59 protein-coding genes and 1 tRNA gene (2 of these 60 running past the window's edge) are annotated in these 54,720 nt (G+C 69.2%); 23 read left to right on the forward strand and 37 right to left on the reverse strand.

Annotation, left to right across the window (positions count from 1 at the left end):
- Together BQ2383_RS12205 and BQ2383_RS12210 are read left to right on the forward strand one after the other, a co-directional pair.
- Positions 1 to 636 carry the 3' portion of a hypothetical protein gene (locus BQ2383_RS12205; RefSeq protein WP_140403349.1) on the forward strand. Its footprint begins 21 nt before the window's first position, so only the last 636 of its 657 coding nucleotides appear in the window; its start codon lies off the left edge, out of view; the stop codon is at positions 634 to 636.
- A 65-nt stretch (positions 637 to 701) separates the two neighbouring features.
- Entirely contained in the window at positions 702 to 1,046 is a 345-nt protein-coding gene (locus BQ2383_RS12210; RefSeq protein WP_029262938.1) for a LysR family transcriptional regulator, read from the forward strand.
- 4 nt (positions 1,047 to 1,050) lie between these two features.
- Here the strand turns inward: BQ2383_RS12210 and BQ2383_RS12215 are convergent, their stop codons facing one another.
- The 3 genes from BQ2383_RS12215 to BQ2383_RS12225 form a co-directional block, all read right to left on the reverse strand.
- A complete protein-coding gene (locus BQ2383_RS12215; protein ID WP_091034213.1) occupies positions 1,051 to 1,626 on the reverse strand; it encodes an alpha/beta fold hydrolase in 576 nt (191 codons plus the stop codon).
- Between the two features lie 157 nt (positions 1,627 to 1,783).
- Entirely contained in the window at positions 1,784 to 2,338 is a 555-nt protein-coding gene (locus BQ2383_RS12220) for a GNAT family N-acetyltransferase (protein WP_091034216.1), read from the reverse strand.
- Positions 2,335 to 3,996: an ABC-F family ATP-binding cassette domain-containing protein gene (locus tag BQ2383_RS12225; RefSeq protein ID WP_091034218.1), complete on the reverse strand. Its 1,662-nt coding sequence runs from the start codon at positions 3,994 to 3,996 to the stop codon at positions 2,335 to 2,337. The genes BQ2383_RS12220 and BQ2383_RS12225 overlap by 4 nt, the downstream gene beginning before the upstream one ends.
- 81 nt (positions 3,997 to 4,077) lie before the next feature.
- Here BQ2383_RS12225 and BQ2383_RS12230 point away from each other — a divergent pair, with 81 nt between their 5' ends.
- From BQ2383_RS12230 to BQ2383_RS12240, 3 genes are all read left to right on the forward strand, one after another.
- Complete coding sequence (locus BQ2383_RS12230; protein ID WP_091034221.1) at positions 4,078 to 4,434, forward strand: PadR family transcriptional regulator; 357 nt, start codon at positions 4,078 to 4,080, stop codon at positions 4,432 to 4,434.
- A 26-nt stretch (positions 4,435 to 4,460) separates the two neighbouring features.
- On the forward strand, positions 4,461 to 5,237 hold the full coding sequence (locus BQ2383_RS12235; RefSeq protein ID WP_140403350.1) for a hypothetical protein: 777 nt from the start codon (positions 4,461 to 4,463) through the stop codon (positions 5,235 to 5,237).
- Positions 5,238 to 5,343: 106 nt separating this feature from the next.
- Complete coding sequence (locus tag BQ2383_RS12240; RefSeq protein WP_091034228.1) at positions 5,344 to 5,736, forward strand: hypothetical protein; 393 nt, start codon at positions 5,344 to 5,346, stop codon at positions 5,734 to 5,736.
- 37 nt (positions 5,737 to 5,773) lie between these two features.
- Here the strand turns inward: BQ2383_RS12240 and ychF are convergent, their stop codons facing one another.
- From ychF to BQ2383_RS12255, 3 genes are all read right to left on the reverse strand, one after another.
- Positions 5,774 to 6,847, reverse strand: a complete 1,074-nt coding sequence (gene ychF, locus BQ2383_RS12245; RefSeq protein ID WP_091034231.1) for a redox-regulated ATPase YchF — start codon at positions 6,845 to 6,847, stop codon at positions 5,774 to 5,776.
- A gap of 100 nt (positions 6,848 to 6,947) precedes the next feature.
- Positions 6,948 to 7,418 carry a hypothetical protein gene (locus BQ2383_RS12250; protein ID WP_140403351.1) on the reverse strand — a complete coding sequence of 157 codons (471 nt, stop codon included), beginning with the start codon at positions 7,416 to 7,418 and terminating at the stop codon, positions 6,948 to 6,950.
- Positions 7,419 to 7,489: 71 nt separating this feature from the next.
- Positions 7,490 to 8,230, reverse strand: a complete 741-nt coding sequence (locus tag BQ2383_RS12255; protein ID WP_091034237.1) for a class I SAM-dependent methyltransferase — start codon at positions 8,228 to 8,230, stop codon at positions 7,490 to 7,492.
- Between the two features lie 59 nt (positions 8,231 to 8,289).
- Between BQ2383_RS12255 and BQ2383_RS12260 the strand changes: the two genes are divergently transcribed.
- Together BQ2383_RS12260 and BQ2383_RS12265 are read left to right on the forward strand one after the other, a co-directional pair.
- A complete protein-coding gene (locus tag BQ2383_RS12260; protein WP_029262950.1) occupies positions 8,290 to 8,883 on the forward strand; it encodes an exonuclease domain-containing protein in 594 nt (197 codons plus the stop codon).
- A 64-nt stretch (positions 8,884 to 8,947) separates the two neighbouring features.
- Positions 8,948 to 10,234 (forward strand): DNA recombination protein RmuC, encoded by a 1,287-nt coding sequence (locus BQ2383_RS12265; protein ID WP_091034239.1) that lies wholly within the window; start codon positions 8,948 to 8,950, stop codon positions 10,232 to 10,234.
- Positions 10,235 to 10,315: 81 nt separating this feature from the next.
- Here the strand turns inward: BQ2383_RS12265 and BQ2383_RS12270 are convergent, their stop codons facing one another.
- Together BQ2383_RS12270 and glpX are read right to left on the reverse strand one after the other, a co-directional pair.
- On the reverse strand, positions 10,316 to 10,606 hold the full coding sequence (locus BQ2383_RS12270; RefSeq protein ID WP_091034242.1) for a hypothetical protein: 291 nt from the start codon (positions 10,604 to 10,606) through the stop codon (positions 10,316 to 10,318).
- A 177-nt stretch (positions 10,607 to 10,783) separates the two neighbouring features.
- A complete protein-coding gene (glpX, locus tag BQ2383_RS12275; RefSeq protein ID WP_091034244.1) occupies positions 10,784 to 11,770 on the reverse strand; it encodes a class II fructose-bisphosphatase in 987 nt (328 codons plus the stop codon).
- A 184-nt stretch (positions 11,771 to 11,954) separates the two neighbouring features.
- Between glpX and fbaA the strand changes: the two genes are divergently transcribed.
- Entirely contained in the window at positions 11,955 to 12,983 is a 1,029-nt protein-coding gene (fbaA, locus tag BQ2383_RS12280) for a class II fructose-bisphosphate aldolase (RefSeq protein WP_091034247.1), read from the forward strand.
- 85 nt (positions 12,984 to 13,068) lie between these two features.
- Here fbaA and BQ2383_RS12285 read toward each other — a convergent pair whose 3' ends face one another.
- The 4 genes from BQ2383_RS12285 to BQ2383_RS12300 form a co-directional block, all read right to left on the reverse strand.
- Positions 13,069 to 14,337, reverse strand: coding sequence for a hypothetical protein (locus BQ2383_RS12285; RefSeq protein WP_091034251.1), 1,269 nt, complete (start codon positions 14,335 to 14,337; stop codon positions 13,069 to 13,071).
- Between the two features lie 29 nt (positions 14,338 to 14,366).
- Positions 14,367 to 14,900: a DUF6264 family protein gene (locus tag BQ2383_RS12290; RefSeq protein WP_091034254.1), complete on the reverse strand. Its 534-nt coding sequence runs from the start codon at positions 14,898 to 14,900 to the stop codon at positions 14,367 to 14,369.
- Positions 14,901 to 15,134: 234 nt separating this feature from the next.
- On the reverse strand, positions 15,135 to 15,926 hold the full coding sequence (locus tag BQ2383_RS12295; protein WP_091034257.1) for an IclR family transcriptional regulator: 792 nt from the start codon (positions 15,924 to 15,926) through the stop codon (positions 15,135 to 15,137).
- Between the two features lie 2 nt (positions 15,927 to 15,928).
- Complete coding sequence (locus BQ2383_RS12300) at positions 15,929 to 16,981, reverse strand: 4-hydroxy-3-methylbut-2-enyl diphosphate reductase (protein WP_432206342.1); 1,053 nt, start codon at positions 16,979 to 16,981, stop codon at positions 15,929 to 15,931.
- Positions 16,982 to 17,072: 91 nt separating this feature from the next.
- Between BQ2383_RS12300 and xseA the strand changes: the two genes are divergently transcribed.
- The 5 genes from xseA to BQ2383_RS12325 are packed head-to-tail and all read left to right on the forward strand — an operon-like array spanning position 17,073 to position 21,338.
- Positions 17,073 to 18,350, forward strand: coding sequence for an exodeoxyribonuclease VII large subunit (gene xseA, locus BQ2383_RS12305; RefSeq protein ID WP_091034263.1), 1,278 nt, complete (start codon positions 17,073 to 17,075; stop codon positions 18,348 to 18,350).
- 36 nt (positions 18,351 to 18,386) lie between these two features.
- Complete coding sequence (locus tag BQ2383_RS12310) at positions 18,387 to 18,626, forward strand: exodeoxyribonuclease VII small subunit (RefSeq protein ID WP_208617666.1); 240 nt, start codon at positions 18,387 to 18,389, stop codon at positions 18,624 to 18,626.
- A complete protein-coding gene (locus tag BQ2383_RS12315; protein WP_091034265.1) occupies positions 18,623 to 19,267 on the forward strand; it encodes a DUF4245 family protein in 645 nt (214 codons plus the stop codon). The genes BQ2383_RS12310 and BQ2383_RS12315 overlap by 4 nt, the downstream gene beginning before the upstream one ends.
- A complete protein-coding gene (locus tag BQ2383_RS12320) occupies positions 19,264 to 19,947 on the forward strand; it encodes a carbonic anhydrase (protein ID WP_091034267.1) in 684 nt (227 codons plus the stop codon). Before BQ2383_RS12315 ends, BQ2383_RS12320 begins: the two co-directional genes overlap by 4 nt.
- Positions 19,944 to 21,338 carry a class II fumarate hydratase gene (locus tag BQ2383_RS12325; RefSeq protein ID WP_091034270.1) on the forward strand — a complete coding sequence of 465 codons (1,395 nt, stop codon included), beginning with the start codon at positions 19,944 to 19,946 and terminating at the stop codon, positions 21,336 to 21,338. The genes BQ2383_RS12320 and BQ2383_RS12325 overlap by 4 nt, the downstream gene beginning before the upstream one ends.
- Before the next feature lie 62 nt (positions 21,339 to 21,400).
- Here BQ2383_RS12325 and BQ2383_RS12330 read toward each other — a convergent pair whose 3' ends face one another.
- From BQ2383_RS12330 to BQ2383_RS12340, 3 genes are all read right to left on the reverse strand, one after another.
- Positions 21,401 to 22,786, reverse strand: a complete 1,386-nt coding sequence (locus BQ2383_RS12330) for a PhoH family protein (protein WP_029262965.1) — start codon at positions 22,784 to 22,786, stop codon at positions 21,401 to 21,403.
- A 158-nt stretch (positions 22,787 to 22,944) separates the two neighbouring features.
- The gene (locus BQ2383_RS12335; protein WP_091034272.1) at positions 22,945 to 24,075 is read right to left on the reverse strand and encodes an aminotransferase class V-fold PLP-dependent enzyme; all 1,131 of its coding nucleotides are present in this window, start codon (positions 24,073 to 24,075) and stop codon (positions 22,945 to 22,947) included.
- 39 nt (positions 24,076 to 24,114) lie between these two features.
- Positions 24,115 to 24,894, reverse strand: coding sequence for an isoprenyl transferase (locus BQ2383_RS12340; protein WP_091034563.1), 780 nt, complete (start codon positions 24,892 to 24,894; stop codon positions 24,115 to 24,117).
- Between the two features lie 98 nt (positions 24,895 to 24,992).
- On the opposite strand from BQ2383_RS12340, the gene trhA reads away from it, so the two are divergent.
- Positions 24,993 to 25,724, forward strand: coding sequence for a PAQR family membrane homeostasis protein TrhA (gene trhA, locus BQ2383_RS12345; RefSeq protein ID WP_091034275.1), 732 nt, complete (start codon positions 24,993 to 24,995; stop codon positions 25,722 to 25,724).
- Between the two features lie 48 nt (positions 25,725 to 25,772).
- Here the strand turns inward: trhA and BQ2383_RS12350 are convergent, their stop codons facing one another.
- On the reverse strand, positions 25,773 to 26,078 hold the full coding sequence (locus tag BQ2383_RS12350; protein WP_237682422.1) for a hypothetical protein: 306 nt from the start codon (positions 26,076 to 26,078) through the stop codon (positions 25,773 to 25,775).
- Between the two features lie 68 nt (positions 26,079 to 26,146).
- On the opposite strand from BQ2383_RS12350, the gene BQ2383_RS12355 reads away from it, so the two are divergent.
- Both BQ2383_RS12355 and greA read left to right on the forward strand, forming a co-directional pair.
- Complete coding sequence (locus tag BQ2383_RS12355) at positions 26,147 to 26,533, forward strand: DUF4307 domain-containing protein (RefSeq protein ID WP_091034277.1); 387 nt, start codon at positions 26,147 to 26,149, stop codon at positions 26,531 to 26,533.
- Between the two features lie 96 nt (positions 26,534 to 26,629).
- Entirely contained in the window at positions 26,630 to 27,118 is a 489-nt protein-coding gene (greA, locus tag BQ2383_RS12360) for a transcription elongation factor GreA (RefSeq protein ID WP_029262971.1), read from the forward strand.
- Positions 27,119 to 27,187: 69 nt separating this feature from the next.
- On the opposite strand, the gene ilvA is transcribed toward greA, so the two are convergent.
- Both ilvA and BQ2383_RS12370 read right to left on the reverse strand, forming a co-directional pair.
- Positions 27,188 to 28,417 (reverse strand): threonine ammonia-lyase, encoded by a 1,230-nt coding sequence (ilvA, locus tag BQ2383_RS12365; protein WP_091034280.1) that lies wholly within the window; start codon positions 28,415 to 28,417, stop codon positions 27,188 to 27,190.
- A complete protein-coding gene (locus tag BQ2383_RS12370) occupies positions 28,414 to 29,610 on the reverse strand; it encodes an AI-2E family transporter (protein ID WP_205828950.1) in 1,197 nt (398 codons plus the stop codon). Before BQ2383_RS12370 ends, ilvA begins: the two co-directional genes overlap by 4 nt.
- An 88-nt stretch (positions 29,611 to 29,698) precedes the next feature.
- Between BQ2383_RS12370 and BQ2383_RS12375 the strand changes: the two genes are divergently transcribed.
- Together BQ2383_RS12375 and BQ2383_RS12380 are read left to right on the forward strand one after the other, a co-directional pair.
- Positions 29,699 to 30,955, forward strand: a complete 1,257-nt coding sequence (locus tag BQ2383_RS12375) for a winged helix-turn-helix domain-containing protein (RefSeq protein ID WP_091034283.1) — start codon at positions 29,699 to 29,701, stop codon at positions 30,953 to 30,955.
- Positions 30,952 to 31,872 carry a hypothetical protein gene (locus tag BQ2383_RS12380; protein ID WP_091034286.1) on the forward strand — a complete coding sequence of 307 codons (921 nt, stop codon included), beginning with the start codon at positions 30,952 to 30,954 and terminating at the stop codon, positions 31,870 to 31,872. The genes BQ2383_RS12375 and BQ2383_RS12380 overlap by 4 nt, the downstream gene beginning before the upstream one ends.
- A 27-nt stretch (positions 31,873 to 31,899) precedes the next feature.
- On the opposite strand, the gene BQ2383_RS12385 is transcribed toward BQ2383_RS12380, so the two are convergent.
- The 3 genes from BQ2383_RS12385 to BQ2383_RS12395 all read right to left on the reverse strand — a co-directional run bounded on the left by BQ2383_RS12385 (position 31,900) and on the right by BQ2383_RS12395 (position 35,117).
- The gene (locus tag BQ2383_RS12385; RefSeq protein WP_029262976.1) at positions 31,900 to 32,466 is read right to left on the reverse strand and encodes a LemA family protein; all 567 of its coding nucleotides are present in this window, start codon (positions 32,464 to 32,466) and stop codon (positions 31,900 to 31,902) included.
- Positions 32,467 to 32,559: 93 nt separating this feature from the next.
- Positions 32,560 to 33,873: a D-arabinono-1,4-lactone oxidase gene (locus BQ2383_RS12390; RefSeq protein ID WP_091034288.1), complete on the reverse strand. Its 1,314-nt coding sequence runs from the start codon at positions 33,871 to 33,873 to the stop codon at positions 32,560 to 32,562.
- Positions 33,870 to 35,117 (reverse strand): alanine racemase, encoded by a 1,248-nt coding sequence (locus BQ2383_RS12395; protein WP_091034291.1) that lies wholly within the window; start codon positions 35,115 to 35,117, stop codon positions 33,870 to 33,872. Before BQ2383_RS12395 ends, BQ2383_RS12390 begins: the two co-directional genes overlap by 4 nt.
- A gap of 87 nt (positions 35,118 to 35,204) precedes the next feature.
- Between BQ2383_RS12395 and BQ2383_RS12400 the strand changes: the two genes are divergently transcribed.
- Positions 35,205 to 35,277, forward strand: a tRNA-Leu gene (locus tag BQ2383_RS12400).
- Between the two features lie 9 nt (positions 35,278 to 35,286).
- On the opposite strand, the gene BQ2383_RS12405 is transcribed toward BQ2383_RS12400, so the two are convergent.
- The 11 genes from BQ2383_RS12405 to BQ2383_RS12455 form a co-directional block, all read right to left on the reverse strand.
- Entirely contained in the window at positions 35,287 to 35,952 is a 666-nt protein-coding gene (locus BQ2383_RS12405) for a DedA family protein (protein WP_091034294.1), read from the reverse strand.
- 6 nt (positions 35,953 to 35,958) lie between these two features.
- On the reverse strand, positions 35,959 to 36,882 hold the full coding sequence (locus BQ2383_RS12410; protein WP_091034296.1) for a hypothetical protein: 924 nt from the start codon (positions 36,880 to 36,882) through the stop codon (positions 35,959 to 35,961).
- A 289-nt stretch (positions 36,883 to 37,171) separates the two neighbouring features.
- Positions 37,172 to 38,689, reverse strand: coding sequence for an NAD(P)/FAD-dependent oxidoreductase (locus BQ2383_RS12415; protein WP_091034299.1), 1,518 nt, complete (start codon positions 38,687 to 38,689; stop codon positions 37,172 to 37,174).
- A gap of 25 nt (positions 38,690 to 38,714) precedes the next feature.
- Complete coding sequence (locus tag BQ2383_RS12420) at positions 38,715 to 40,022, reverse strand: S8 family peptidase (RefSeq protein WP_091034302.1); 1,308 nt, start codon at positions 40,020 to 40,022, stop codon at positions 38,715 to 38,717.
- Complete coding sequence (locus BQ2383_RS12425; RefSeq protein WP_091034304.1) at positions 40,019 to 40,561, reverse strand: DUF501 domain-containing protein; 543 nt, start codon at positions 40,559 to 40,561, stop codon at positions 40,019 to 40,021. Before BQ2383_RS12425 ends, BQ2383_RS12420 begins: the two co-directional genes overlap by 4 nt.
- A gap of 47 nt (positions 40,562 to 40,608) precedes the next feature.
- Positions 40,609 to 40,983 (reverse strand): FtsB family cell division protein, encoded by a 375-nt coding sequence (locus BQ2383_RS12430; protein WP_167381616.1) that lies wholly within the window; start codon positions 40,981 to 40,983, stop codon positions 40,609 to 40,611.
- A gap of 290 nt (positions 40,984 to 41,273) precedes the next feature.
- Positions 41,274 to 42,554 (reverse strand): phosphopyruvate hydratase, encoded by a 1,281-nt coding sequence (gene eno, locus BQ2383_RS12435; protein WP_091034310.1) that lies wholly within the window; start codon positions 42,552 to 42,554, stop codon positions 41,274 to 41,276.
- 118 nt (positions 42,555 to 42,672) lie between these two features.
- Positions 42,673 to 43,332 (reverse strand): O-methyltransferase, encoded by a 660-nt coding sequence (locus BQ2383_RS12440; protein ID WP_091034313.1) that lies wholly within the window; start codon positions 43,330 to 43,332, stop codon positions 42,673 to 42,675.
- Between the two features lie 31 nt (positions 43,333 to 43,363).
- Complete coding sequence (locus BQ2383_RS12445) at positions 43,364 to 44,314, reverse strand: CPBP family intramembrane glutamic endopeptidase (RefSeq protein WP_091034569.1); 951 nt, start codon at positions 44,312 to 44,314, stop codon at positions 43,364 to 43,366.
- A 5-nt stretch (positions 44,315 to 44,319) separates the two neighbouring features.
- Positions 44,320 to 45,363 carry a hypothetical protein gene (locus tag BQ2383_RS12450; RefSeq protein ID WP_091034315.1) on the reverse strand — a complete coding sequence of 348 codons (1,044 nt, stop codon included), beginning with the start codon at positions 45,361 to 45,363 and terminating at the stop codon, positions 44,320 to 44,322.
- The gene (locus tag BQ2383_RS12455; RefSeq protein WP_091034317.1) at positions 45,360 to 45,710 is read right to left on the reverse strand and encodes a GntR family transcriptional regulator; all 351 of its coding nucleotides are present in this window, start codon (positions 45,708 to 45,710) and stop codon (positions 45,360 to 45,362) included. Before BQ2383_RS12455 ends, BQ2383_RS12450 begins: the two co-directional genes overlap by 4 nt.
- Before the next feature lie 102 nt (positions 45,711 to 45,812).
- Here BQ2383_RS12455 and BQ2383_RS12460 point away from each other — a divergent pair, with 102 nt between their 5' ends.
- Both BQ2383_RS12460 and BQ2383_RS12465 read left to right on the forward strand, forming a co-directional pair.
- Positions 45,813 to 46,283, forward strand: coding sequence for a PaaI family thioesterase (locus tag BQ2383_RS12460; RefSeq protein WP_091034320.1), 471 nt, complete (start codon positions 45,813 to 45,815; stop codon positions 46,281 to 46,283).
- A gap of 43 nt (positions 46,284 to 46,326) precedes the next feature.
- Positions 46,327 to 47,556 carry an APC family permease gene (locus BQ2383_RS12465; protein WP_091034323.1) on the forward strand — a complete coding sequence of 410 codons (1,230 nt, stop codon included), beginning with the start codon at positions 46,327 to 46,329 and terminating at the stop codon, positions 47,554 to 47,556.
- 2 nt (positions 47,557 to 47,558) lie between these two features.
- Here BQ2383_RS12465 and BQ2383_RS12470 read toward each other — a convergent pair whose 3' ends face one another.
- Complete coding sequence (locus BQ2383_RS12470; protein WP_091034326.1) at positions 47,559 to 48,353, reverse strand: AraC family transcriptional regulator; 795 nt, start codon at positions 48,351 to 48,353, stop codon at positions 47,559 to 47,561.
- A gap of 87 nt (positions 48,354 to 48,440) precedes the next feature.
- Here BQ2383_RS12470 and BQ2383_RS12475 point away from each other — a divergent pair, with 87 nt between their 5' ends.
- The gene (locus tag BQ2383_RS12475; protein ID WP_091034329.1) at positions 48,441 to 48,983 is read left to right on the forward strand and encodes a VOC family protein; all 543 of its coding nucleotides are present in this window, start codon (positions 48,441 to 48,443) and stop codon (positions 48,981 to 48,983) included.
- Here BQ2383_RS12475 and BQ2383_RS12480 read toward each other — a convergent pair.
- The 4 genes from BQ2383_RS12480 to nhaA form a co-directional block, all read right to left on the reverse strand.
- Positions 48,952 to 49,758, reverse strand: coding sequence for an SGNH/GDSL hydrolase family protein (locus BQ2383_RS12480; RefSeq protein WP_091034331.1), 807 nt, complete (start codon positions 49,756 to 49,758; stop codon positions 48,952 to 48,954). The two genes, BQ2383_RS12475 and BQ2383_RS12480, sit on opposite strands and share 32 nt — an antisense overlap.
- Before the next feature lie 64 nt (positions 49,759 to 49,822).
- Entirely contained in the window at positions 49,823 to 51,073 is a 1,251-nt protein-coding gene (gene hisS, locus BQ2383_RS12485; protein WP_205828960.1) for a histidine--tRNA ligase, read from the reverse strand.
- Between the two features lie 64 nt (positions 51,074 to 51,137).
- A complete protein-coding gene (locus BQ2383_RS12490; RefSeq protein WP_205828959.1) occupies positions 51,138 to 51,743 on the reverse strand; it encodes a MazG family protein in 606 nt (201 codons plus the stop codon).
- Between the two features lie 101 nt (positions 51,744 to 51,844).
- The gene (gene nhaA / locus BQ2383_RS12495; RefSeq protein WP_091034339.1) at positions 51,845 to 53,014 is read right to left on the reverse strand and encodes a Na+/H+ antiporter NhaA; all 1,170 of its coding nucleotides are present in this window, start codon (positions 53,012 to 53,014) and stop codon (positions 51,845 to 51,847) included.
- A 71-nt stretch (positions 53,015 to 53,085) separates the two neighbouring features.
- Between nhaA and BQ2383_RS12500 the strand changes: the two genes are divergently transcribed.
- A protein-coding gene (locus BQ2383_RS12500; RefSeq protein WP_432206341.1) for a phosphoenolpyruvate carboxylase crosses the window boundary here: on the forward strand, positions 53,086 to 54,720 show its 5' portion. The gene runs 1,098 nt beyond the window's last position; only the first 1,635 of its 2,733 coding nucleotides appear in the window; the start codon lies at positions 53,086 to 53,088; the stop codon falls past the right edge of the window.

Here is a 54,720-nt window from a genome sequence, read left to right on the forward strand (position 1 = left end):
GTCCTCGTCCTCACGGCCTCTGCGCTGCTGCTCCTCGGATGCAGTTCCCCGACGGCGGCCCCGTCCGCTTCACCTGCGGCCACGCCGTCCACGTCCGCGTCTGCGGAGCCCGAGGTCGAACCCCAGCTCGTCGTCACGCTCGACGGCCTCTCCTTCACGGACGACGGAGGCACCGCGACTGCGGAGTATGCGGATTCGGATGAGCTTCTCGCCCTGCTCGAGGATGCGACGGGTGAACTGCCGGAGCCCGAACCGGTCGAGGGGATGGAGGGCTACGACGTCGAGATGCAGGCCTATGTCTGGGACGGTCTGCGGGTGCTCACCGACCCCTCCGGCGCAAGCCCTGCGTCGATCGCGGTCACCGCGGCCGAGGTCGACGGGATCCCCGTGATGACGGAGGAAGGGCTCCAGGTGGGGTCGAGCAGGGCAGACCTCCTCGACGCAGGCGCCTGGGCACTGGTCGATGAAGAAGAGCCGGCGACCGCCACCGAACTAGGCCTGGGCCGACAGGAGGTGCCGGACACGCAATCGCTGACGCACCCCGGATCCGTCGGGATCCTCTACGTGCTCTTCCTGTTGGAGACGGACGCCGTCACACAGATCCAATCTCCCGCGAACGACTTCAGCGACATCTGACCGGCGGCTTCCACCGCGTAACCTGGAGTGGCTCGCAATCCCGTGCGAACAGTCGAAGGGCCACCGTGAAGATCTCTCTGCTCCGCCGTTTCGTCGTCCTCGCGGAAGAGCTCCACTTTCCGCGGGCGGCCGAGAAACTCGGCATCCCACTGGCCTCGCTGTACACGTCGATCGACAAGCTCGAGGCCGAGGTCGGCCATCCGATCGTCCACCGCGAGGGGCAGACCCGGCTGACGCACGTCGGTGAGCTCTTGCTGGTCGAGGCGAAGGCGGAGGTCGCCGCGGCGCCCGCGCCGGTGAAGAACGCCCCCGCACCCGCCGGCGGCAAGGCGAAGGCCTCGAAGGGCAAGGGCCGAACCCCCGCGGTGAAGGGTCAGCCGAAGCCGTACAAGAAGCGGCAAGGCCGCTAGGGGCTCAGTCCCAGTCGAGGTACTCCTCGATGACGACCGCGGTCTCGATCGGGTGCGTCATCGGGAAGTGGTGGTCTCCCCCGTCGATGCTCTTCACGCTCGCACGCTCGGGCGCCGTCGACTGCAACTGCTCGCCGTTCGCGAACGGGGTGACGTTGTCTTTCGTCCCCTGGATGATCAGAACGGGCATCACTGGCGCGAGCGGGATGTCGAGCTCTTCGACGCCGAGCAGCGCCAGGCCGTTCACGCGGTCCGCGTGCGCGACGGCGAAAGCACGTGCGACGGTGCCACCGAACCCGTGTCCGCCGATCCAGGTGTCGCCGAGGCCGACGTGGTCGATCACGGCGAGCGCATCCTCGACGCGCTCGTTCAGCGACACCTCTTCGCCCTTGACCTCGGCGCGGTGACCGATCCGCAGCACGTGGAAGCCCGCCTCTTCGGCGAGGTAGTGCGCGACGACACCGAGGATGTCGGCCGGGAGGTCGCGCTCCTGGATCAGAACAAGCTTGACGGGACCGTCGCCCTCGTCGACGAAGGGGATCGCGCGGCCGTCGGGCTCGAAGATCTGGGTGTCGGTCATCGGCGTGAATCTCCTCGTGCCGTCGGTGTCAGGAATTCAGGCGGAACGTCCACGGCGGACGCCAGCGACCGGACCGCGACCGGAGCCGCCGTCCACCAGCGTATCCCGACCCGGCGGCCACCGAGACGAGGACTGCCGGAGCATCTTCGCCCGACGACTACCATGCTCGCCCGCGAAGATCTATCGTGCCTGCGGGCCACGTGCGCGGATTCGGGCCGAGCGCGAGGGTCAGGATCGGCGGCCCCGGAGGCTGTATGGCGGGACGACCGGTGCGGTCGATCGATCGCTCGACCGCCGAGATGCGGCGCCATCCGCACGATTCATAGAAGGAGACGACCTCCTCGCGGCAGCCGAGGTAGCCGAACTCGATGTCCCCGGCATCCGTCATCGACGCTGCCGCGTGTGTCAGGAGCCGGGCACCGACCCGCTGCCCACGTGCGCGTGGGGAGATCAGCACCCCACCGACTCCCGCGACCACGAGCTCCGCCGCACCGACACCGATGGTCCGCCGCGCCCAGCCGATGTGACCCACGATCTCATCGTCGGCGCGCGCGATCAGGTGATGGTCATGGGGCGCGTAGCCGTAGGGCTGATCCGGATCCCAGGCCCCGAACTCTGCGGAGTACTCGGCGTCGAACAACTCTCGCAGTCGCGCCACGTCATTCGCGGTCAGGCGACCGTGCGGGACGCTGTCGATGACGAGGGCCGTCATGCTTCGGCGACCTGCCCGGCCTCCACCCGCCAGTGCCGGTCGGTGTGCACCGTGGCGAGCATCCGCCGGTCGTGCGTGACGAGCAGCAGGGTTCCCTCGTACGACTCGAGCGCCTGCTCCAGCTGCTCGATCGCGGGCAGGTCGAGGTGGTTGGTGGGCTCGTCCAGCACGAGCAGGTTGATGCCGCGGGCCTGCAGCAGGGCGAGCCCTGCTCGCGTGCGCTCCCCCGGCGAGAGTTCATCGACCGCGCGCGTCACGTGATCGGCCTTGAGGCCGAATTTGGCGAGGAGTGTGCGGATCTCCGCGGATGCCATCTCCGGCACGAGCTCTTCGAACGCGACCGCGAGCGGTTGCGTTCCGACGAGCTGCGCGCGGGCCTGGTCGATCTCGCCGATCTGCACGCTCGCGCCGAGGCTCGCCGTTCCCTCATCGGGAAGCTGCCGCCCCAGCAGCCCGCGGAGCAGCGTCGACTTTCCGGCACCGTTGGGACCGGTGATGCCGATGCGCTCCCCCGCGTTCACTTGCAGCGACACCGGTCCGAGTTGGAAGGATCCCTGCCGGAACACCGCCGAGCTCAGGGTCGACACGACGGAGCTGGAACGCGGGGCCGAGCCGATCGTGAACTCCAGCTGCCACTCCTTGCGCGGCTCTTCGACCTCTTCGAGCCGGGCGATCCTGCTCTCCATCTGACGCACCTTCTGCGCCTGCTTCTCGCTGGACTCGGCTGACGCCTTACGTTTGATCTTGTCGTTGTCCGGTGCTTTCTTCATCGCGTTGCGCACACCCTGGCTCGACCATTCCCGCTGCGTGCGTGCGCGGGCGACGAGGTCGGCCTTCTTGTCGGCGAACTCGTCGTACTTCTCCCGCTGGTGCCGACGAACCGTCGCCCGCTCCTCGAGGTAGGAGTCGTAGCCACCGCCGAACACTCTGTTGCTCCCCTGGGCGAGGTCGAGCTCCAGGACTCTGGTCACGCAGCGGGCGAGGAACTCGCGGTCGTGGCTGACCACCACGACACCGCCGCGGAGCCCACGCACGAATGCCTCGAGCCGCTCGATGCCGTCGAGGTCGAGGTCGTTGGTCGGTTCATCCAGCAGCGCGATGTCGAAGCGAGAGAGCAGCAGCGCGGCGAGGCCGACGCGTGCCGCCTGTCCTCCCGACAGCGAGGTCATCATGGTGTCGGCAGGCTCATCGCCCAGGTCGAGTCCGAGGTCGGCGAGCACGGAGGGGACGCGTTCGTCGAGGTCTGCGGCACCGCTGGCCAGCCACCGATCCAATGCCGTGGAGTAGGTGTCGGCGGGGTCTGTGCCCGGAGCCGCGAGCGAGGGATCACCGAGGGCCGCGGCTGCGGCATCCATTTCTCTGGTCGCGGCGGCGCATCCGGTGCGGCGGGCGATGTAGTCGATGACGCTCTCGCCCACGATGCGCTCGTGCTCCTGCGGAAGCCAGCCCACGAACGCATCCGCCGGGGCAAGCCTGATCGTGCCCGCCTGCGGCTCCTCCACCCCGGCCAGCAGCTTCAGGAGGGTCGATTTTCCTGCCCCGTTGGCTCCGACGAGACCGACGACGTCGCCGGCGGTGACAGTGAGGTCGAGCGAGTCGAACAGGGTGCGGTGGCCGTACCCGCCGGCCAGCCCTTGGGCCACGAGTGTTGCGGTCATCCGTCAATCCTGTCACTCGTGGGGAGGCACCCGCGCCGACCACTAGTTGCAGATCTGACTAGTCCGACGTACGCTCTAGTCATGAGTCCGGAAGAGTGGCCGAGCGAGTGGATGAGAAGCGTGCTGGGCGTGTGCGTGCTGCGGACCCTCCTCGATGGCCCGAACTACGGGTACGCGATCACCCAGAACCTGACCGCAGCCGGGCTGGGCACCGTCAAGGGCGGCACGCTCTACCCCCTCCTCGGCCGCCTGGAGGAGTCCGGGTTCGTCGAGGTCGAGTGGCGTCCGGGTGAGGGCGGCCCCGGCCGGAAGTACTTCTCCCTGACAGAACAGGGCCGCACGCATGCCCGGTCACTGGCCGAGCTCTGGGCCGACTTCACGAAGACCACCCGCGAGCTCACCGATGGAGCGCTCGAGAAGGGCCGAGAACTGAGATGACCACCGGGAACCGAAAGGCAGCACCGATGAACCTGAGCGACAAGACGGGCTTCGGCTCCGTCGACACCTACACGCGACTGGCGCCGAGCGTCGAGAGGGACTGGATCGAGCAGTTCGTGCTCGAACAGCGCCTCCTCGGCGTTCCAGGACGGCGGATCGGCGACTCCCTCGTGGTCGTGGAGAGCCATGTGTCCGAATCAGGCGAGAGCGCCCTTGCCGCATTCGGCGAACCCCGTGCGTACGCCGCCGAGGACGCCCCGGAGCAGCCCCGGCAGTCACCTCACCGAATCGATCCCGGATGGGGCGTCGCCCTGGTTCTCGGCCTCCTCGGCATGCTGCTCACGACCTTCAGCGCGCAGGCCGCGTTCACGGGCGAGTCCGCACTTGCCGTGACCATCGGGCACCTCGTCCTGCTCGCGATCGTCTCGGGGTCGCTCGCGCTGCTCCTCTTCGCGTCGCACGTGCCCCTGCGGATGATCGCCCAGCATCCGGTGCGCAGCTGGGTCGGCTGGATCGTGCTGCTCGTCGTGATGGTCGGCGCACTTCTCCTCCTGCCTCAGCAAGTCGGAGAGGTGAGCATCGGGGTCGCCTCGGCCATCGGCGTGGCCCTTCTCACCGCCGGTTTCCTCCTGCAGCTGCGCGCCTACCTCGGCGGTCGAGTGCAGGACGACCCGATCGTCGGCCCGGGCGAGCAGCCGGAGAGCCCTCGGGCAGGCCTGGTGACCGTATTCGTCTTCCCGGTCGCGACCGCACTCATGATCGGCTTCTCTTGGATGCTCCAGCAGATTCCCGGCATGTTCTGACGAGCTCCTGGCCGCACGCGAAGGGCCTCGGACTGGGTATTCTGCCCGTGCGAGCCCTTCCGCGGCTCCCACCGCAGCTTCGATCAACAGAGCGCTGGAGACGAGAATGACGGAGACGTACCCGATCCAAGCCGAGCTCGGATCGGCACTCGGCACAGAACGCGCCGATCAACTGCTGACGAAGCTCGATGACTACTCGAATCAGCCGAATGCCGTCAAAGGCGCGGCGAAGAGACCGAGCGACCCCGAGCTCGAAGCGGCCGCACTTGCGGCGTTCGCGGCAGCGACCCCGGAGGAAGCCGACTTCGAGCTCGACTCGATCGGAATGTGGGGACTTCTGACGCTCGCCGCACGAGCCGACGTGACGATCCTCGACCGTCTTCCCGCATCGCGGGCGGACAACCCGAAGGTGGCAACGATCCGGCGTGCGGCCACGAAGTATCGGAAGGGTCTGACAGACGCCGAGGTCCCACAGCCTGTCGCCGACTCCGCGGAATAGACAGGGTCTGAGAGGTCCCCGGACCTACGATCCCCGCTCAGTTGTTGAAGCGGAACTCCACGACGTCGCCGTCCTGCATGACGTAGTCCTTGCCCTCAAGGCGAGCCTTGCCCTTGGCACGGGCCTCGACGACGGAGCCCGTCTCGACCAGGTCCTCGAACGACACGATCTCCGCCTTGATGAAGCCCTTCTCGAAGTCGGTGTGGATCACACCGGCCGCCTGCGGGGCCTTCGAGCCCTTGGGAATCGTCCAGGCACGAGCTTCCTTCGGACCGGCCGTCAGGTAGGTCTGCAGTCCGAGGGTGTCGAAGCCGATGCGGGCGAGCTGGTCGAGCCCCGACTCGTCCTGGCCGGTCGACGCGAGCAGTTCGGCGGCATCTTCCGGGTCGAGGTCGATGAGCTCGGACTCGATCTTCGCGTCGAGGAAGATGGCCTTCGCCGGAGCAACGAGAGCGGCGAGCTCTTCCTTGCGCGCGGGGTCGGTCAGAACGCCCTCATCGACGTTGAAGACGAAGATGACAGGCTTCGCGGTCAGGAGGCCCAGCTCGCGGATCGGTGTCAGGTCGATGCCGGCGACCGACAGCAGAACGCCGCGCTCCAGAGCATCCTTCGCAGCGTTCGCCGTTTCGAGCACGACGGGCTCGATCTTCTTGCCGCGGACTTCCTTCTCGTATCGGGAGATCGCCTTGTCGACGGTCTCGAGGTCGGCGAGCATGAGCTCGGCGTTGATCGTCTCCATGTCGGAGGCCGGGTTCACCGTGCCGTCGACGTGCACGACGTCGTCGTCCGAGAAGCCGCGCACGACCTGAGCGATGGCGTCGGCCTCACGGATGTTCGCGAGGAACTTGTTGCCGAGCCCCTCACCCTCACTCGCACCGCGCACGATGCCGGCGATGTCGACGAAGGACACCGCTGCGGGGAGGATCCGCTCGCTGCCGAAGATCTCCGCGAGCTTGTCGAGGCGCGGGTCGGGCAGGTTCACCACGCCGACGTTGGGCTCGATCGTCGCGAACGGATAGTTCGCCGCGAGCACGTCGTTCTTGGTGAGTGCGTTGAAGAGGGTGGACTTGCCGACGTTGGGCAGGCCGACGATGCCGATAGTGAGAGCCACGGGGCACGAGTCTACCTGGCCCCACCCCCATCGCCCTGCGGAAGGCTGGGCAGCGGCCGGAGCGCTCGCTCTGCTAGCGGAACGAGGCGCGCTCGCTCTGCTAGCGGAACGAGGCGCGCTCGCTCGCGACGCACTCCGCGGTCGTCCGAGCCTCGGTGCTGACGCATGCTCCGTCGACCAACGTCCGCTGACCGATCGGCTCGCTCAGCGTGACCGTGACCGGTATGGCGTCGTCGCCTTGGCAGTCCGCGGCTTCCAGACGATTCGGCTTCGCGTCTATGCGGACGGTCACCTGCTCGGCCTCATAGGTGATGACCGGCGAGAGCAGCTCGCCGGTCACTCCGTTCGCGCAGTCGAGACGGGTGACCTGCACCTCGAAAGCCATGCTGTCCGGGGTGACGCGGCTGTCGTCGGTCAGTTGCCACGTCGCCGGTGCGCCCGTTGGCACCGGCGTATCGCTCGAGGCGACCGCCGCAGGAGACGGCTCCGACGACGGCGTCGCCGCGCACCCGCTCAGCGCGATGGCTGCGATGAAGGTGAGCCCCAGCATGGCCCGCTGTCGATCCCGCATATCGCCACCGTACTTATGCCCCGAAAGGAAGGGAAGCGCAGCACTGCTTCCGGGCGGGGAGAGGCCGCTCCTCAGTCGCGGATGGCGCGGTAGGCCCGTGTCACGTACGGAAGGTCGATGGTGGTCTCGCCGTGCAGATCGAGCTCGTCGAACAGCGCGTCGAGGTCACGCCGGATCCGGGCCCTCTCGTCGTCGGACGCGGTGATGATGTAGCTGCGCGACGCCGCCATGCGGTGCAGCAGATCGCGCGTGATGGGGCGGACCCACTCCCAGCGTTCCTGCTCGAGCGGGCCGAACGGTGCAGCGACGACCGGATCTCCCTCGGCGAGCATGTTCTCGGCGTGGCTGCCGTGCATGATCTCGGTCAACCGGCGCACCCAGTCGACCCGATCGTCGCGGATGTTCCAGATGAGACCGAGCACTCCCCCGCGGCGCACGACCCGACCGATCTCGGCGGATCCGGCGATGGGGTCGACCCAGTGCCAGGCCTGCCCCAGGACGACCGCGTCGACGCTGGCATCCGGAAGGGGCAGCCGCTCTGCCGACCCCACGAAGGTCGGTACGCCCGGCACGGCACCGCGCAGCGTCGCGAGCATCTCGGAATCCGGATCGATCGCGACGACCTCGGCATCCGGCGCGTGCGCCAGTACCCGGGTGAGCTTTCCCGTCCCGGCACCGACATCGGCGATGCGGCGGGTTCCGTGCGGCATCCGCTCGAGCATCCACGCCACCGCATCGAAGGGATACTCGGGTCTTCCGACCTCGTAGTCCGCGGCCTGCGCTCCGAACGACGTCGCCATGTCCTCAGCCATGCGGCCAGCCTACGGCGAGTCTCCCGCGTGGTCGCCGACGTCGGGGTGAGAGTGGAGACGTGCCACTGGACTTCACTGCGATCGACTTCGAGACCGCGAACTCCAGCCCCGCCTCCGCCTGTTCCGTCGGACTGGTCCGTGTGCGCGGCGGCGAGGTCGTCGCCACCACCGGATGGTTGATCCAGCCGCCGCCCGGTCACGACGAGTTCCAGGAGTGGAACGTCCGGATCCATGGCATCCAACCGGAGGATGTGCTGTCGGCTGCCACGTGGGTCGACCAGTTCGATCGACTCTGCGCCTTTGCCGGAGCCGATGTTCTCGTCGCCCACAACGCCGGCTTCGACCTCAACGTGCTGCGCCGCGCCTCGGAGGCCACAGGCCAGCTCTGCCCGCCGTACCGCTCGCTCTGCAGCTTGCAGGTCGCGCGGAAGACGTATGTGCTCGACTCCTATCGCCTGCCCGTCGCCGCAGCCGCCGCCGGGTTCGAGGAGTTCGCGCACCACGATGCCCTCGCCGATGCTCGTGCCTGCGCGCAGATCGTGATCGATGCGGCCGCCAGGGCAGGCGCCGCCGACGTGTTCGCGCTCGCCGACGCGCTGAGCCTGCGCGTCACCGCACCCGTCGCGCCTGCTCTGGAGCGCGCCGTCGCCTGAGCCGACACACCGCTCCCGTGCGCGGCGACCTCGTAATGTCCGATGCCGGCCGCATCATGAACACATGGATGCTCTGGCTGTGGTTCTCCTCCTCGTCGCCCTCGCGGCGGGTGTCGCTGTGGGCTGGTTCCTGCACGCAGGACGTGGGGCCGCTGATCTTGCGCGCGCTCAGGCCGAGCTGGCCGCCGCGCGCGACGACCGCGACCGCCAGTACGACCTCTACCGCGATGCCGTCGAGCACTCACGGAACGAGCAGCGAGCCGAGGCGCAGCGCGTGCAGCAGCAGAACGCGGTGCTGACGGCGCTGGCTCCGGTGCGAGAGAGCCTGCAGCAGATGCAGACCAAGGTCACCGCGATCGAACGCGAGCGCCACGCCCAGTTCGGCACGCTGGAGGAGCAGCTGCGACGCGCGCAGGAATCCGACGAGGCGCTGCGGGCGACGACGGAGTCCCTCGCCGGAGCGCTGCGCTCGACAGCCACTCGCGGAGTGTGGGGCGAGACGCAGCTACGCCGCGTGGTGGAAGCGGCAGGCCTCACACGCCACATCGACTTCGATCTGCAGGCGACGATCTCCTCCGACCGGGGCCAGGGTCGACCCGACATGGTCATCCGTCTCGCCGGTGGCAGCTCCATCGCGGTCGACGCCAAGGTGCCGCTCGACGCGTATCTCGAGGCTTCGGCGCTGTCGGCGGGCGACGCCCAGGAACCGCAGCGGCGCTCCCTCATGCAGAAGCACGTCAAGGCCGTCCGCGCGCACATCGATGCCCTGGCCAAGAAGGCGTACTGGGCCGGACTCGACGCGAGTCCCGAGTTCGTGATCTGCTTCCTGCCGAGCGAGTCGCTGCTCGCGGCGGCCATCGACGAAGACCCCACCCTGCTCGACTACGCATTCAGCCGACGAGTGGCTCTCGCGTCTCCCGTGAACCTCTGGGCGGTCTTGAAGACGGTGGCGTTCACGTGGACCCAGCAGGAGGTGTCGACCGAGGCACGTACGCTGCTCACTCTCGGCACGCAGCTCTACGACCGGTTGGGCACTCTCGCCGGGCATGCCGACGACCTGCGCCGCGCCCTGGAGCGCACGGTCGACAGCTACAACCGCTTCGCCGGCTCCCTCGAGACGCGCGTGCTCGTGACGGCGCGGCAGTTCCCCGGCGTCGATGCTGCGGCTCTCGCGTCCGTTCCGGCAGTGACGGAGAGCACAGGACGACGCTTCACGGCTCCCGAGCTGATCGCCGCCGACGGGCGAGGGGACGAATCCGTGGCTGAAACGTCAGAAGCCACCGACCACATCGGTGCGGCATCGGTGCGCGCCGACGTGGGCGAGGTACGGGTTCGTCTCGACGAGATCTAGGGGCCACCGATGCTGTGCACCGCCGTCACGCCTGCACTGCGGCCTACGGCGTAGCGCGCGGACGAACTGTCGAGCAGCGCCTCAGGCGATACCGGGTACGCCGCTGAGCAGCAGGATCACGAGGCCACTGGTGGCGAGGAAAGCTCCGATCATCCACCAGGCACTGATCTCATGGCCCTCGTCGCGGCGGACGCGGAACAGCACGTCAGCGCGGCGAGCCGGATCGGCGATGGCCGCCGGCGGGGTGGTCACGGGCGGGGTGGCTGCGGCGCCCGGCTCGGCGTCGGCGCTCACTCGGAGAATTCGCCCGGTGTTCGTCGTGATGATCTTCGTCGCGGCGGCCTTCGAGCCGCTCGTGTGCTGCGTTGTCATCCGTTCGCCCTCCTGTGCCTGCGGTGCCTGACGGCTCCGTCCACGGCGACAAACCCAGTGACAATTGTGACACGGCGCTTCGGAAAGCGTGGCTCACGCCACCCCGGCCCTATACCGGCTCGATAACGATGCCGTCGGCGGCGGCCGGGAGAACGCGCCCTCAGAGGGGCCTGTGAATCAGAGCCACTTCGAGACGAGGTGCTCCGAGGCGATGCGCCGGAGGGTCCCGGAAGCACCGCGGAGCACAACGCTCTCCGTGTACACATAGCCCCGCTCGCGGCGGACGCCGGCAACGAGCTGGCCGTCGGTCACGCCCGTCGCGACGAAGATCGTGTTATTGCCCTGCACCAGGTCGTCGGCCTCGTAGACCCTGTCCATGTCGAGCCCGGCGTCGATCCCGCGCTGACGCTCGTCGTCGTCACGCGGCCACAGGCGCCCCTGGATGTGTCCGCCGAGCGCCTTGATGGCGCATGCCGTGACGATGCCCTCGGGGCTGCCTCCGACGCCGACGCACATGTCGGTGCGCGCATCATGCCGGGCGGCGTTGATCCCACCCGCGACGTCACCGTCGCTCATCAGTCGGGTGCCGGCGCCCGCATCGCGGATGTCCTGGATGAGCTGCTCGTGACGCGGACGGTTCAGCACCGACACGACGATCTCGTCGACGGGCTTGTCGAGCGCGCCGGCGAGCTTGCGGATGTTCTCGCCGATGGGGAGCCGGATGTCGACGACGCCGACGCCTGCGGGTCCCGTGACGAGCTTGTCCATGTAGAAGACGGTGGAGGCATCCAGCATCGTGCCGCGGTCGGACACCGCGATCACGGACAGCGCGTTCTGCCGGCCTGCTGCGGTGAGCGAGGTTCCGTCGATGGGATCGACTGCGATGTCGCACAGCGGTCCGCGCCCGGTGCCGACGACCTCGCCGTTGAACAGCATGGGTGCGTTGTCTTTCTCACCCTCGCCGATCACGACGCGGCCCTGGAAGTCGACGGTGCCCAGGAACGCGCGCATCGCGTCGACGGCCGCCCCGTCGGCCGCCTCCTTCGCGCCTCGACCGATGAAGGGGACCGCGCGGATGGCCGCAGCCTCCGTCGCTCGCACCAACTCCATCGCGAGGTTACGGTCGGGACGAAGAGGGCTCAGATCCGCAGTCAGACTCACCATGCGGTCAGCCTAGCTATCGACGCGAGCGAACAGCCCGGTTTTCGCGCTCCACGACGCGAAGGAATCGCAATTCTTAACGCCTGAGCACAAGGTGCGGCGCCGGCGGGACCCTCGCCTGCGGTACGACTCCGGTCACCCCGATAGAGTGGCACCTGTCCCGGCTTCCCTTATCGCAGGAGTTCTCATGCCCGTCGCCACCCCGGATCAGTACGCCGAAATGCTCGACCGCGCGAAGGCCGGCGGCTTCGCGTACCCCGCATTCAACGTCTCGAGCTCGCAGACGATCAACTCCGTCCTCCAGGGGCTGACCGAGGCCGGCTCCGACGGCATCATCCAGGTCACCACGGGTGGAGCCGACTACTTCGCCGGCCACACCGTGAAGGCACGCGCCACCGGCGCACTCGCCTTCGCCCGCTTCGCCACCGAGGTCGCCAAGAACTACCCGGTCACCGTTGCACTGCACACGGACCACTGCCCGAAGGACGCCCTCGCCGGCTTCGTCGAGCCGCTGATCGCAGCCTCCGAGGACGAGGTCAAGGCCGGTCGCAACCCGATCTTCCAGTCCCACATGTGGGACGGTTCGGCTGTTCCCCTCGCGGAGAACATCGAGATCGCGAAGGACCTGCTCCCCCGCATGAAGAACATCAACGCCATCCTCGAGGTCGAGATCGGCGTCGTCGGTGGCGAAGAGGACGGCGTGCAGCATGAGGGCTCGAACGACGCTCTCTACACGACGTTCGCCGACGTCGACCAGGCCGTGCAGGCCCTCGGTCTGGGCGAGCAGGGTCGCTACATCGCCGCCCTCACCTTCGGCAACGTGCACGGCGTGTACAAGCCGGGCGGCGTCAAGCTGCGCCCGGAACTCCTCGGCGAGATCCAGGCAGAGGTCGCGGCGAAGTACAACACGGGCGCCAAGCCGCTCGATCTGGTCTTCCACGGCGGCTCCGGCTCGACCGATGAGGAGATCGCCCTCGCGGTCGCGAACGGTGTCATCAAGATGAACATCGACACCGACACGCAGTACGCCTACACGCGCGCGATCGCCGACTACATGTTCAAGAACTACGACGGCGTGCTGAAGGTCGACGGCGAGGTCGGCAACAAGAAGCAGTACGACCCCCGCGCCTGGGGCAAGATCGCCGAGTCGGCGATGGCCGCCCGCGTGGTCGAGTCGACCCGTCAGCTCGGCTCGTACGGCCAGTCGAAGAGCTGATCCGTCACGACTTCGATGAGAGATGCCCCAGCCGGTCGGCTGGGGCATCTCTCATTTTCGGCGGCACCGCCCGACGGCGGGGCCGTCACTCGCCGCGACTGCGGCGAATGCGGGTGACCCAGATGGCTGCGTCGACGACGGCATCCACCACGAGAAGCACTCCGAGCGCCCTGCCCGCTCCCCGCGATCGAGATGCGATCCACAGGCCCGCTCCGAGTTCCCCGACCGAGAGCAGGAGACCCGCGGCGGGGCGGCGGCGGAGTGCGTCGCCGATACGTGCGAGAGGCCGCTCCCGGCGGGTGAGCGGCGTGAGTTCGCCGAGTCCGGCGATCGCCGTCTCCCGGAGCGTGGGCCACCATCCCACAGGAAGGAACCGTCGGTCCGCCCCCGTGGTCGCGCTTCCGAATGCGGTGTCGATCAGGTCGGACGAGATGCCGAAGGCAGCGAGGAAGGCGCGCTGGCGATCCTCCGCGCCGACCACGCCCCCCAGGGCCTCGGGGATCAGTGCCCGGTGTGCGGCATCCACGTCGAGGTCCACGGCTGCGGCGATCTCGAGGAGCTCATCGCGGCTCCCGTCGCCCTCGGTGAGGAGCCGACGATAGATCTCCGCCGTCTCCGGAACGCGGATGGCGTCGATATCGAGGACCGGCCGGGTGTCGCGTTCCGCCTCGGTCCAGAACGGGATCGGGCCTCCGCTGCCCACGGCCACTTCGAACCACACGGCGGCCTCGGCGCGGTTCAGCTCGATCACGGGCAACTCGGCCTTCGAACTCACCCAGGCACCGCTCGGCTCCGAGGTCTCGAACCGCTGGAGCGACCAGTCTCCGGACTCGCGGTGGTCGACCGCGGTCCCGTGGACGGCCGCGAGCATGCGGGCGATCGCGGGGCCGCGGTGCGAGAACGCCGAGACCTGCACCGCCGAAGCCGCGATCAGTGCGGGATCGATCGCGGCATCCTCCGAATCGTCGGCGCCCACCTCGACGGAATCGTCGATGAGCTCGTCGACCAATTCCTCCACCGAATCGAAGCCGAACGCCTCGTCCACGTCCACGTCCACGTCCACGTCCAGCCAGAGCATGAGGCCCTTCTCCTCGAAGGCTGCCTTCAGTTCGCTCGCCGACAGGGTCGACTCGATCGTGTCCTGCTCGCTGACCGTCAGGACGTGGCCGTCGTCGGTCACCGCGATCGCGAGCACGGCCTCCTCGCGGTCGTCCCACGCGGCTGTCGCATCACGCACGCCGGCGAGCACGCCCAGTCGAGCGAGGACGTCGTGAGCCGCGTCGCGCGGGTCGGTCCCGTCACCACGATCGACCGAAGTGTAGGAGAGGTGGACGCCGAAACTGTTCTGGGGCATCCTTCGACAGTAGCCGTGCGATTCGGCGTCTACCGTCCAACGGTCGACAGATACGCCACGAACGCCGGGTCGTTCATCATCGGCACCGAGATGCAGATCGTCACGACGATCATCGTCGCCAGCGCACCCGCGATCGGCACCCACCAACTGAGCCGGCGACGCCGCAGCCGTCGGATCGACAGCGCCGCGGTGATCGACCACCCGACGGCGAGCACGATGGCCGCGATCGTGCCCCAGATCCGCCCCTGGGCGAAGTTCGTGAACTCCCCCTCGATGCCGAGGATCTTCATCGTCTCGTTCATCACGGTCGGCAGGTCGAGGTACGACAACCCGGTGATGATGATGTTCACCAGACCGTAGGCCAGCAGCGCAATGGTCACGAAGCGGTCGACCGGGTGCGGACGAGCAGCGGGGGCAGTCGCACTCGGGCTGGGCGCGGTCGGTCCCTCGCTCGGCGGCGCCGGCGGGGCGACGACGACCTCGTCGAGGGGCGGCAGCCCGGCGGCTCGCCGCTGCTCCTCCGGCGTGGCGAGTTCGCCGTACTGCGGGCGCTGATCGGTCATCCCGCCATGCTAACCGTCCCGGCTCTGGGCGGCTCACAGCGAGGGAGGGCGAAAACGATAGCGGCCCCGGAGAAGTGGGGACTTCGCGGGGCCGCGGATGTGAAGCGCTGGGGACGCTTCTCATCCAGTTTGATCACCGGCGCTGGGGACGCCTGTGGTGATCAGTAGCGCTGATGCATGCCGCTACTTCTCCGATCATAGGAAAACGCGTGCCCGAGCGCCAGGGGCCAGACTTCAGATAGTGAACTCCGCGCCGTCGGAGCCGGCGTCGAGGTTGTCGGCACCGAGTTGCAGCGAGAGCCGTCTGGCCGTTCGCTGCAGCGTCGCGACGAGCTCACGGTCCACCACCGCGCGGTCGGCCGGCAATGAGATCGCCAGCGATGCGGTGACGCCGGGCGCGACGACCGGCACGGCGACGCAGGTCGCGCCGATCACATACTCCTCATGATCCACCGCCCACCCCGGCGAATGCTCCAGTTGGGTCAGCAGCGTCGTGCGATCACTGATGGTGCGCGGCGTGAGCTCCTCCAGGCGATGCCGGGAGAGGTAGTCCAGTCGCTCATCATCGGGCAGGTCCGCCAGGATCTGCTTCCCCAGGGCGGTCGCGTGCGCGCTCGACTGCAGACCGACCCACAGCTCCACCCTCGGGTTGCGCACCGCGTCGACGATGTCGACGAGGTGCATCTCTCCATCGGCGAAGCGGGAGAGGTACGCGGTCGCTCCCACGTCCTCCGTCACGTCCCGAAGAGCCGCTCGGACCCGTGCGAGGAAGACCCCCCGCGAGTCGATCTGCTGCTGGAACGAGGGGAACCGGGTCCCGAGCACCAATCCGTCCGGTTCGGAATTCAGATACCCCTCATGGACGAGGGTGCGCACCAGGTTGTAGGTCGTGCCCGGCGTCAGCCCCGTGATCGCCGCCAACATCTTGGCCGGAAGCGGACGAGGCGAATTGGCGACGATGTCGACCAGTCGCAGCGCGCGCTGCACCGACCCGATGAGGGTCGGCTCCGCTTCCGCGGCGCTCAACGCTACGCGCCTCCTCCAGTGGCACGACCGCCGAGTGCACGATCGTCACGCTGACCGGAAGCATCGTGTCGAAGCTCCTTGGGCAGGGAGAACATGAGGTCCTCCTCCGCGGTCTTGACCTCTTCGACATCGCGGTAGCCGGCATCACCGATCGCTTCGAGCACCTCACGCACCAGCACCTCAGGTACGGAGGCGCCACTGGTCACGCCGACGGTCTCGACTCCGTCGAGCCACTCCTGCTGGATCTCTTCGGCATAGTCGACGCGGTACGCCGCCTTCGCCCCATACTCGAGGGCGACTTCGACGAGGCGCACACTGTTCGAGGAGTTGGATGAGCCCACGACGATCACGAGTTCGGCACCGGCCGCGACCTTCTTGATCGCGACCTGGCGGTTCTGCGTGGCGTAGCAGATGTCGTCGGACGGCGGGTTGTGCAGCTCGGGGAAGCGCGTGCGCAGCCGGTTCACCGTCTCCATCGTCTCGTCTACCGAGAGGGTGGTCTGCGAGAGCCAGACGACCTTGTTCGGGTCCTTGACGACGACCGTGTCGGCCTCTTCCGGAGAGTTCACGACCGTGACGTGCTCCGGGGCCTCGCCTGCCGTCCCCTCGACCTCTTCATGGCCCTCGTGACCGATGAGCAGGATCTCGAAGTCGTCGCGGGCGAAGCGCACGGCCTCGCGGTGCACCTTGGTGACCAGAGGGCAGGTCGCGTCGATCGCGTGCAGTCCGCGATCGGAGGCGGCGTTGACGACCGCCGGGGAGACGCCGTGCGCGCTGAAGACGACGTGCGCGCCCTCGGGGACCTCGTCGACCTCTTCGACGAAGATCGCGCCCTTCTCCTCGAGCTCGGTCACGACGTGGATGTTGTGCACGATCTGCTTGCGCACATAGACGGGTGCGCCGTAGCGTTCGAGCGCCTTCTCGACGGCGACGACGGCACGGTCGACGCCGGCGCAGTATCCACGCGGCGCGGCGAGCAGGACCCGCTTGTGTCCGGCCACCGGGTTATCCTGAAGCCGTCCGGCCGCCGCACGCACGCGTGGGAGACGGGGGATGGGGAGATGCACGGCAGTCGAAGTCACCCTTGGATTCTACCGCCGCGCGGCTGTGCGAGGCCGGAGAGCGCGGGGTCAGGAACGGGAGCGGATGACAGTCTTCGAAGCGACGACGGGCCAGGGCGAGACGCCGCCCGCCGATTCGGTCGCGCCGCGCGATTCCACAGCCGATGCCCCCACCTCGGTCACGCGGCTCAACACGACCATCCGCGACTTCATCGCCCGCTGGAACACGGTGTGGGTCGAAGGGGAGATCACGTCCTGGAACGTGCGCGCCGGCAACGTCTTCGCGCGGCTGAAGGACACCCGCTCCGACGCGCAGATCTCGATCCGCGTGTGGTCGAGTGTTCGCGGACGCATCCCGTCCGACATCGGCATCGGCGATCACGTCGTCGTCGCGGTGAAGGCCGACTACTTCGTGAAGGCCGGAGACTTCAGCTTCGCGGTCTCCGCGATGAAGCACGTGGGCCTGGGCGATCAGCTCGAACGTCTCGAGAAGCTCCGTGTGCAACTGCGTCAGGAGGGCCTGTTCGACCCGGCCCGCAAGAAGCGCCTGCCGTTCCTCCCGCACGTCATCGGTCTGATCACCGGCGAGCGCTCCGACGCCGAGAAAGACGTGCACCGCAACGCCGAGCTGCGCTGGCCGCAGGTGCGCTTCCGCACCGAGTACGCCGCCGTGCAGGGTGATCGCTGTGTGCCCGACACCCTGGCCGCCCTGGCGAAGTTGGACGCGGACCCCGAGGTCGATGTCATCATCATCGCTCGCGGCGGCGGTGACCCGCAGACGCTCCTCGGCTTCAGCGACGAGCGTCTCGTGCGGGCGGTGTCCGCGGCGACCACTCCCGTCGTCAGCGCGATCGGACATGAGAACGACCACCCCCTCCTCGACGATGTCGCCGACCTCCGCGCGTCCACCCCGACGGATGCGGCGAAGCGTGTGGTACCCGACGTCGGAGAGCAGCGAGCTCTGATCGCGCAGTTGAGATCCCGCGCGACGTCGCGCCTCACGCAGCGCCTCACGCACGACATCGCACAGCTCGAGCAGCTCCGCTCCCGCCCGGTCCTCCGCTCCCCCGCGCCGATCATCGACGCGCGCGCGCAGGAGCTGTGGCTCCTGCTGTCCCGTGGCCGCGACAGCCTCACCCGGCAGCTCGACCTCGCGGGCCGTCGTACGAGCGAACTGCGCGCCTCCCTGCGCGCGCTCTCCCCCGCGGCGACCCTGGCTCGCGGCTATGCGATCGCGCACCTCGAGGGCGGCGTGATCCTCCGCGATGCGGCGGATGCGCCGGCAGGCAGCGCCCTGACGATCACGGTCGATCGTGGATCGGTGGCTGCCCGCTCGGAGGGCGAGATCCCTGAGAGCGACTGAGCCGGGCCGACGCGACGCACGACGTAGGATGGAGGAGTGAGCGCCCTGAACGACATCCCCGTGGAGACGCTGTCGTTCGAGGCAGCCCGTGACGAGCTCGTCAAGGTCGTCGCCGAGCTGGAGCAGGGCTCTCCGACGCTCGAGCACTCACTCGCGCTCTGGGAGCGCGGCGAGGCGCTGGCCGCACGCTGCGAGGAGTGGCTGCTCGGCGCGAAGCGCCGTCTGGACGCCGCCCGTGCGGCCGCATCCGACGAGGCCCCTGGCGGAGACGCATGAGCAAGCAGCCTCCGATCATCGCCGAGCTCGGACGCCCCGAGACGCCGGACGAGACCGCCGCCCGCAAGGCGGCGTCGAGCAAGGCCTATCGTTCCAGCCAGACCTTCCGCAATCTCATCGCGGCGCTGCTGGTCACAGTGGCCGTCGTCGCCGTCATCATCTTCGCCGTGCCCCGGGGCGAGCCTGTCGAGCGCAAGCCGCTCGACGTCGCGTCCGTGGCCGAAGGCGTGGAGTCCTCGATGCAGCGCCCCGTCCTCATCCCCGAGCTCGGCACCTTCTGGCGCGCGAACAAAGCGGAGATGCAGGGCGGCGCCACGGTCGTCTGGGAAGTGACGCTCGCGCCGAAATCGGACACGGAGCGCGGCTTCGTCAAGGTCGCGCAGGCCTTCGACGCCGACGCATCCTGGGCCCCGCAGCGTCTGAGCGGCATCGCTCCCACGGACACGGTGCGCATCGGCGGACTCGACTGGGACGTCTACAAGCCCGGCAGCGCCGAGTCCAACGCGAACGTCACCTACGCCATCGGCACTCAGGCGGGCGACGACTACATCCTGCTCTACGGCGCGCGCTCCGCAGACTCCACCGCGGAGCTCGCAGAATCCCTCATCCCGCAGATCCGCGACATCTCGGAGGCCTCATGACGCACCCCCTGACCCCGGCCGCAGCCTGGCAGCAGATGCAGGATGGCAACCGCCGTTTCGTCGCGGACGAGCCGCGTCACCCGAACCAGGATGTGCTCCGCCGCAAAGACCTGGCGGCGGCACAGCACCCCGTCGCCACGTTGTTCGGCTGCTCCGACTCCCGTCTCGCCGCTGAGATCATCTTCGACCTCGGCCTCGGCGACCTGTTCGTCGTCCGCAACGCCGGCCAGGTCATCGGTGAATCGATCGTCGCGAGCCTCGAGTACGCGGTCGCGGTGCTCGAAGTGCCCCTGATCGTGGTCCTCGCGCACGACTCCTGCGGCGCGGTTCGCGCAGCGATCGACGGCACCGCGATCGACGCCGCGCCCCTGCCGCCGCACATCTGGAAGCTGATCGCCCCGATCGTTCCCGCGGCCCGGAAGGTCCTGGCAGAGAACGGCGGCGGCACCGTCGCCGACATCGACTCGGAGCTCGTCGGCATCGAGCACCTGCGCAACACCGTGCGCGATCTGCTGCAGTCGTCCGAGATCATCAGCAACGCCGTCGCCGAAGGCCGTCTCGGCATCGTCGGCGCCAACTACCGTCTGGCCGAAGGCGTGGCAGTGCCCGTCATCACGGTCGGGCTCGACACCGACGTCACCAAGGGGATCGACCCCGCAACCAAGGAGGGTTCGGAATGACCGATAACGAGTACCGCATCGAGCACGACACCATGGGTGAGGTGCGGGTGCCCGTGAAAGCCCTCTACGGGGCGCAGACGCAGCGCGCCGTCGAGAACTTCCCGATCTCGGGCAAGGGTCTCGAATCCACGCAGATCGCCGCGCTCGCGCGGATCAAGAAGGCTGCGGCGCTCGCCAACAAGGAGCTCGGCACGCTCGACGGAGCCATCGCCGACGCGATCGCGCAGGCCGCCGATCAGGTGGCCTCCGGCGCGCACGACGGCGAGTTCCCGGTCGACACCTATCAGACCGGTTCCGGCACGTCGTCGAACATGAACATGAACGAGGTGCTCGCGACCCTCGCGACCGGCATCCTCGGCTCGACCGTGCACCCGAACGACCACGTGAACGCCTCGCAGTCGTCGAACGACGTGTTCCCGACGTCGGTGCACATCGCCGTGACACAGGCCCTCATCGACACCCTCATCCCTGCGCTCGACCACCTCGCGGTCGCCCTCGAGGCGAAGGCGGAGCTCTGGAAGGATGCGGTCAAGTCCGGCCGCACGCACCTCATGGATGCCACGCCCGTGACCCTCGGCCAGGAGTTCGGCGGCTACGCCCGACAGGTCCGCCTCGGCATCGAGCGCGTGCAGTCCGCTCTCCCCCGCGTCGCCGAGGTCCCCCTGGGCGGCACCGCGGTGGGCACCGGTATCAACACGCCCCTCGGCTTCCCGCAGAAGGTCATCGCGCTGCTCGCGGCCGAGACCGAGCTGCCCATCACCGAGGCCAAGGATCACTTCGAGGCGCAGGCCAACCGCGACGGCCTGGTCGAGGCATCCGGCGCTCTGCGGACGATCGCCGTCTCGCTCACCAAGATCAACAACGACCTGCGGTGGATGGGCTCCGGCCCCAACACGGGCCTCGGAGAACTGCACATCCCCGACCTCCAGCCCGGCTCCTCGATCATGCCCGGCAAGGTCAACCCGGTGGTCCCCGAAGCCGTGCTGATGGTGTGCGCGCGGGTGATCGGCAACGATGCGACGGTCGCCTGGGCCGGAGCATCCGGTTCGTTCGAGCTCAACGTCGCGATCCCGGTGATGGGCACGGCCGTGCTCGAGTCGATCCGTCTGCTGTCGAACGCTTCGCGCGTACTCGCCGACAAGACGATCGACGGTCTGCAGGCGAACGTCGAGCGGGCGGCGGCTTTCGCGGGTATGAGTCCGTCGATCGTCACTCCGCTCAACAAGCTCATCGGCTACGAAGCTGCGGCGAAGATCGCCAAGCACTCGGTCGCCAAGGGCATCACCGTGCGCGACGCCGTGATCGACCTCGGCTATGTCGAGCGCGGCGACCTCACCCTCGAGCAGCTCGACGAGAAGCTCGACCTGCTCTCGATGACCCACCCGGGCTGACCCGCACGAAACGACGGATGCCGCGAGGACTCGTTCCTCGCGGCATCCGTCGTTTCCGGTCGTCAGCTGAGCTCTCCGCCCTCCAGGAGCTCGGTGACGAGGGCGGCGATGGCCGAGCGCTCGGAGCGCGTCAGGGTGACATGCCCGAAGAGCTCGTGCCCCTTCAGCGTCTCGATCACGCTGGCGATCCCGTCGTGCCGGCCGACGCGGAGGTTGTCCCGCTGACCGACGTCGTGGGTGAGGATGACCCGCGAGTTCTGTCCCATGCGGCTCAGCACCGTGAGCAGCACGTTCCGTTCCAGCGATTGCGCCTCATCGACGATCACGAAGGCATCGTGCAGGGAGCGTCCACGGATGTGGGTGAGCGGCAGCACCTCAAGCAGTCCGCGCTCGACGACCTCTTCGATGACGTTGCCGGAGACGACCGAGCCGAGCGTGTCGAACACCGCCTGCCCCCAGGGGCCCATCTTCTCGCCCTGGTCGCCGGGCAGGTAGCCGAGCTCCTGGCCGCCGACCGCGAACAGCGGCCGGAACACGATGATCTTCTTCTGCTGCTGGCGCTCCAACACGGCCTCGAGCCCGGCGCACAGTGCGAGCGCCGACTTGCCGGTTCCCGCACGACCGCCGAGGGAGACGATGCCGACCTCCTGGTCGAGCAGCAGGTCGATCGCGATCCGCTGCTCCGCCGAACGGCCGTGCATGCCGAAGATGTCGCGGTCGCCGCGCACCAGGCGGAACTCGCCATCACCCGTGACGCGCCCGAGAGCGGAGCCGCGCTCGGAGTGGATGATCAGCCCGGTGTTCACCGGGATCCCCCGAGCCTGGTCGCTGATGCCGACTTCGCTCTCGTAGAGGTCGCTGATGTCGTCGCCGGAGAGGTCGAGCGTCGCGATGCCGGTCCATCCGGAGTCCACCGCCTGCTCGGCGAGGTACTCCTCCGCCCGGAGTCCCAGCGATGCGGCTTTCACGCGCATCGGCAGGTCCTTCGAGACGATCGTGACGTCCTGGCCGTCCTGCGCGAGGTGCATCGCGACCGAGAGGATGCGGGTGTCGTTGTCGCTGAGACGGATGCCGGCCGGGAGCACCGAGGAGTCGGTGTTGGCGAGCTCGACGCGGAGCGTGCCGCCCTCCCCGACCTCGACCGGAAAGTCCAGGCGTCCGTGTTCGATGCGCAGGTCGTCGAGGTGCCGCAGCGCCTGGCGTGCGAAGTATCCGATCTCCGGGTCGTGACGCTTGCCCTCCAGCTCCGTGATCACGACCACCGGGACGACGACCGAGTGCTCTGCGAAACGGAAGAACGCCTGCGGATCGCTCAGCAGAACGGAGGTGTCGAGCACGTAGGTGCGCAGATCCTGATCCGGATCGGCGGACGATGATGCCCGGCTTGACGTCTTACGGGTGGACTGCTGCGCGGTGCTGGTGGCCTGCTGCGCTGTACGTGTGGTCACGACCCACTCCCGACCCGGGGAATCCCGGCTATTCGAACGAGTCGACCAGGGGGTCACGAGCCGCGAACCTGAGGCCGACCCGAACGGGCGCCTTGCCCGATGCCTAGAACGTACGACCGCCCAGGGGATTAACCCGGGCTAGACACGCCAGGGATTCGTTACGCGCTGATGAACGTCTCGTTGCCGAACGCGTGCAGCGTCTCGTCGAGCAGTTCAAGGGTGGCCGCGTCTGTGCCCGCGTGCGGGGCGATGCGCACCGAGGATCCGCGCGCCGTCACCACGATTCCTGCATTCGCCAGCGCCGCCGCGAGCCGGGCGGGCTCTTCCGGCGCCAGCGCGACGATGCCGGCACGCTGCGAGCGCTCGCGCGGCGAACTCACCTCGATCCCATGGCGGTCGGCGATCTCGATGACACGGTCGACGTTGTCGGCGAGCCGCTCCTCGATGGCGGCGACTCCGGCGTCGCGCATGTCGCGCACACCGATCGCGAGTCGTCCCGCAGCGAGGGTGTCCGGCTGACTGACCGTATACGCCCTGGCGGATGCCGCCGGAGCCGGCAGCTCGTCGACGAACAGGTCGGTCGCCGTGGTCCCGGTGATCCCGGAGAGCACGGGGACGATCCGCTCCCGTGCTCGCGGCGCGAACCAGGCGAAGGCGCTGCCCCTGCCCGCACGCAGCCACTTGTAGCCGTGTCCGACCACCACGTCGGCGGCCGTGTAGTCGACGTCGATCACGCCGAACGACTGCACCGCGTCGACGATGAGCAGGCGGTCGGGACCGATCACGTCACGCAGTGCGGCGAGGTCGACACGGTACCCGGTGCGGAAGTCGACGTGACTCACCGCCAATGCGACGATCTCGTCGTCGAGAGCCTCGGCGACCGCATCCGGCGTCACGCGTCCGTCGTCGGGCGTGATCCACCGGGGCGTGACCGCGCGGTCCGATGCGGTCGCGGCCCGCTCGAGCGTCAGGCTGACGCTGGGGAACTCCGCCGTGCTCGCGATGACCGCCCCGGAGATGCCGTACAGCGCGTGCATCAGTCCCTGCGTCGACGAGGGCTGCAGGGTGACGTCGGCAGCGTCGCCGCCGAGCATCTCCGCGACGAGCTCTTGCGCCTGACCGACGCGCTCGGCGACCAGCGACAGGGAGGAGGGGCGTCCGCTTCCCAGGAGGTCGGCGTCGGCGAAGACCTCTTCGCGCACCGAGGGAGACAGCGGGCCGAAAGCCGCCCAGTTCAGGTAGCCGGACTCGTTGTCGAACGTGTCGACATAGTCCTGGAAAGTGCTCACTGCGTCATTGTGACACGGTGCCGGTCGCACCGCCTCCGGTCAGCGGCCGAACCGGCGTTCGCGATCCGTATAGTCGCGGATCGCGCGGAGGAAGTCGACCTGTCGCAGATCCGGCCCGAGGGCCTCGACGAAATAGAACTCGCTGTGCGCGCTCTGCCAGAGCAGGAAGTCGCTGAGTCGCTGCTCACCGCTCGTGCGGATGACGAGATCGGGATCCGGTTGTCCCCCGGTGTACAGGTGCTCGCCGATCATCTCCGGAGTGAGGTGGGCGGCGAGGTCCTCCAGCGTGCCGCCCGAAGCTTCGTGCTTGGTGATGATGCTGCGAACCGCGTCGACGATCTCGTTGCGACCGCCGTAGCCGACGGCGAGATTCACGTGGAGTCCGCTGTGGTCCTTGGTGCGCGCCTCGGCGTCGGCGAGCACTCTGGCGAGTTCGGGCGGAAGGATGTCGGAGCGTCCGACGTGCTTGACGCGCCAGTTGCCCTCCTGGGACAGCGCCTCTGCCAGCTCGGCGATGATCTCGATGAGGTCGGCGAGCTCCGCGGAGTCCCTCTTTCGCAGGTTGTCGCTGGAGAGCAGATACAGCGACACGACGCGCACGCCGAGTTCGTCGCACCAGCCGAGGAACTCACGCATCTTCGCAGCCCCGGCCCGGTGGCCTTCTGCCGCACTGTCGAATCCGAGCTGGCGCGCCCATCGCCTGTTGCCGTCGATCATCATCGCGACGTGATGTGGGACGGAAGCGGGATCGAGGTGGCGACGCAGCCGACTGGTGTAGAGCCGATACAGCGGCCCTCGCACCGGATTCTCGCGTGATATCACCTCCCTACGCTACCGTGCCAGGGCTTTCGCCACGGTGTGCGGATGCTGAGGATCATGTGCTCGTCGAGGTATGCGCATCGGCTTAGAGTGAGCACGTGAGCACTCCCGAACAGTCCGGTCCCGATGTCCCCGAGCTCCCGCTGCACGCCGCCGGCGAAGTCGATGCCGCGGTGGAGATCCGGCCCACATGGCGAGGATGGATCCACGCGGGCACCTTCCCCGTGGCGGTGGTCGCCGGCGCGATCCTGATCCTCGTGGCCGATGGGGCCGCAGCGAAATGGGCCTCCGCCGTGTTCATGGTCACCTCGATGCTGCTGTTCGGCAACTCGGCGCTGTACCACCGGTTCGATTGGAAGCCGAAGGTGAAGGTACTCCTGAAGCGGATCGATCACGCGAACATCCTGCTGCTGATCGCCGGTACCTACACGCCGCTGGCGGTGCTCGCGCTGCCGCCTGAGCAGGGCGTGCTGCTCCTCTGCCTCGTCTGGGGTGGGACCGCCATCGGAATCCTGTTCCGAGTCTTCTGGATCAACGCGCCGCGCTGGCTCTACGTCGCCCTGTACCTGCTGCTCGGCTGGGCGGCCGTGATGTACATCGGCGACCTTCTCGCGGCGAACGTCGCGATGATGGTGCTCGTCATCGTCGGCGGGCTCCTGTACACGGGCGGCGCGGTCGTCTACGCGCTCAAGAAGCCGAATCCCTGGCCCGGCCACTTCGGCTTCCACGAGATCTTCCACGTGTGCACCGTGCTCGCGTTCCTGTGCCATTGGACCGCGTGCCTGCTCATCGCCCTCGCACCGCTGTCGCCCTCGCTCGGCGCTCCGTAGTCACCCGTCGGCCTGGGCTCGCTCGGGCGCTCCGGCGCCCTGGGGCACTCAGCGTGCCGGCGGTTCTTCGCCCTCGTCGCGGGCGCCGGCGCCGTCGATCTCGGTCGATCCCGTCGTGCTCGTGTCGCCTTGGGCTCCGAAGGCGGCGCGTGCGGCTTCCTCGGCGTCGAGTTCCTCGCGCACCTCGTCGCGGTACCGGACGCGGCGGATCCGACGATTCATGTCCCAGATGAGCAGGATCACGGCGATCACGATCACCACGATCACGGCGAAACCGATGAACCCGGGGGTGACGGCCTCCGGCTTCACCGTCATGGACGGTGTCGGCATCGGGGTCTCGGTCAGAGCGAGCATGAATCGGCCTTTCGTACGCAGGTCGCATAACCTGGTACTACCAGCCTAACGACCGGGAAGACCCACCTGTGACGACCGCACAAGAGCTCGACGAACGCTATGGACGAACCCGACGGCGGCGGTGGCCGTGGATCGCCGGCGGCGGCCTCGCGCTGCTCGTGGTCGGTGCGTTCAGCTGGATGACCGTCGCGCAGTCCATGGCCTCCGTCGACGCCGACGATCTGGGCTTCACGCTCGTCGATGAGTACTCGGTAGAAGTGAGCTTCCAGGTCACCGGCGTGCAGGGCCGGGACGTCGTCTGCGCCCTCGAAGCCCTCGATGAGGAGTTCGGCGTGGTCGGCTGGAAGATCGTCGAGATCCCCGCCGGGGACAGTCACTCACAGGCGAAGTCGGTCACCATCCCGACGGTCGCCGAGGCCACGACAGGTTTGGTGAACACCTGCTGGGTCGCCTAGACTCGTGGCAGACATACGACGCCCCGGCACGAGCCGGGGCGTCTTGGCATATCCCCCGCAGCACGCCGGAGGGATCCCGAAAGAAGGAGCTTCGCCATGTCCACCGATGCTCAGGTTCCCTTCCTCACGCAGGAGGCTTACGACCGGCTCGTCGCCGAGCTGGAGCACCTGTCGACCGTGGGTCGCGATGAGATCGCCAAGCGCATCGAGGCGGCCCGCGAAGAAGGCGACCTCAAGGAGAACGGCGGATACCACGCCGCGAAGGATGAGCAGGGCAAGCAGGAGGCCCGCATCCGTACCCTCGAAGCTCTGCTGAAGACCGCCAAGGTCGGCGAAGCTCCCGCCAGCCGCGGGATCGTCGAGCCCGGCACCGTCGTCACCGCGCTCGTCGCCGGCGGCGAAGAGGTCTTCCTCCTCGGCAGCCGGGAGATCGCCGTCGGCAGCGACCTCGACGTCTACAGCGAGGCCAGCCCGCTCGGTCAGGCCATCCTCGGCCTCAAGGTCGGCGAGAAGTCGGCCTACGAAGCGCCCAACGGGCGTTCGATCAGCGTCGAGATCGTGAACGTCGAGACCTACGCGGGCTGACGCCCTACGCAAGAAGCGCCCCCGCATCCTCTCGGACGCGGGGGCGCTTCTGCGTGAGCGACCGTGTACCTAGTCGGCGACGATGATGGGCTCGAAGCCGGCGCGGCGCAGAGTGTCGAGAGTGTGCTCCGAATGCTCCGGGCCGCGCGTCTCGACGCTGAGCTCGAGGATGACCTCGCTGATCTGCAGTCCGTGACCGTGCCTGGTGTGGATCGCCTCGATGACGTTCGCGCCTGCCCCGGCGATGAGGTCGGAGACACGGGCGAGTTGACCGGGGCGGTCCGGCAGCGGAACCCGGATCGTGAGGTACCGGCCCGATGCGGCGAGCCCGTGGGACACGACCCGCTGCAGGAGGAGCGGATCGATGTTGCCGCCCGAGAGCACAGCCATGGTCGTGCCGGTACCCGAGACCTTGCCGGCCATGATCGCCGCGACACCGGCCGCACCGGCCGGCTCGACCACGACCTTCGCCTGCTCCAGCAGGATCAGGATCGCCCGAGCGAGGTCGTCGTCGGAGACGGTGACGACCTCGTCGACGAGGTCCTTGATGATGTCGAAGGGAATGGCGCCGGGGCGTGCGACCAGGATTCCATCGGCGATGGTCGGTCGAGTGACGATGTCGACGGGCTCCCCCGCAGCGAGAGACGGGGGCACGGCGGCGGCGTTCTCGGCCTGCACGCCGACGATGCGAACGGTGCGCCCCAGCTCCGCGGCGCGCGCCTTCACGGCCGCAGCGACACCGGCGATCAGGCCGCCACCGCCGATGCCGAGCACCACGGTGTCGACGTCCGGGGCGTCTTCGAGCAGTTCGAGTCCGAGCGTCCCCTGCCCGATCACGATGTCGCGGTGGTCGAACGGATGGATCAGCACGGCACCGGTGCGCTCGGAGAACTCCGCCGCCAGACGCAGCGAGGTCGCCACGGTCTCGCCCTCCAGCACGACCTCTGCACCGTACCCGCGCGTGGCGAGAAGCTTGGGAACCGGAACGCCCAGCGGCATGAAGATGGTCGCGGGAATGCCGAGCGCCTGCGCCGCGAGCGCGACGCCCTGAGCGTGGTTGCCCGCGGATGCCGCGACGACGCCGCGCGAGCGCTCTTCAGCGCTCAGGCGTGACAACCGATACGCCGCACCGCGGATCTTGAATGAACCCGTGCGCTGAAGATTCTCCATCTTCAGCAGGACGGGGCCTCCGTGAATGTCGGAGAGGGCTCGCGACGGCAGCGTCGGCGTGTGCGAGATCACCTCAGCCAGACTCTGAGCTGCTTGTTCGAACTCGGTCAGGCTGGGGACTGCACTCATCGATTCCTCCGTCTCCGCTCGCGCGGTACTGTGCTCCAGATAAGGTCTCCGCTCGGACCGACGCCGGTGCGCCAGGAACCCGAACTGATGGTCACGGCCGCGACGTTGACGAAGGCCGCCAGTGGAACGGCGAAGAGCGCTCCGGGGATGCCGGCGATCATCGCGCCACCCGCCACGACGAGCACGACCGCGAGCGGGTGCACCTTCACCGCAGAGCCCATCATGATCGGCTGCAGGATGTGGCCCTCGATCTGCTGGACAGCCAGCACGACCACGAGCATCCACAGTGCGATCCACGGCCCGTTGTAGACGAGTGCGAGGAACACGGCGACAGCGCCGGTCGCGACCGCACCCACGATCGGGATGAAGGAGCCGAGGAACACCAGCACGGCGACCGGAAGCGCGAGCGGCACCTGCAGCAGGAAGGCCCCGAGGCCGATGCCGATCGCGTCGATGGTGGCCACGAACAACTGAGTGCGGGCGTAGTTCACGATCGTCGCCCAGCCGTTTCGCGCAGCCCCGTCGACCGCCGGGCGGGCCTTGCGCGGGAAGATCTTCACGGTCCACCGCCAGATGCCGGCGCCGTCGGCGAGCAGGCAGATGAGGATGAACAACGACAGCAGCGCACCGGTGGCGACGTGACCCACGGTGGTGCCGATGGCCAGGGCACCCGTCCACAGCGCCTGCGTCTGCTCGTCGAGGAAGTCGAGGCCCTGCTGCAGATAGTCGGCGATCTGGGTGTCGGAGAGGTTCAGGGGGCCCTCGTGCAACCAGACCTGGAACTGGTCGAACGCCTCGGTCGAGCGCGCCTGCACGTCGGGCAGCTGGGCACGCACCTGCCAGACGACGAGCCAGAGCAGGCCGGTCACGATGGCCGCTGTCCCGATGAGCGAGATGGCGATCGCCAGCCAGCGAGGGAGTCCGCGACGCAGCATCCACGAGAACGCCGGCCACAGGAGCGCCGTGATGAGGATGCCGACCATCAGCGGGATGACCAGGAGCTTCAGCAGCATCACCAGCCAGATGAAGACGCCGATCGCTGCGGCGATGATCAACAGCCGCCAGGAGTAGCTCGCTGTGATCCGCAGCGACAAGGGCACCGCCTCATCGGCGTCGGTCGTCACGGTGCGGTCTGTGGACACCGGGCGCGGACGGAAGAAATCTCGCAGCCGGGGGCGCTGGTCCTCGCTCATCGCCCAAGTCTACGGTCAAGCCGTATGCCGTTCGACGCATCCTTCGCTGAGAACGGGCGATGTCGGCGCCCGGCGATACGCTGACGGCGTGACCGAGACCCTCAGCTCCACCCAGGCCCGGCGAATCGCCCTCGCCGCTCAGGGGTTCACCCGCGCCAGACCCGAGGCGGTCACCGCCCGCCACGTGCACCGGGTGATGGACCGCCTGGGGGTGCTCCAGATCGATTCCGTGAACGTGTTCGCACGCTCGCACTACCTCCCCCTGTTCTCCCGTCTCGGCTCCTACGACCCGGCGCTCCTCGACAGGGTCTTCCTCTCCCGCACCACCCACTACGTCGAGTACCTCGCCCACGAGGCGACGTTCATCCCGGTGGCGGACTGGCCGCTGTGGCGATTCCGCATGGACGACTTCCGGCGGAAGTGGGCGGATGAAGACTCGTGGATGAGCAACAACGCGCGCACGGTGCAGTGGGTGCAAGACGAACTGCGTGCGCGGGGTCCGCTGCGTCCCGCCGACCTGCGTGACGACGCGCCGCGGGAACGCGGAACATGGTGGGACTGGGACGAGGCCAAGCTCGCGCTCGAACACCTCTGGCGCACGGGTGATGTCGCCGTCAGCGGCCGCCGGGGCTTCGAGCGCACGTACGCCCTGGCCGACCAGGTGATTCCAGACGGTATCCGGTCGCGGGAGATCTCCCGCGCCGAGGCGATCCTCGAGCTGACGCGTCGTGCGGCTCGCTCGAGCGGTGTCGCGACGCAATCCGACCTCGCCGACTACTACCGGATCCGTGACCGTGCCGCGGTCGCCCGATCGGTCACCGAGCTCGTCGATGCCGGGGAACTGCAGCCGGTTCAGGTGCGCGGGTGGGAACGCGGAGGCCGTCCTTTGCCCGCCTGGCGGCATCGCGACGCCGTTCTGCCGCGCAAGGTCGGAGCCGCAGCCGTTCTGACGCCCTTCGATCCGGTGGTGTGGTTCCGCGACCGGGCGCTGCGCATCTTCGACCTCGACTACCGCATCGAGATCTACGTCCCGGCTGAGAAGCGCCGGTTCGGCTACTACTCGCTGCCCGTGCTCGTCGGCGACCGCATCGTGGCGAGGGTCGACCTGAAGGCCGACCGCGCCACCTCGACACTGCAGGTGCAGTCCGCGTGGTGGGAGCCGCAGGCCCGGCCGGGCGATGCCGAGCCCGTCGCCGCGGAACTGGCCCTCGCCGCCGCTTGGCAGGGTCTGGAGCGCGTGTCGGTCTCTGGTTGGGGCGATGCCACGGCAGCGCTTCATGAGGCGCTGAGCGGCACGGGCGCGCAGGTGCACAGACACGTGCACGCCAGAGAGAATTCCCCGTGAGTCGGCGGCGCTGGTGGCTGATCGCCGGTGCGGTCGGCGTCGTCGTGCTCGTCGCCGGTGGCGTGTGGATCTGGCAAGCGACCAGCCGCCCCGCCACGGCGGAGGAGGCGGCGGCGGAGTACCTGCGCGCGCTCGAATCCGGTGACCCCGCAGCGGTGGAGGCCACTGGTGCCGTGATGCAGCAGGAGACGCTCGACGCGTTCTCCGACGCGACCGCACTCGTCCACGATGCGGAGGTGATCTCCGTCAGCGGAGACGACAGCGCGCCGGTCGGTGGTGTGACGGCGACGGCCGAGATCTCCTTCCGCCTGGCTGACGAGAAACACTCCGCAGAGCTCACGCTCTCCCCCATCGACGGACGGTGGGTGGTGGATGAGTCCGGGCGGGGTACCGTGACCGCCCGCCCCTCGGTCGGCTCATTCATCGCCATCGGGGAGCAGCTCCTACCCGCCGACGAGGCGACGGCGCTGTTGCCGGCGACCTACACCGTCGCCGCCGCACCGGTGTCGCTGCTCAGCGGAGAGACATCGGTGACCGTGCTCCCCGGCGACGAGACGGCCGTCGACATCGATGTGTCGGTACGCCCCGAGGCGACAGCCGCCGCGCAGAAGCAACTCGACGAGCACCTCGAGACGTGCGCGAAGCCCGGCACCGCCGCGCCCGAGGGCTGCGGAATCCGCATCCCCTGGGGCACCGAGTTCCGCGCAGTGTCGGAGTACCGATACCGCATCGAGAAGCTACCGACGCTGGCCCTGACCGGCACGGAGTTCTCGGCGGAGGGCGGCGGCCTGGTCACCACGGTCACCGGAACAGGGCAGGACGGCGCGAAGCGCGAGGCCACCTACCGGACCGAGACGTGGACCGTGCGCGGCGACGTGTCGTTCACCGCAGACGGCGTGGTGCTCAGCGCCTGGTGAGCGGGCCCCTGGTGAATGCGATTCGAATCAGAACTGCACGCGAGGCGGCTCGGAGATCGCACTGCTGTCGGCGACCTCGAAGAACTCCCGCTCGGTGAAGCCGAGTCCCTTGGCGAACAGGTTGTTCGGGAAGACCTTGATCTTGGTGTTGAGCTCGCGCACGCCACCGTTGTAGAACCGGCGCGCAGCCTGGATCTTGTCTTCGGTGTCGACCAGCGCCTGCTGCACCTGGAGGAAGTTCGTGCTCGCCTGCAGCTGCGGGTACGCCTCGGCGACCGCGAAGAGACTGCGCAGCGCCTGCTGGAGGTGTCCCTCGGCGATGCCTGCCTCACCGGGACCGCCGGCGGACAGCGTCTCGGCGCGTGCACGAGTCACGTTCTCGAAGACCGCCTTCTCGTGGGAGGCGTATCCCTTGACCGTCTCGATGAGGTTGGGGATGAGGTCGGCTCGTCGCTTCAACTGCACCGTGATGCCGCTCCACGCCTCGTCGACGCGTACCTTCAGCTGCACCAGCGAGTTGTACGTGGCCCACAGATAGATGCCGGCGAGCAGGATCACTCCGACAACGATCAGTACCGGCACGAGCCATTCCATCAGAGGCCCACCCTTCCTCGTGTTTCTCTCATCCTAGACGCGCACCCTGCACGTGGACTGGGCGCGCGGCCCGGGTTGCGGTCCCGAACCGTGTCAGGCTCCGAGTACCCGTTCGAGATAGCGATTCGTGAAACGCCGCTCCGGATCGAGACGGTCGCGGAGCGCGACGAAGTCGTCGAATCGCGGATAGCGCTCGCGCAGCGCCTCGTCCGTCAACGTGTGCAGCTTGCCCCAGTGCGGCCGTCCCCCGAACTCGAGCATGATCTCCTCCACCGCGTTGAAGTACTCCGTGGGGTCGGCGCGCCAATACCGGTGCACGGCGATGTAAGCGCTCGGCCGCCCGTGCGCCGTCGACAGCCACAGGTCGTCTTCCGCCGCGAAACGCACCTCGATCGGGAACTCGATCCGCCACCCGCGCTGAGCGATGAGGGCGCGGACCGCCTGGAACGCCGGCACGACGTTCTCGGCCGGGAGCGCATACTCCATCTCACGGAACCGCACGGTGCGGCTCTGGATGAGCACCCGATGCGACTGCTCGGTGAACTCGCGGTCTCCGGTGAGCTTGACCGCCAATCTGCTGAACGGCGGCGTCATCGCCGGAACGACCTGCCCCGCGGCGCACACGACACGGTAGACCCCGTTGGAGAGAAGCGTCTCATCGATCCACCTGCCCACGACGGGGAGCGGCTTGCGTACCGTCGACTCGGGCAGTCGCGTCTGACGCTTCGTCAGTGCCACCTCGGTATGCGGGAACCAGTAGAACTCGAAGTGGTCCGACGAAGCCACACGTTCATCGAGCGTGGCGAGCACGTCGTCGAGCGGGGCCGGCTCGTCGATGGCGTGCATGACGAACGCCGGTGTGCACTGCAGCGTCACCTCGACGATGATGCCGAGAGCGCCGAGCCCGAGCGCGACAGCAGGCAGCAGCTCGCTCTCGTGCTCGTCGTCGATGCGGAGGAACTCTCCGGCGGCGGTGACCATGGTGATGCCGACGACCTGAGTCGCCAGGCCGCCGAACCGAGCGCCGGTGCCGTGGGTTCCGGTCGAGATCGCTCCCGCGATGGACTGGCGATCGATGTCGCCCAGGTTCTCCATGGCGAGCCCATAGGGCGCGAGCAATCCGGGGACGCGGTGCAGCCGGGTGCCCGCGAGGAGGGTGACGCGGCCGGTGGCCGCATCCGCCGAGACGAGTCCCTGCAGGTCGTCGAGCTCCAGCAGGACACCGGGTGCGACGGCGATGCCGGTGAAGCTGTGCCCCGCTCCCACAGCCTTCACGCTGAGACCGTGCTTCACCGCCGCGATCACCGCGCGCTGCACGCCTTCGGGGCTGCGCGGACGCTCCACGCGCACGGGGCGCACCGAGGCCGACCGGCCCCAGTTCTGCCAGGAGCCGCCGATTCTCGTCACAGGAACGCCTTTCCCTCGCCGCGGTAGGTGGGGAGCTCATCGATGACCTGCTCCCCCGAAACCAGGTGGTAGCGCTCGATGCGCTCCGCGGGCTCACCGCTCTTCGCATGCCGGAACCAGACCCGGTCTCCCACGCCCAACGACGTGGCGGCGGGGCCCTGCAGCGGCGTCTGCACCTCACCGGCGGCCTCGCGCCCGAGTGTGCGGAGCCCTTCGGGCCACACCGGACGGGGCTGACGGGAGGCGAGCGCAGGGCCGGAGGCGATCCAGCCTCCTCCGAGCACGGTGGCGATATCGGCGGCCGGACGGCGCACCACATCGAAAGCGAAGGCTGAGGCCGGGGCGGGACGGAACGAGCGGTAGCCGTCGAACAGATGGCCGCCGAGCAGCCCGCTCCCGGCACTCGCCTCGGTGAGCGACTCGTCGCTGCCGGTGAACTCGAGCGAGCCCGTGCCCCCACCGTTGAGGATCTCCAGCGGGGCGATCGCACCGACGGCGGCGACGATGGCCGCCCGTCGCTCGCGCAGCTCGTTCCTCGACCTCGCCTGCACCACGCGGATCAGCGGCGCGTCGGCCCCGGCATCATCGCCCTGTCCGGCGATCTGCGCGTCGTACATCTGCAGTCCGACGAGGCGGAAGCCGGGACGCGCGACCACCTTGCGGGCGAAGCCGGCGACCTCACCGGCAGTGAAGAGCGCCGAGCGGCGCACGCCGATGTGGCCGAGGAGGGACGATCGCCAGGAGGCGTCGACATCGATCGCGACGCGGATCTCGGGGCGCGAGGCGGGACCTGCGACGCTGTCGATCAGGTCGAGGTGGACGAGATCGTCGACCATCAACGTGATGCGCTGCGCCGCACGTTCATCGGCGAAGAGCCGTTCCAGGCCCGCACGATCCACCGTCGGGTAGCCGAGCATGATGTCGTCATGCGTCTCGGCGAGCCACAGCGCCTCCTCGAGCGTGAACGCGAGGATGCCGCGGAATCCGGGCAGCTTCAGCACCGCATCGAGCACGGCGCGCACGCGCACCGACTTCGAGGCGACTCGGATGGGGAGTCCGCCCGCGCGCACTAACAGGTCCATCGCGTTGTAGCGGAGCGCCTCGCGATCGATCACCCCGACCGGCGCCGGCAGGTGTCCGGTCGCGGCGGAGAGGCGTGGCCAGTACCGCGCCGGACCTTCCCACTCCGGGGCGATCGCGGGCGCACCCTGGACGGGGCTCAGTTCGTCGATGAGGTCGAGCACTCCCCCACCCTAAGGCTTTCTCGTACTCCGGATCATCCCCTGCGGCACCGGGTCGCAGCCACCGCTCGGCGATAGGCTGGCGACGCGGCCCCCGTAGCCCAATGGCAGAGGCAGGCGACTTAAAATCGCTTCAGTCTGGGTTCGAGTCCCAGCGGGGGCACTCCGCTTCTCACTTCTCGCCGTCGGCAACCGCCCTCCGCTCTCCCGCGGCCTCGCGCACTCGCCGGGCCACCAGGACGACGAGGGCGATCACGATGGCCGTGTAGACGGCGTAGTCGAGGTATCCCAGGTACTGCTCCAGCTGCTCGTGCTGCGTGCCGAGGGCCGCACCGACACCGAGGAGCAGAGCGTTCCAGGCGCCGCTGCCGACGATCGTGTAGATGCTGAAGGTGACGAGATTCATTCGCGATGCCCCGGCGGGGATGGAGATGAGACTGCGCACACCCGGGACCATCCGCCCCACCAGCACCGTCCAGCCCCCGCTGCGCGTGAACCAGTCGGCGCCCCGCTCCAGGTCCGAGCGGCTCACCAGCCGGGTCGCCGCCAGCAGCCGCACCGCCCGCTGCATGCCGATCGCCGCGCCGAGCCCGTACAGCAGCAGGGCTCCCAGCCAGGAGGCCAGCGTGCTCCAGAAGATGAGCCAGCCCAGGTTCAGCTCTCCACTCTGGCTGAGGTATCCGGCGAAGGGCAGGATCACCTCGCTCGGGATCGGCGGGATCAGCACCTCGAGGAAGACGAGCACGCCGACCCCGACGTCGCCGAGGGAGGTGAGCACGTCGGCCGCGAATCCGGTCAGACCGGTGAAGCCGTGTTCGGCGTCGGTTGCGAAGAACATCCGAGCTCAGCGTCCGAACAGATCGCCGATGCCCGGGATGCCGAGGTCCCCGAGTCGCTCGCCCCATCCGGTGGCCGCCTCGCCGAGGCCGGAGGCTGCCTCCCCCGCGGAGCCCATCAGGTCGCCTGCCCCGCCGGCGAGCGACTCGACATCGATTCCGGCGGCGAGCGACTCGACATCGATGCCCTCGGCCAGCGCGCCGAAGTCGACGCCGATGTCCGCGGCCTGCTCCAGAAGCGGACCGGCCACCGTGCTGAGCACCGCACCACCGGCAACCGCACCGAGGAGTCCCACCGCCGCACCGCCTGCGGCAACCGCAGCACCACCGGCACCCGCGCCGCGCACGCGCGACAGGAGTCCGCGCATCCGCCCCGGCTTCATGGCCTCGGCCCGCCCGGCCGCGCGCGCGAGATCGTCCGGCGACGAAGACCTCGGACGCTCCCCCGGCTCGAGCTCCTGCCGCATCCGCGCCTCGACGAGTGTGCGCTGCACGGGCGTCAGGCGGGCGAATGCCTCACGGTGAATCTGCTCGACGCGCTGCGGGTCGGCTGTCTGCAGCAGGTAGTCGTAGCGCGCGATGGCCGCTCGATCGGCGTCGGATGCCGCAGGGGCTGTGCGCGAGGATCCGGCTACCGGCGGCGCGTAACGATCCCGCGGAGGAGTCGAACCGGCCCTGACGCTCGGAGCACCGGGTGCCGGCGGCGCGTAGGGATCCGCCCCCGCGGTCCGTGCGCTCTGGTCTGCGCGAGGGGTTCCCTCCGCCGGACCGCGGACCGCGTCCACGGCACCACGGAGCATCCCTCCCCAGTCCGTCGACCGGGAACCGTCCTGCGAGCGGGGACCGCCCGCCGAGTGGTCGCTGCGTCCGGACCCGGCATTCTTCTCGAGCGCGTCGGATGCCATTCCGATCAGTCGGGAGAGCTTTCCCATGGGTGTCCCTTTCGTGGTGCGGGCCACCGGGGATTCCCACGTCGAAGCGACGGCAGGGGTTACTCGGCACCCCGCGATGCGGGTGCCAAGGTCTCCTCCACCCTCACGGGCCAGCGGGCCGGAGCACGATCTCGTGCTCGTAATGACGACGACGCTGCAGACGGGAGTACTCCCCTTGCTGCTCCCAAGGTAATGGCTGTACCTGTGCATCGCCCCGAAGCCGCACCGACGAAAAGACGATCGGCCCCGGCGCAGAGCGCGCGGGGCCGATCGTCTGACAGAAGTGCGACTACTTCGCCGTCGCCTCAGCGGGCTCGGCGGCGGTCTTCGCGGGAGCCTTTTTCGCCGCGGGCTTCTTGGCCACCGGCTTCTTGGCTGCCGGCGCGGCCGCAGCGTCTCCCGATGCTGCCTTCGCCGTCGTCTTCTTGACGGCCGGCTCGGCCTTCGCCGCCGGAGCAGCGTCTGCGACGGGCGCCGCGGGTGCTGCCGGACGCGGACGCGCGGCGAACTCCTCGAACACGTAGCGCGGGTTCTGCACCGTCTCGAGGTTCACCAGGTCGCGACCCAGCCACAGGTTGTTCCACCAGCCCCAGATCACGCGGAACTTGCGCTCCCACGTGGGCATCGCGAGGCCGTGGTAGCCGCGGTGCGCGACCCAGGCCACGAAGCCCTTGAGGGCGATCTTGCCGGACTGGAAGACACCGTTGTACAGGCCGAGACCTGCGACAGCGCCCATGTTCTTGTGGAAGTACTCCTTGGGGTTCTCGCCCCGGAGGACGGCCACGAGGTTCTTCGCGAGGAGCTTCGCCTGACGCACCGCGTGCTGAGCGTTCGGCACGCAGAAGCCGCCGACGCCACCGCCCGAGAGGTCGGGCACTGCCGACACGTCGCCCGCAGCCCAGGCGCCCTCGACGAAGGCCTCCGGCGTGCCGACGCGCAGGTCGGCGCGGGTCTGGATGCGACCGCGCTCCTCGACCGGGAGGTCGCCGCCGCGAACGACGGTCGGGTTCGCCATGACACCCGCGGTCCACACGATGACATCGGTCGGGATGACCTCGCCCGTGGAGAGCTCGACGTTGCCGTCGACCGCGCTCGTCAGCTGCGTGTCGAGGTGCACGTTGGCACCGCGCTTGGCGAGGTCCTTGAGCACCCACTCGCTGGTCTGCAGCGAGACCTCGGGCATGATGCGGCCCATCGCCTCGATGAGGTGGAAGTGGGTGTCTTCGAAGCTGATCTGCGGGTACTTGCCCACCAGCGCGGAGGCCAGCGAACGCAGCTCGGCGAAGACCTCGATACCGGCGAACCCGCCGCCGACGACGACGACGGTCAGCAGACGGTCGCGCTCGGGTCCGGCGGGGAGCGCGGCGGCCTTGTCGAAGTTCGACATGACCTTGTCGCGGATCGCGACGGCTTCCTCGATGGTCTTCAGCCCGATCGCGTTGTCGGCGATGCCCGGGATCGGGAAGGTGCGGGAGACGGCTCCCGCGGTGACCACGATCTGGTCGTAGGCGAACTCGTACGGCTCGCCGACGGGCGGCGTGATCGTGGCGACCTTCTGCGCGTGGTTGATGTTCGTCACCTTGGCGGTGAGGACGTGGGTGCGCTTGAGGTGACGGCGGTGGGCGACGACCGAGTGACGTGCCTCGATCGAGCCGGCGGCCACCTCGGGCAGGAACGGCTGGTACGTCATGTACGGCAGCGGGTCGACCATGGTCACGTCGGCCTCACCCTTGCGGAGGTGCTTCTCGAGCTTCCACGCGGAATAGAAGCCTGCGTACCCTCCGCCGACGATCAGAATCTTGGGCACAGTGCTGTTCTGAGGCACAGAAGAACTACTCCTCGGAGTCGGGGATTTGGCGTACGGAAACGCGCGCCGATCGGATGCGCCGGGCAGCTGCGGTGACGCCAAGCGCTACCAGGATACCAGGCACCGTGAGCGCGATGAGCGGCAGGGTACCGTAGCGCAGGGAATCGGCGCTGGGAAGCAACGGTGAAGCCACCTCGGTCGGCGCATCGGCCGCGGGCAGAGGGGGCACGGCCACCGGCGTCATCGAAGGCACGGGCTGCGGCTCGGATTCCGCGCGACGGAAGTAGCGGATCCATTCCGCCAGGTCGCCCATGGGGTTCGCACTCACCGGGGCGATGTTCGCGGAGATCGCTGCGGCCGCGTCCACCAGCCCGTAGCCGTACAGCGGATCCTGCGGCTTGACGGCGTCCGGCACCGGTATCGCGGTCTTGATGATGCGGTTGATGACGTCGATGGCCTTGATGTCGGGGTGTGCGGAACGGATCAGTGCGGCGACCCCCGCGACGATGGGTGCTGCGCCGCTCGTCCCACGCCAGCGCTCGACCTTGCCGTCGGCGGAGACACCGATCAGCCCCTCGCTGGGTGCCGAGATCCCGATCGTGATGCCCTGGGTGGAAGCCTCGACGCTCGCGGTTCCCGTCTGGTCCACGCCGCCCACCGTGAGCACGCCGGGGATCGTCGCAGGAGCACCGATGATGTTCGTGCCGCTCCCCCGGTTACCCGCGGCGACGACGACCACCACGTCGTGCTCGAACGCGTAGAGGAACGCGTCGTCCCAGCTCTCGTCCCAGTCGAGCGTGTTCGTCGTGAACGAGAGGTTGATGATGTCGGCGCCGTGGTCGACCGCCCAGCGCATGCCCTTCGCGACCTGCTCCGTGAACGGCACGGCGGCCGCCGCGCCGAAGCCGACCGAGATCGAGAGGAGATTGGCCTCCGGCGCGACGCCGATCATGCCGGTCCCGTCGGCCGCGCCGCGTCCGGCGGCGAGCGAGGCCACCCAGGAGCCATGGTTTCCGTCGATCGCGCCCAGCGGCGTCCGTCCGTCCGGCGTGCCGGCACCCGAGACATCCGTGCCGCCGACCACGGCGTCGCCGAACACCTCGGGCACCTTGCCGATGCCGGTGTCGATCACGGCGATCGTCACGCCCTTGCCGCGGGTCGTCTGCCATGCCTCGCGGATCCGCGCCCCGTCGAGCCAGTACTCCGACGCACGGGTCGGATCGGACGGATCGTCCGGGATCGGGGGCGGCGTCGCGGTGGCGCCGAGGAGCAGCACAGACGCCGCGACCACCATCATGGCGGCGGCGCTGCGCAGCGTCCGTCGGGCTGTCATGCCGGTGACGCCGCCGCTTCGCGCTGTGCGGCGCCGGGGTCTTCGCACCGGCACACGTCGGGCGACCAGGATGACCGCGCCAGCGCGGCATCGCCGATGGGGTTCACGCCAGGACCGGCTGCGAGAGCATGCCCCGCCAGTGCGTGCAGGCACTTCACACGCGTCGGCATCCCTCCGGCGGAGATGCCGTCGATCTCGGGCACCTCCCCGAACTGCGTCCGATCGGCGAGGTAGGCCTCGTGCGCGGCGAGGTAGGCGGCCGCGACGTCTTCATCGTCGGCCAGGAGCGCCGCGAGCTCCGGCATCACCTGGTTGGCCTCGAGGGTCGACATCGCGGCCGTGGCAGCCGGGTGCGTGAGGTAGTAGAACGTGGGGAACGGCGTGCCGTCCGGAAGGCGCGGCGTCGTCGCGACCACCGTGGGGTTGCCGCATGCGCAGCGAGCTGCGATGCCGACCACACCCCGGGCAGAACGACCGAGCTGGGCCGAGACGACGGCGAGCTCGGCGGGCGTGGGGGCGGGGAACGGCGGCGTGGTCACCCCTCCAGCGTAGGGGAGCCGGCCGAGAGGATGCTCGGAGCGAACGCTCAGGGAGCGGTCGTCGCCGTGCCGCTGAGTCCCGTCGCGACCAGGGTACGCAGCAGCTGCGGCATCCAGTCCGACGGCTTCTCCTCGAGCGTGTCGCTCACGGGCGCCTGCTCACGCGGGAGCGCGGACGGATCGAGGTCGTTGTCGATCAGGTAGACGACCTCGCCCGGCTTGACGTAGTACAGGCGCTCGCGCGCCTGAGTGGTGATGTAGGCGGGGTCGTTCCATCGTTCGCGCTCGGCGATCAGGGCGGTGATCTCGTCTTCGCTGACCTGCACCGATGCCTCGAGCGCCGCGATCTTCTGACGCTGGTCGATGAACGTCCCGAGCGTGGGCACGAGGACCCAGGCTCCCAGTACCACCAGCGAGAGCATGATGACCGAGAACGCCGAGAGGCGGATGCCGGAGGCCCATTCGCGAACGTCGACACGTGGCGCGTCGCCGCGGTTCCTCCCTGAGGTCCTGGGCGCGGGGGCGGCGGCAGAGGACGCCTTCGGTCGGGCAGCGCCCTTTCCGGTCGCCTTCGGGGCCGGAGATGACGAAGGAGGAGCCGGTCGTCGTGCCACGGCCCCTCCTTCGTCGTACCGCTTCAGCGGCTTCGTGCGCCGCGGGCGACGGCCGTCTCAGCCGCCGCTTCCGCCGCTTCTTCGTGTGTCAGCTGCGCTCAGGCCTGCGAACGCGGGAACGCGGAGCGACCGGCGAAGACCGCGGCGTCGCCGAGCTCCTCCTCGATGCGCAGCAGCTGGTTGTACTTCGCGACGCGCTCGCTGCGAGCGGGCGCACCTGCCTTGATCTGACCGGAGTTCGTCGCGACGACGAGGTCGGCGATGGTCGTGTCCTCGGTCTCACCCGAGCGGTGCGACAGCATCGCCGTGTAGCCGGAGCGCTGCGCCAGGCTGACCGCGTCGAACGTCTCGGTGAGCGTGCCGATCTGGTTGACCTTGACCAGCAGCGAGTTGGCGACGCCGCGCTTGATGCCGTCGGCGAGGCGCTGCGGGTTGGTGACGAACAGGTCGTCGCCGACCAGCTGCACTTTGGAGCCCAGGGCGTCGGTGAGGTGCTTCCAGTTGTCCCAGTCGTCCTCGGCGAGAGCATCCTCGATCGTGACGATCGGGAAGTCGTTGACCAGGCCGACGTAGTACTCGGTGAGAGCGGCCGCGTCCCAGTCCTTGTTGTCGAGGCGGTAGACGCCGTCCTTGAAGAACTCGGTCGCCGCGACGTCGAGGCCGAGTGCGATGTCGGTGCCGGGGGTGAAGCCGGCCTTCTCGATCGCCTTCACCAGGAAGTCCAGGCCCTCGCGGTTGCTGGGCAGGTCGGGGGCGAAGCCGCCCTCGTCGCCGAGGCCGGTCGCGTAGCCGGCGGCCTTCAGCTCTGCACGCAGCACGTGATAGGTCTCGACACCCCAGCGGAGTGCCTCGGAGTAGGTCTCCGCGCCGACCGGGGCGAGGAAGAACTCCTGCATGTCGATGCCGTTGTCGGCGTGCTCGCCGCCGTTGATGACGTTGAACAGCGGAACGGGCAGCACGTGCGCGTTCGGGCCACCCAGGTAGCGGAACAGCGGGAGGTCGGCCGAGTCTGCAGCCGCCTTGGCGACGGCGAGGCTCACACCGAGGATGGCGTTGGCGCCGACGCGCTTCTTGTTCTCGGTGCCGTCGACATCGATGAGGATCTCGTCGACGATGCGCTGCTCGCTCGCCTCGACACCCTCGATGGCCGGGCCGAGCTCGTCGATGATGGCCTCGACGGCCTTGAGGACGCCCTTGCCCCCGTAACGGCTCTTGTCGCCGTCGCGGAGCTCGTACGCCTCGAACGCGCCGGTGGAGGCACCGGACGGGACGGCCGCCCGCTGCACGATGCCGTCGTCGAGGAGGACCTCCACCTCGACGGTCGGGTTTCCGCGCGAGTCGAGAATCTCGCGTGCGCCTACAGCCTCGATCAGTGCCACTGATGTGCTCCTTGTTCAGGGGGAAAACGTGGTGTGGAGCGTCGTCGATCCGCGCCCAGTCTAGCCCGGCCGTGCGACCGGACCAGGGACTCATCCGGCCGCCGCGCGCGGAACGGGTTCAGACCACGACGGCGATCGCGAAGCCGTCCCAGCCCTTGGCCCCGACCGTCTGCAGCGCCGTGGCATCGAAGCGCGGGTCCTCCCCCAGCATCCGCAGCGCGTCACGGGTGCCGATCACCTTCGAGTCGGTGCTGTCGTCGCGGACGATCTCGCCCTCGCGCCCGATGTTGTCCAGCACGACGACCGTGCCCGCGTGACCGAGTCGCGCGGCCCAGTCGAGATAGACGGTGTTGGACTCCTTGTCGGCGTCGATGAACACCAGATCGAACCCGCCGACCAGAGTCGGCAGCACCTCGGCGCCCCGGCCGATGCGGATGTCGACCCGGTCGCCGACGCCTGCGGCGTCGATGCTGGCCCGCGCGACGGCGGCGTTCTCGGCCTCCGCCTCGATCGTCACGACGCGGCCTTCGGAACCGACGGCCCGGGCGAGCCAGATCGTCGAATAGCCGCCGAGGGTGCCGATCTCGAGCACCCGTCGCGCGCCGGTGATGCGGACGAGCAGGTTCAGCAACTTGCCCGCGACGGGCGCGACCTCGATCTCGGGCAGCCCTGCCTCACGCTGCGCGATGAGAGCCGATTCCAGTTCGGCGTCGGGCCCGACGAGCGTGTCGGCGAGATACGAGTCGGCCTGCGACCAGGCGGCGGGGGTGGAGTCCATGACCTCAGCCAACCGCCGGCCCCGGCCCCCGTCAACCCCGCGGCGGCGAGAGCAGACGACCGGGAGCGTCGGCGAGCTCCGGCTGCTTCCGGAACTGGCCGGTCAGCACGAGCACCAGGATGACCACCGCGATGACGATCCATGCCGCCACGCCGAGCGGTCCGGCGAGGGCCATGTCGGGCTGCGTGGCCGCGAACAGGACGATGAGCCCGGCGGCGGCGTTCAGTGATCCGTGTGCGATCACGGCCGGCCAGACGGATGCCGACCGCAGTCGCAGCCAGCCGAGCAGGATGCCCCAGGCGACGCAGCCGCCGACCATGAACAGGACGCCCGTGATGTCGGTGCGCCCGAAGTTGTAGCCGAGCAGGATGATCGGACTGTGCCACAGGCCCCAGATCGCGCCGCTGAGGATCAGGGCCGGCCAGGTACCGAGCGGTCGAAGCGCCGGCACCAGCCAGCCCCGCCATCCGAGCTCCTCCCCGAAGGCGAAGATGCTGTTGAAGAGCGCTCCGAGCGGGACCATCGCGATCTGCGCGAGCACCACGATCTCGACCGGCGGTACTGGTACACCGTCGGGCAGCGCCTTCGCGAGCTCGGCTGCGAAGCCGGCGAAGGTCAGATCGAGCTGCACGAACCCGAGTGCTGCGGACACGACGACCGTGAGCCCGACCAGCACCGGCGGCACGAGCCAGGCGGCGACCATGAGCCAGACCACGCGTTTGGCGGGCCGCAGCGGCCAGAGGCCCAGGAAGCGCGCCCGCTCTCCCCGCGCAGGCACGCGCATCGCGAAGGTGACGACCAGCACCGCGACGGCGGGCGTGAACATCATGACCGGGAGGAGGAACACGGACATCGGCTCCGCGAGTCCGTCGCCGAGCCACAGCGGCAGCGCCACCAGCCAGGCCAGCGCGCAGGCGACGGCCACGAAGACGATGACGGCGGGCCACTGGACCCTTCGAGACGTGGGGATCGTGGAGTTCATGCGGTTCACCCTTCCTTCCGTGTGACGGCGGCGAAGGCCGCCGCCGCTGTCTGCGCGTCGTCGACCGTGACGACGAACCGCCGTCCACCGACGCGCGTCACTTCGAGCGCTTCACCCCGGCGCAGCACCACGCCGTATCGTCCGTCGAGGCCGTAGCGCAGCCCCCATCCACCGAACTCGGCGAAGGGATCGACGTCGATCGCGCGCACCGACGCGACATCGACCGTGGGGATCTCGATCTTCGGCCAGCCCGCCAGCGACCGCACGAGCAGTCCGGCGGGCCCGATGCGCACGCGGAACGCGAAGGTGGTGACGAGCGCGGCGATCAGGATCGCGCACGTGACCAGCATGATGACCGCGGTCAGCACTCCGCCCGCGCCCGTCGCGATCATGATGGCGGCGAGCGCGCAGGCGAGCAGCACCGCGCCACCGAGCACCGCCAGGCCGCTGCGGGCGATCGTCGCGGTGCCGATCCAGACGAGGCGTTCCGTGGCGGAGGTCGGGAGGGGATCCGCCGGGCTCTCGGACCGGCTCGTGTCCGGCAGGGGCGTCGCCGGCTGCAGGAACCATCCGAGCGCCACACCGCCGGCCATGAGCACGAACCCGATCAGCACCTCGAAGCCGATGTCGGGGGTGTCTGCGGCATCGGCGAGACCACGTTGCGCGTCGACGCCGACCAGCGTGATGAGGGAGATGAGGGCGACCGTGCCGAGGTTCATCGCACCGAGGAACCTCGCCGTGATCGACCACTGCGGGCGCTCGGCGTCGGCGGCGGGAACCGGCTGCCCGTTCTGCGGGAGTCGGTGCGCGAACCACGCGAGGAGCGCGAACGCGATGACCATCACCGCGATGCCGCCGAGGATGGCGAGGTAGGTCCAGCCGGGCCCGAAGCCGTTCACGCCGTCGTCCGACCAGTGGATCGCCGCGGGCTCCGGTATCTCGGGAAGCCAGAACGCGACGATGACCGCCGACACCGCCAGGATCGTGAGCGGAATGATCACCCCCACCCAGAGGAATGCAGTGCGGGCACGGCGGACGTCGGCGGTCATACGGTGATCTCCTTCACGAGAGCGGCGAGTGTGGCCGGGGCGACGCCGAGTGCGGCGGCGCGCGACACCAGATCCTGCAGATCCTTCGTCAGGTCAACGAGCGGACCGACGGAGGCCGAGACCACGGCACCGCGGCCGCGTCGCAGGTCGATCAGCCCGTCCGTGCGCAGCTGCTGGTACGCGTGCAAGACGGTGTGCAGGTTGATCTCGAGGGTCTCGGCGACTTCGCGCGCCGAAGGAAGGCGGTCTCCCGGCGCCAGCCTGCCGGCGATGATGTCGGCACGCACGGACGCCGCGACCTGCTCGTAGAGCGGCACCCCGCTCGCCATGTCGACCCTGATCAGCATCCGACCTCCGCCTTGTTGGCCTTATTCTATTCGAACTAGAACAACTGTAGCTACCCTCCAGACGTCTTCGTCGCCCGGTCCCGCGTCCCCCACACTGGCGGGATGCGCATCACTCCCCGCCGCCTCGCCCTCGGCATGAGCCTGTGGATCCCGAACCTCTTCAGCGGCATCCGCATCCGCCGCTTCAGCGAGGACTGGACCCACGCCACGGTCGAGCTGCACGTGAACGTCTTCACCCGCAACTACGTCAAGACCGCTTTTGGCGGATCGATGTCGGCCATGACCGACCCGTACTTCTTCATGCTCGTGATGCATCAGCTCGGGCGCGACCACGTGGTGTGGGACACCCGCGGCGAGATCGAGTTCCTGAAGCCCGGCCGCGGCGTGCTGACGGCCGAGTTCGAGGTGTCGAAGGAGAAGGCCGAGGAGATCCGCGAGCGCGCCCGGGGCGGTGCGAAGGTGCTCGAGTGGTTCGAGACGGTCATCACCGACCGTGAGGGCGACGTCGTCGCGAAGGTCCGCCGCGAGGTGTACATCCGCGAGAAGAAGCGGGTCACGGCGTCCCGGGACTGAGCCGCGTCATCCGCTGTTCACTCCCGCGTGCCACGATGACGGGATGCCCCTCGCTCGCCGGCTGATGCTCGGAGACGCCGTCGCCATCGGCCTCGGCTCGATGATCGGCGCCGGTGTGTTCGCCGTATGGGCTCCGGCGATCGGGGCTGCCGGCAGCGGCATCCTGATCGCGCTCGCGATCGCCGCCGTCGTCGCGTACGGCAACGCGACCGCATCGGCGCAGCTCGCGGCCGCGCATCCCGTCGCGGGCGGCACGTATGCGTATGCCCGCGCCGAGATCGGACCATGGTGGGGATTCGTCGCCGGCTGGAGCTTCGTGATCGGCAAGATCGCGAGTTGCGCCGCCATGGCGATGACCTTCGCCGCCTACGCCGCGCCCGAGGGATGGCAGGTGCCCGTCGCCGTGGTCGCCGTCGCCGCGCTCGCGGTCGTGAACTGCTTCGGCGTGACCAGGACCGCGCTGCTCACGCGCATCCTCGTCGTGTGCTCGCTGCTCGGTCTCGCGGTCGCGGTCGGCTTCGGGCTCGGCGCGACGCCGTCAGCCGCACCGAGCCCGCTGCCCGACGCCACGGCATACGGCGTGCTGCAGGGTGCCGGGCTGCTGTTCTTCGCGTTCGCCGGCTACGCGCGCATCGCGACGATGGGCGAAGAGGTCGTCGACCCGGCGAAGACGATCCCGCGCGCGATCGTCCTCGCACTCGGCGGAGCGATCGTCGTCTACACCCTCGTCTGCGTCGCGGTCATCCTGGTCCTCGGCGCCGACGCGATCGGATCGAGGGCGCCCCTGGTCGACCTGCTCGACGCGGCGGGTGCCTCGGCGTGGGCACCGGTCATCCGTGTGGCCGCCGCCGCCGCTTCGCTCGGCGCGCTGCTGGCGCTGCTGACCGGCATCGGGCGCACGACGCTGGCCATGGCGAGAGAGAGCGACGTCCCGAGCTTCCTCGCGAAGATCGATCAGCGCCATCATGTGCCCCGGCGCGCGGAGATCGCGATCGCCGTCATCGTGATCGCCATCGTGCTCCTCGCCGACCTTCGCGCCGCGATCGGCTTCTCGTCCTTCGGAGTGCTGCTGTACTACTTCATCGCCAACGCAGCGGCGTTCCGGCAGGTGGGATCGGCACGCCGCTACCCCCGTGCACTGCAGGTCGTCGGCGCACTCGGCTGCCTCCTGCTGGTGGCGACCCTCCCCGTGCTGGGCTCCGCCATCGGCGCCGCCATCCTCCTGATCGGCGTGGGATATCGGATGCTGCGGCTGCGACTCGCGCGCGCCTGAGGTCAGCGGCTCGACTCGGAACGGTACGCGCGCGGAGCGAGGCCGAGGACCGCCTGGAAGTCGCGGGTGAGATGGGCGTGATCCGCGTACCCGAGATCGGCGGCGATCGACGCGAGATCGGTATCCGGCTGCTCCCGCACGCGCACGGCTGCCTCCTGCAGTCGCCGTCGCCGGATCATCGCGGCGGGCGAGAGCCCGACGTGGCGATGGGTCATCCGCTGCAGGGTTCGCACCGACACCGCGAGGCGCGTGGCCGCCTCTTCGGGAGTGAGAGCGGCATCGTCGCCCATCAGCACGTCCATGAGCGCGTTGGCCTGACGCGCGGGATCGCCCACCGGGCCGACGCGTTCCCCGAGCCACCGGGCGAAGATCGCGACCGCCTGCTCGCGGTGCCCGTCTCCGGAACCCATCGCCGCCGCCACGGCACGGTGCAGCTCCGCGACATCCGCCGTCGGCCCACCCAGGACTCGCTCGCCGTCGACCAGTGCGGTGGGGGCATCGATCAGGGCGGCGACAGCGGCGGGGCGCAGCAGGGCGCCCACCGCCCAGCCTCTCCCCCGGAGATCACGGTGGGACACCCGCGTCGTGGCGCCCGACAGCATCACGGCATCCGCATCGACGACGAGGTTGAGCGCCGGATAGGCGACGATCTCCTGGCGCGAAGAACGGCCGGGCTCGATGTCCCACTCCGGAATCCAGAACCACGCGACCAGCTCTGTCACCGCGGCCGGCGCGGGAAGGCGGTGGAACTCGGGCAAGCGAGCGGGGTACAGCACGCCACGGGTCGGGTTCACCATGCGCCCAGCGTAGGCTCCCGCCCCGACTTCGGGAGGTTGTCGCGGATGTTCAAGTTGCGGGCCGTGCCCCCGGCCTAACGTGGCGGCATGAGCAACGACATCCCCACGACAGACGCCCCCACGACCGGTGCCACCGGGACGTACACGACCGACGGGCGCCCGAACAGCGCGACCTCACTCACGCCGTTCCTGGCGATCCCCGACGCGAAGAAAGCGATCGAGTTCTACCGCGACGTCTTCGGCGCCAGAGTCATCGACGTGACGGAGTTCGGCGGCGTGGTCGCCCATGCCGACCTCGACTTCGGACTCGGCATCCTGCAGCTCGGCGAGCCGAACCCGGAGTACCACCTCGTCCGCTCGCCCGAGGGCGACGACGACTGCTACTCGATGGGCCTCTACGTCTCAGACGTCGATTCGGTCGTGGCGAAAGCCGTCGAGGCCGGAGCTACGGTGCGCGAAGCACCGGCGCCGTTCGTCTCGGGCGACCGGTTCGCGAGCATCCGCGACCCGTTCGGCGTGCGCTGGTCGGTGATGACCCGTGTCGAGGACATCTCCGACGAGGAGAGCAGCCGCCGGGTGGCCGAGTGGGCCGCGTCCTTCAGCGCGGCCCCGAGCGACGGCGCGAGCTGAGGGCCACCTCCGCGGCACGGCACACCGCAGGCAGCAGCGCCTCAGCGGTGCGCCGGTAGCCCAGAGCGCTCGGGTGGAAGCGGTCGAGACTGAACATCGCCTCCGGCTCGTCGAAGAACATCGGCCCCACCGCACGGCGCAGATCGACCGGCTCGCCTCCCGCCCGTCGCGCCGTCTCGTCTTGGATCTCGGCGAGACGGCGCGACAGGCTCGACGCGATGCGGCGGAGCGGCTGCGGAACCGCACGCAACGCCCCGAGATCGGGGCAGGTGCCGACGACGACCTCGGTATCGGTCTCCCGCAGCTGCCCGATCGCCTCGTGCAGATGCTGTGCGGAGAGCGCCACCGGAAGCCGGTGGGTCACATCATTGCCGCCCACGACGATCACCGCCACGTGCGGACGGTAGCCGGCGGGGAGCGTGTCGAGCTGCGCCGGGAGGTCGGGCGACTCCGCCCCCACCACCGCGGCAGTGCGCAGCCGCACCGGTCGGTGCATCCGCTGACCGACGCCCTTCGCGAGCCGCCCTCCGAGTGTCTCCTTGCGATGCTCGACGCCGAGGCCCGCGGCGATCGAGTCGCCGAGCACCAGCAGGTCGAGCGGCTCGCCGTCGAGCGCGCGACGCCAGACGCGGTCGGCATCGACGGACTCCTCCCCCAGCGGCTTCCCGATCCGCTTCCGCGCGATGGCAGCCTGCTGCGCGAGGGCAAAACGGATCGCGGCCAGCACCGCCGCGAGGGCGAGAGACACGATGGCGAGGGTGCGGATGCGGCTCACGCCCCGATTCCACCGCGCCGGTGTGAACGCGGCGTGAACGCGACGCGAGCGTCCGAACCTCGCGTCAGGAGAGCGGCTTGACCTCGAGGTCGCCGGCGCCCGCGGACACGGTCGCGAAGGCCGTGTAGCCGTCGGCCGCCGAGCGCTCGAGCAGCGCCTTGACGTTCTTCGTGCGTCGCTCGAGCCGAACCCGGGCCCCGCCCGCGATGAGCGTGGCTTTGTGGCGGACGAGCTCGTGCACCGGCACGTCGGCATCGTGGATCAGCACGACCGCCTGCGCGGCGGCATCGGCCTCATCGGCGATCAGATCGACGAGCCGCTCGAAGCCCAACGAGAACCCGACCGCGGGGACCTGCTGTCCGAGGAAGCGACCGATCATGCCGTCGTAGCGCCCGCCGCCGCCGAGTGAGTACCCGACGGACGGGTGCGCGAGCTCGAAGATCGTTCCGGTGTAGTACCCCATGCCGCGCACGAGGAACGGGTCGAAGACGAGCGGGATGTCGGACTGACCACGCCCCGCAGCCACCGCCTCGCCGATGCCGACCAGGTGCTCGATCAGCTCGGCCGGGGCGCCGTCGGGCAGGGCCTTGCGGATCTGACGCTCGCCGAACGGGTGGTACTCCATCGTCTGCGGGCGCCGCAGGAAGGCATCGAAGGCATCGGCGGCGGCCGTCGAGGCGCTGCGCTCGTGCAGCTCGGCGGCGACCCCCTCCGGAGCGATCTTGTCGAGCTTGTCGATCGTGATGAGCACGCCGGGACGCTCCTCGGCGGTGAAACCGAAGCTGTCCAGCATCCAGTCCAGCACGCGGCGGTCGTTGATCCGCACCGTCGCACCCTCGAGGCCCAGGGCGTCGACCACGTCGAGCGAGGCGACCATCAACTCGGCCTCGGCACGAGACGAGTCGTCTCCCATGATGTCGATGTCGCACTGCACGAACTGCCGGTAGCGGCCCTTCTGAGGGCGCTCCGCACGCCAGACCGGGCCGATCTGGATCGAGCGGAAGACGGTGGGGAGCTGGCCGCGGTTGCTCGCGTAGAAACGTGCGAGCGGGACGGTGAGGTCGTAACGGAGGCCCAGGTCCGAGAGGGCAGCAGGGTCTTCGGCGGCCGCGCGGATCGCGTCGGCGTCGAGCCCACGCCGCAGGATGTTGTACGAGAGCTTCTCGTTGTCGCCGCCGATCCCGGCATGCAGCCGGTCGTAGTCCTCGACCACGGGCGTCTCGATCTCGTCGAATCCGTGCGCGAGGTAGCGCTCGCGGATGACGGAGAGCACGCGCTCACGGCGGGCCTTGTCGGCGGGGAGGATGTCGCGCATGCCGCGCGGCGGGTTCACAGTAGCCACGAGTCCATCTTCCCAGGTCGGGCACCCCGACCGTGCGTCAGGAGCCGGCCTCGGCCGCCCGGACGTCGTCTTCGAGCGCGCGGAGCCGCTCGCGCAGTGCGCGTTCCGCGTCCCACCCCTCGGCGCGGGCCGTCGCCACGAGCGCGAGCAGCGCATCGCCGAGCTCGGCTTCGGATGCCGGGGGCACTGCCGTCGAAACCGGTGCGACTGTCACACCGACACCGGCCGCGCGACCGACGAGCTTCTGCGCGAGCGCGAGTGCCGGCATCCCCCGTGGCACTCCGTCGAGCACGCTGCTGCGGGTGCGCTTCTCGGCAGCCTTGGCCGCGTTCCAGTGCACCAGGACCTGCTCGGGCGTCTCGGCGATCTCTCCGGCGAAGACGTGCGGATGCCGCCGCACCATCTTCTCGGTCAGGGTGCGTGCCACGTCGTCGATGTCGAACGGGTCCTCCGGATCCTGCGCCGCGATCGCCGCGTGGAAGAGCACCTGCCAGAGCAGGTCTCCGAGCTCTTCACGCAGGTCGTCGCGTGTGCCGGCCTCGACCGCGTCGATCACCTCGTGCGACTCCTCGATCAGGTACGGCACGAGGTCGCGGTGCGTGATCTGCTGCGACCACACGCAGCGGTCGCGGACCGCGTGCATGGTGTCGGCGGCGGTGCGGAGCGGGTCGGCGCCGTCTGCCTGAGGCTCGGGTCGTGCGCTCACGCGTGCTCCTTCTGGTCGGTGCGGATCCGGCTCCGCGCTCACGAAGAGGCGGATGCGACCCGACGGTACCAGCGCGCACGCAGCGACACGATGAATGCGGAGAGCACCAGGGCGATCAGCGAGCCGACGAGCACACCGAGGATGGCCTGGTCGCGGATGCCGCCGTCGCTCGCGAAGGCGAGGTTGGCCAGGAGGAGCGAGACCGTGAAGCCGATACCGCCGAGCGCACCGGCCGCGAGGATGTCGGCGAACGGCAGCGCAGGATCTGCGCCCTTCGGACGGATGCGCATCGCGATCCAGCCGAACAGCGAGATGCCGATGATCTTGCCGACGGGCAGCGCCACCACGATCGCCCAGAACGCGGGTGACAGCTGCGTGATCGACACCGCCGGGATCACGACGAACGCCGCGACGAAGGCGAAGACGGGGAGGATCACGCCGTTCACGGTCGGCTCCAGCGCGTGCCGCGTGCGGCCCGCGGGGACCGGCGACATGACCAGCCCGAGCAGCACCCCGGCGATCGTCGCATGGATGCCGGAGGAGGCGACGAGACCCCAGGTGATGACACCCACCACGACCATGGCGACCGCGATGAGCGGGTGCCCCTTCGCGTGCAGGACACGGCTGAGCGCCCAGAACACGGCGACACCCACGACCGCGAGGCCCAGCAGCAACCACTGCACGTCGTCGGCGAAGAGCACCGCGATGAAGATGATGCCGATGATGTCGTCGAGGATCGCCAGGGCGAGGAGGAACACCCGAACGCGCGAGGGCAGCCCCTTGCCGAACATGGCCAGCACCCCGAGAGCGAAGGCGATGTCGGTCGCCGTCGGGATCGGCCAGCCCGACGCGGTGGAGCTGTCACCACCCGCGATCAGCAGATACACGGCGATCGGGACGAGCACTCCGCCGGCCGCGGCGATCGCGGGCTGCAGAGCCTTGCGCGGCGAATCGAGCTCGCCGTGCGTGAGTTCGTGACGCAGCTCGATGGCCACGACGAGGAAGAAGATCGCGAGGAGGCCGTCGGACACCCAATGCGAGATCGACAGATCGAGCGCGGTGCCCGGCACCGCGATGTGGAAGTCGAGGAAAGCCGCCAACCCGTCGTGCGTGGGCAGGTTCGCGAGCAGCAGGCCGAGGCCGGCGGCGACGAGAAGGAGGACGGCGGGGAACTGCTGACCGCGGAGGGGGTTCGCTGAGATGCGCATCCCCTCCATCGTAGGTCGCCGGGATATCGCCGCGCCCGCGGTCTCGCTGCGTCGCTCCGGCGCCGGGCGTCATGCGTGCAGGACACCCCCACCGCCCGGGATACTCTCGAAGGGTGACCCCCGCACACTCTTTCTCCGAGCCCACGAACACCGAGGCGATCCGCGTGATCGGCCGATTCGAAGCCAGTAGCGGCACGCCGGATGCGATGCGCACCGATGTCAGGATGCTCGGGCAGCTGCTCGGGCAGGTGCTGCGCGAAGCCGGCGGCGACGATCTCTTCGAAGACGTCGAGCGTCTGCGGCTCGCCACGATCCAGGCGTATGACCAGGAGACGCCCGATGCGTTCGAGCGTGCCGCGGCGATCGCCGAGTCGTTCACCATCGCCAGGGCCGACGAGGTCGCCCGGGCCTTCACCTGCTACTTCCACCTCGTGAACCTGGCCGAGGAGCACCAGCGCGTGCGCGTGCTGCGCGAGCGCGCCGGACAGCCGGGACGCGAGGATGCCGCCGACACCGTCGCGACCGCCTACGCACGACTGCGCAGCGAGGTCGGCGACGAGGAAGCCCGCCGCCGCCTGGACGGCCTCCGCTTCCACCCGGTCTTCACCGCCCACCCGACCGAGGCCCGCCGCCGTGCCGTCTCCTCGAGCATCCGTCGCCTGTCCGAACTGCTGACCCAGCACGATGCGGCGAGCGCCGGCGGATCCGAGGAGCACCGTGCCCGCCGCCGGATGCTGGAGGAGATCGACACCCTCTGGCGCACCGCGCCGCTGCGGTCGCAGAAGCCCTCCCCGACCGACGAGGTCCGCACCGTGATGGGCGTGTTCGACGAGACGCTGTTCACGACCGTGCCGCACGTGTACCGCCGCATCGACGACGCTCTCCGTGGCGAGGAATCCGGCTCCAGTGCTCCTGTGGTGCCCGCGTTCGTCCGCATCGGCTCCTGGGTCGGTGGCGACCGCGACGGCAACCCGTTCGTCACGGCATCCGTCACCCGCGAGGCCTCGCAGATCGCGGCCGACCACGTCCTTCGCGGACTGGAGCGCGCGCTCGACCGCATCGGCCGGACCCTCACGCTGTCTGCGGACGACACCCCGCCGAGCACCGAGGTCGTCGCCGTGTGGGAGCGATTCGCCGCGGCAGAGCCGGATCTCGCCGCCGAACTCGCGGCCCGCTCCCCCGATGAGCCCCACCGCCGCGTGCTGCTCGTCCTGTCCCGACGAGTCGCCGCGACCCGCCACGGTGACTCGGCCCAGGGCTACTCGCGTCCCGAGGAGCTACTCGCGGATCTGCGGGCCGTGCAGTCCTCGCTCGCGGCTGCCGGCGCGAAGCGTCATGCGTTCGGCGGCGTGCAGCATCTGATCTGGCAGGTCGAGACGTACGGCTTCCACCTGACCGAGCTCGAGGTGCGTCAGCACTCGCAGGTGCACGCGAAGGCCCTGGCGGAGCTCGACGCGGGCGAGGCCATCAGCGCCCAGACCGAGGAGGTGCTGGAGGTGTTCCGCGCGATCGCGGACATCCAGCGCGACCGCGGCCTGCGGGCTGCCGGACGCTACGTCGTCTCGTTCACCCAGGCCGCCTCCGACCTCGCAGGCGTGCACCGTCTCGCCCGGTACGCGCTCGGCGACGACGCACCGGTGCTCGACGTGGTGCCGCTGTTCGAGACGTTCGCCGACCTTCAGGCAGCGCCCGGAATCCTGGCCGAG

The organism is Microbacterium oxydans, from assembly GCF_900095745.1.
Classification (GTDB): Bacteria; Actinomycetota; Actinomycetes; order Actinomycetales; family Microbacteriaceae; genus Microbacterium; species Microbacterium oxydans_B.

Excerpts from the sequence above, each read along its gene's own strand:
- BQ2383_RS12215 (WP_091034213.1), bottom strand. The coding sequence starts at position 1,626 with ATGACCGACACCCAGATCTTCGAGCCCGACGGCCGCGCGATCCCCTTC.
- BQ2383_RS12220 (WP_091034216.1), bottom strand. The coding sequence starts at position 2,338 with ATGACGGCCCTCGTCATCGACAGCGTCCCGCACGGTCGCCTGACCGCG.
- BQ2383_RS12225 (WP_091034218.1), bottom strand. The coding sequence starts at position 3,996 with ATGACCGCAACACTCGTGGCCCAAGGGCTGGCCGGCGGGTACGGCCAC.
- BQ2383_RS12230 (WP_091034221.1), top strand. The coding sequence starts at position 4,078 with ATGAGTCCGGAAGAGTGGCCGAGCGAGTGGATGAGAAGCGTGCTGGGC.
- BQ2383_RS12235 (WP_140403350.1), top strand. The coding sequence starts at position 4,461 with ATGAACCTGAGCGACAAGACGGGCTTCGGCTCCGTCGACACCTACACG.
- BQ2383_RS12240 (WP_091034228.1), top strand. The coding sequence starts at position 5,344 with ATGACGGAGACGTACCCGATCCAAGCCGAGCTCGGATCGGCACTCGGC.
- BQ2383_RS12250 (WP_140403351.1), bottom strand. The coding sequence starts at position 7,418 with ATGCGGGATCGACAGCGGGCCATGCTGGGGCTCACCTTCATCGCAGCC.
- BQ2383_RS12255 (WP_091034237.1), bottom strand. The coding sequence starts at position 8,230 with ATGGCTGAGGACATGGCGACGTCGTTCGGAGCGCAGGCCGCGGACTAC.
- BQ2383_RS12265 (WP_091034239.1), top strand. The coding sequence starts at position 8,948 with ATGGATGCTCTGGCTGTGGTTCTCCTCCTCGTCGCCCTCGCGGCGGGT.
- BQ2383_RS12270 (WP_091034242.1), bottom strand. The coding sequence starts at position 10,606 with ATGACAACGCAGCACACGAGCGGCTCGAAGGCCGCCGCGACGAAGATC.
- glpX (WP_091034244.1), bottom strand. The coding sequence starts at position 11,770 with ATGGTGAGTCTGACTGCGGATCTGAGCCCTCTTCGTCCCGACCGTAAC.
- fbaA (WP_091034247.1), top strand. The coding sequence starts at position 11,955 with ATGCCCGTCGCCACCCCGGATCAGTACGCCGAAATGCTCGACCGCGCG.
- BQ2383_RS12285 (WP_091034251.1), bottom strand. The coding sequence starts at position 14,337 with ATGCCCCAGAACAGTTTCGGCGTCCACCTCTCCTACACTTCGGTCGAT.
- BQ2383_RS12290 (WP_091034254.1), bottom strand. The coding sequence starts at position 14,900 with ATGACCGATCAGCGCCCGCAGTACGGCGAACTCGCCACGCCGGAGGAG.
- xseA (WP_091034263.1), top strand. The coding sequence starts at position 17,073 with ATGACAGTCTTCGAAGCGACGACGGGCCAGGGCGAGACGCCGCCCGCC.
- BQ2383_RS12315 (WP_091034265.1), top strand. The coding sequence starts at position 18,623 with ATGAGCAAGCAGCCTCCGATCATCGCCGAGCTCGGACGCCCCGAGACG.
- BQ2383_RS12320 (WP_091034267.1), top strand. The coding sequence starts at position 19,264 with ATGACGCACCCCCTGACCCCGGCCGCAGCCTGGCAGCAGATGCAGGAT.
- BQ2383_RS12325 (WP_091034270.1), top strand. The coding sequence starts at position 19,944 with ATGACCGATAACGAGTACCGCATCGAGCACGACACCATGGGTGAGGTG.
- BQ2383_RS12350 (WP_237682422.1), bottom strand. The coding sequence starts at position 26,078 with ATGCTCGCTCTGACCGAGACCCCGATGCCGACACCGTCCATGACGGTG.
- greA (WP_029262971.1), top strand. The coding sequence starts at position 26,630 with ATGTCCACCGATGCTCAGGTTCCCTTCCTCACGCAGGAGGCTTACGAC.
- ilvA (WP_091034280.1), bottom strand. The coding sequence starts at position 28,417 with ATGAGTGCAGTCCCCAGCCTGACCGAGTTCGAACAAGCAGCTCAGAGT.
- BQ2383_RS12370 (WP_205828950.1), bottom strand. The coding sequence starts at position 29,610 with ATGAGCGAGGACCAGCGCCCCCGGCTGCGAGATTTCTTCCGTCCGCGC.
- BQ2383_RS12385 (WP_029262976.1), bottom strand. The coding sequence starts at position 32,466 with ATGGAATGGCTCGTGCCGGTACTGATCGTTGTCGGAGTGATCCTGCTC.
- BQ2383_RS12405 (WP_091034294.1), bottom strand. The coding sequence starts at position 35,952 with ATGTTCTTCGCAACCGACGCCGAACACGGCTTCACCGGTCTGACCGGA.
- BQ2383_RS12410 (WP_091034296.1), bottom strand. The coding sequence starts at position 36,882 with ATGGGAAAGCTCTCCCGACTGATCGGAATGGCATCCGACGCGCTCGAG.
- BQ2383_RS12420 (WP_091034302.1), bottom strand. The coding sequence starts at position 40,022 with ATGACAGCCCGACGGACGCTGCGCAGCGCCGCCGCCATGATGGTGGTC.
- BQ2383_RS12430 (WP_167381616.1), bottom strand. The coding sequence starts at position 40,983 with ATGCTCTCGCTGGTGGTACTGGGAGCCTGGGTCCTCGTGCCCACGCTC.
- BQ2383_RS12440 (WP_091034313.1), bottom strand. The coding sequence starts at position 43,332 with ATGGACTCCACCCCCGCCGCCTGGTCGCAGGCCGACTCGTATCTCGCC.
- BQ2383_RS12445 (WP_091034569.1), bottom strand. The coding sequence starts at position 44,314 with ATGAACTCCACGATCCCCACGTCTCGAAGGGTCCAGTGGCCCGCCGTC.
- BQ2383_RS12450 (WP_091034315.1), bottom strand. The coding sequence starts at position 45,363 with ATGACCGCCGACGTCCGCCGTGCCCGCACTGCATTCCTCTGGGTGGGG.
- BQ2383_RS12455 (WP_091034317.1), bottom strand. The coding sequence starts at position 45,710 with ATGCTGATCAGGGTCGACATGGCGAGCGGGGTGCCGCTCTACGAGCAG.
- BQ2383_RS12460 (WP_091034320.1), top strand. The coding sequence starts at position 45,813 with ATGCGCATCACTCCCCGCCGCCTCGCCCTCGGCATGAGCCTGTGGATC.
- BQ2383_RS12465 (WP_091034323.1), top strand. The coding sequence starts at position 46,327 with ATGCCCCTCGCTCGCCGGCTGATGCTCGGAGACGCCGTCGCCATCGGC.
- BQ2383_RS12470 (WP_091034326.1), bottom strand. The coding sequence starts at position 48,353 with ATGGTGAACCCGACCCGTGGCGTGCTGTACCCCGCTCGCTTGCCCGAG.
- BQ2383_RS12475 (WP_091034329.1), top strand. The coding sequence starts at position 48,441 with ATGAGCAACGACATCCCCACGACAGACGCCCCCACGACCGGTGCCACC.
- hisS (WP_205828960.1), bottom strand. The coding sequence starts at position 51,073 with ATGCGCGACATCCTCCCCGCCGACAAGGCCCGCCGTGAGCGCGTGCTC.
- BQ2383_RS12490 (WP_205828959.1), bottom strand. The coding sequence starts at position 51,743 with ATGCACGCGGTCCGCGACCGCTGCGTGTGGTCGCAGCAGATCACGCAC.
- nhaA (WP_091034339.1), bottom strand. The coding sequence starts at position 53,014 with ATGCGCATCTCAGCGAACCCCCTCCGCGGTCAGCAGTTCCCCGCCGTC.